This is a genomic window from Chryseobacterium sp. CBo1, from assembly GCF_001693475.1.
Classification (GTDB): Bacteria; Bacteroidota; Bacteroidia; order Flavobacteriales; family Weeksellaceae; genus Chryseobacterium; species Chryseobacterium formosense.
Map to the genome: position 1 here is coordinate 115,344 of NZ_MAUH01000023.1, position 57,671 is coordinate 173,014.

Below are 57,671 nucleotides of genomic sequence, written 5' to 3' on the forward strand. Positions count from 1 at the left end.
GGGAAACAACAACATGGCAAACTATGTGGCGGTTTATGACCTGAATACGTACGCTCACGAAGCCAATATTCCTGTAGGAAATGGTCCTGAAAAAATCTTCAGCAAAAACAACAAATTATATGTTTTACTGAAAGGAGGTTACGGACTCAACCAGTTTATGGATGTCATCAACACTACAACCAATAGTGTAGAATCACAGGTAAATGTAGGAGACTCACCGAACAGTATTTTTGAAAAAGATAATTTACTGTACATTATGAGTTCGGGAGATCCTTATTCTGCTTCATCTTTCGGAACACTTACGGTATATAACACAAACACTCAAAGTACCGCTTCAAGCACAACATTTCCTGTAGGGGTAAAACCATCTTATATGGACACCGACGGAACAAATATTTACTACATGAATGAAGCTTCTATCTACAAAACACCGATTGCTTCGCCATCAATTAATACTCAACCAATAGCCGTTACGCCGATTACCGTAAACAGTTATGGTACCGCATACGGATTTAATGTTGTGAATAATACCATTTACGCAGCAGATCCTTCCGGATATATTGCTCCCGGGAAAATTTATGCCTACAATTTGCAGGGTACTTTACAAAATACTTTCACGGTAACTTCTTTACCTAATCAAATTATTGCTTACAATAGTGCTTCACTTTCAACAGTTGAAAACACAAAAGCTTCTAAATTATCATTATATCCAAATCCTACAAGTAACAGATTCTTTGTTCAAGGCTTAAATTCAGGAAATATTCAGGTTTATGATGTTAACGGAAGAATGATTATCAACACTCAATACACTCAAAACGGAATTGATGTAACTGCACTTTCTAAAGGAGTTTATGTTGTGAAAATCTCCGGTAAAAACAATAGTTTCTCAGAAAAATTAATCATTAAATAAGATTAAAATGCCAAAAATATTAAGTTTTATATTTACTCTTATTGTTGGATTTTGTTTCGCACAATTTACCGCAAATGATGTAAAGTTTTTTGTAGGAACAGGTTCTCAGACTGCTTACTTTGTAGCAGATTTTAAAGACGGAACAGATGACAGATCTTATGCATGGGGTATAAGATTCAATCCCGGACAAAATCCTACCGGACCACAAATGCTTCAAATGATAAAAAATGCAGAACCTGCGTTTGATTATAATTTGACTTTTAATAATGGATTTCTTGACAAAGTAACCTTCAATGATCACACCGCACAATCATCTCCTGACTGGTGGAGTTTATGGGTAGGAAATGATACCAACAGCTGGTCAACAGTGGGATGGATGAACAGTGGAACCCTTTCAGACGGAAAATGGTATGGAGCAAGTTACGGTTTTAGTAATCCTACCGCTCAAGCTCCTGCAATGCCAATTCCAGCATACAGTTCTTTATGGTACAATTCTTCTCAGATCACCAACTGGATTGGTTCAGGTTCCAATAAAAGTTTAGTTGTTGTAGATTTTGGAACTAATGATTCAAACGGAAATGCCAATTCCTTTGTTTTCGGAATTCAATACAACGGAACGATCACGGCTGAACAGGCTTTACAGCTCATTGATGCGCAAACAAGTTCATTTAATTACACTTCAATAGCAAATCAGGTTTCAGCTCTATCTCTAAATTCTTTTTCAGGAACAGCAAACGGAACAGATTCATGGAAACTGTATAAAGGAAGCAATTTATCCAACTGGAAAACCAACACCAATCTTTCCACAGTTATTTTAAATAATAACGATTGGTTCGGATTAAGCTTCGGAACAAGAAGACCTTTTACCCCAACGGAAGCAAACGTTACACTAAGCGTTTCAGATGTCGTGAAGGAAAAATTTAAAATTTATCCGAATCCTGCAAGCAACTTTATCGTTATCGAAACAAAGGATACTATTAAAGACATCAACATCTACTCGGTTTCCGGGCAAAAAGTAATGAATACCCAGAATAAAAAAATCAATATTCAGAATTTACAGAAAGGAGTTTATTGGGTTGAAATTAAAACCGACAAATCAACAACAACTCATAAAATTATCAAAAAATAATTCTAAAGAATCATCATTAAACAGTTTCGGCGCGCCCAAAGGGCGCGCCGAAACTTATTTTTAAACCGAAGAAAAACTATTTTTCTTTAGATCTTTGGAGAACTTCATCTACCATTCCAAACTCTTTCGCTTCCGTAGAAGTCATCCAGTAATCTCTGTCTGAAGCTTTTTCAACCCACTCGTAAGTCTGTCCCGAATGATCTGAAATGATATCGTAAAGCTCTTTTTTAAGCTTCAACATCTCTCTCAAATTGATTTCCATATCAGAAGCAACACCTTGAGCTCCACCGGAAGGTTGGTGAATCATCACTCTTGAGTGTTTCAGCGCAGAACGTTTCCCTTTTTCACCTGCAACCAATAAAACAGCTCCCATTGAAGCGGCAATACCGGTACAGATTGTAGCAACATCCGGCTTAATAATCTGCATGGTATCGTAAATTCCTAAACCAGCATAAACACTTCCTCCTGGAGAATTGATGTAGATCTGAATGTCTTTCGAAGGATCAGCACTTTCTAAGAATAGCAACTGAGCAGTAACGATGTTTGCAACCTGATCATCAATCCCTGTTCCTAAGAAAATAATTCTGTCCATCATTAGACGAGAGAAAACGTCCATCTGTGCAACGTTCAATCTTCTTTCTTCCATGATGTAAGGTGTAAGATTGGTTGGGTTGAACATTCCCATATACTGATCGGTTACCAAACCGTTGTTTCCTAAATGTTTTGTAGAAAAATCTCTGAATTCTTTTTTAATGTCCATATTTCTATTGGTATTTTTAAAATTTATTTAAACTCTAAATTACAACTTTTATTCCTAAAAATTTATAAGACTTTTTGTCCGATTTTAAGCTTTTAAAATTAAAAAGTTAGAGTTATTTGTAAGTGTAAATACCCGTAATTGCAGAATAATCCAGAATTTTGGCAAGCTCTACACGAACTTCAGAAAGCATCTGTATTTTTTTTATCGCCGCAAAATAGAATTCCGGATCGGGAATTTCAGAAAGTTCTTTTGTGAATTTGGCAATCAGAAAATTAACGTATCTAAATTTGTGAATCAGGATATCTCCGGCAACCTGTTCAGGCATTTTATCACCATAATTGGGTGCATCAATATTTCTGGTCGTCCAGTCCTGAAGATCATTGTAGATATTCATCGAATTGGCGGCTGCAGAGCTTATTTCTTCATCCATCAAGGTAAAAAAGAAACTTCCTTTGCGGAGCTCTTCATTGTCAATCCCTTCTTTGATGTGCCTTACAATTTCTTTATTGATTTCAACCTGAAACTCATAGTTATCTTCTTCGAAATGATGCAGAATCTCTTCAATCACCGTGATGTCATACTTTTGATTGTCGGGTGTAGTTCGATGAAGAATCATGTCACCATAATTCAGAATATGTTTTATTAAATCATTTTCGAGTTTTGTTACAGGAAAAAGAATTAAATCTAATTCTGAAACAGGCTCATCGGAAACTTTCAGCTGAATCGGTTTTTCTTCCGCTTTTGCCTGAGCTTTCTGAGTCTGATTTTGGGTAATCTGTTTCTGAATATCAAGTTCATTAAATAAACTCTGCTCCGACAGTCCGAATTTTGTGGAAACTTCTTTTAGATAAACTTCCTTTTTCAAAGCATTCTGAACAAAAGAAACCGATTTTACAATATCCCTGATTGCTTCAGCTTTCTTGATCGGGTCATTTCCGACTTCTTTTAAAAGAATTTCCGCTTTAAAATCAATAAAATCCATCGCCTGATTTTCGATGAATTTCTCCACATATTCCTGCGGATGTTTTCGGGCAAAAGAATCCGGATCGTCACCATCAGGAAAAAGCAGCACTCTGATGTTCATTCCTTCCGTTAAAAGCATATCGATACTTCTGAAACTCGCTTTTATTCCTGCATTATCACCATCAAAAAGAATCGTTACATTTTCCGTAAGCCTTTTTATAAGTTTAATTTGTTCCGTCGTTAAAGAAGTTCCCGAACTTGCGACAACATTCTCAATTCCGGACATATGAAGTGAAATTACATCCATATAACCTTCCACCAAAAGACAGACATTTTTTCTTGAAATTGCCTGTTTGCTTTGATTTAAGCCATAAAGAACATTCGATTTATGATAAATCTCGGTTTCAGGTGAGTTGAGATATTTGGCAGTTTTAATATTATTCTTAAGAATTCTTGCGCCAAAACCTAAAACCCTTCCCGAAAAACTGTGAATCGGGAACATAACTCTTTCACGGAAACGGTCGATTCCATTCGGAGCATTTTCAGGAAAAATAGAAAGTCCAGATTTCTCTAAAACTTCTTTGGTATAACCTTTTTCAATCGCAAATTCTGTAAAAGCATTTTTCTTTTCGGGCGAAAAACCAAGCTGGAACTTTCTGATGATATCATCTTTCAGTTCACGCTCTCTGAAATACGAAAGTCCGATTGCTCTACCCTCTTCGTTTTCCCAAAGAATATTCTGAAAAAAATCGTTCGCTACTTCATGAATTTTATAAAGCAAATCTCTTTCAGATTGGGCATTTTTTGCTTCCTCTGAAAATTCACGCTGGTCTTCTTCAATTTCGATTCCGTATTTTTTGGCAGCGTGGCGAAGTGCCTCAGGATAGGTGAAATTTTCGATTTCCATTAAAAAAGAAATCGCTGTACCTCCTTTTCCGGTTGAAAAATCTTTCCAAATCTGCTTACTTGGAGAAACTACAAAACTCGGCGACTTTTCTTCATGAAACGGACTCAAACCTTTAAAATTTGATCCCGCTCTTTTCAGCTGCACATATTCACCAACAATCTCTTCTACGCGGATTGTTGAAAATATTTTATCGATCGTCTGTTTGGAAATCATACTGCAAAAATAATGAAATGATTTTGAGCTCAAGCTAATTTACATCTAATTGCAAAAATTTCAGTTTAAGTCATTGTTTTTTAGTGTATTTTTAGCAAAAAAAATAAATGAAGAAAATTTATTCTGTTTTAGTTTTTATTTTGAGTCTTCACCTTTTGATGTCTACAGATTGTTCAGGCTTTCATGAGGAAGATATTGAAGTAGTACCGAATAAAATAAAAATCAGTTTAGATAATTCGAAAGTATATCATGTAAATGATACCATTACCATTTACGGTCGTGTTTCTGTAAAAGGATTTAATGTGGTTTCAAAAGATTCGGTGAAAATGGAAGGAAATCCACTTTTCATGATTTCTGCTTCTAAGTTATTAAAAAATCAGAGTGCTTATAATTTAAAATATTCGCTCGATAAATTTAAAATTATATCAAAAGATTTTCAGATCGATAATTATGTAAACTGCCCTAACTCTATGCTGTATAACTCTGCAACAGAAGATACGGGATCAAAACTTTTTCGATATGAAGTTAAACTCATTCCTCAGGAAACAGGAGATTTTTTAATTTATTTTGATGATACTTTTTCACTTCAAAATATAATTAAGAAGCAGAACATACTTCAAAGCTATCCTATTTCAGATACAAATCCAATGGTTTGGGAAGCTTGTGGAAACAGCAGTGTAAAGGCAAATCTTGCGGAAGGAGATGTGTTTATTGAAGTAAAATAATTTAATAATGAAATATCTCAAAAGAATATTTTTTCTGTTTCTTACATTAATTTCTCTGTTTATTTTATATCTAGGATTTGGCGGAAATTATATCTTAAATATAGATGCAAAAAGAATGATAACTAATAATTTAAAAACTAATAAAAGTCTTCCGCAAAACATAACCAGCTTTTACAATACTATTTACAAAAATTCGTTATCAAAAAATTCGTGGAACTTTCTTCTTAATTCCTATTCTCAAAAAGATTGCCCTTGTTATCAAATGACGCATAAAATTATGCCTCAATTAAATATCAAAAATCTATCTGCACTTGATTACATCCTTGTGACACGATATATAGAACATAATTTTAGCCAAAATGAATGTTTAAACTTTAATTTAAGCAGTTTTGATTTTTTAGAAAATAGAGAGGGAATTGACAGTGTTTCAAAATCTTTATTCAATAAACCAGTTGAAAATTTAAAACCTATTGAAGTTGCAGAAGTTTTCGCATTATATGAAAAACCTTTAAAAAATAACCGAAATAGAAATCCTGAAAATGCCAAGAAAAGAACTGAACAGTTATATCAGCTGTATTTAAAAAACTCAAACAATTAATAATTCTGTTTTAAAATTTATTTATAGCTAAAAGGTTTTATTAATTTTGTAGTCTTAAATAAATTTCATGTATTTCGAAATTAAAAACATCAGCGACTGGCAAAATGTCGTAAACTCAATTTTACCCGAACTGAAACACAATATTCTTTTATTAAAAGGAAATTTAGGGGCTGGTAAAACTACTTTCACTCAGTTTTTATTGAAAAATCTTGGCAGTGAAGATGAAGTGAACTCCCCTACTTACTCTATTGTAAACGAATACAAATCACCCAAAGGAAAAATTTATCATTTTGATTTATATCGTCTAAAAAATATTGATGAAGTGTACGATATTGGTATCGAAGAATATCTCGACAATTCATTTCTGTGCATCATAGAATGGCCGGAAGTGTATGAAGACGAGCTTTACGGTTTAGAATACCATTCAATGAGCATCAATAGTACAGGTGAAAGCAGAGAAATCACATTCGAATAAATAGTATATCTTTGCTTAAAGAAATCGATTGTACAAAATAATTTTCTGTAAGCCATAATTGTATCAAAAATGAGTACGACAAATATTTTTACTCCTTTTTCCGAGGAAGAATTAATGCCAAAGGAGGAAAAGTTGGAAGTTATAAAAAAAGGGAAACAATTCAGTATAGGAATTCCTAAAGAGACTTGCCTCAACGAAAGAAGAGCATGTATTACACCAGATGCGGTGCAGGTTTTAGTAGAGCACGGCCACGAAATTATCATCGAATCCGGTGCAGGACAGGGCTCATTTTTCACAGATTTACAGTATTCAGAATCAGGTGCAAGAATTACGCAGGATGCAAAAGAAGCTTTTTCTCAGGATCTGGTTTTAAAAGTAAATCCTCCTACAGAAGAGGAAATAGATTATTTTAAACCCAATACGTATCTGGTTTCTGCCCTTCAGATCAATTTAAGAGACAAAGATTATTTCTTAAAATTAGCAGAGAAAAAAGTCAATGCAATTGCTTTCGAATTTATTGCTGACGAATACAAACAATTGGCATTGGTAAGACTGATTGGCGAAATTGCAGGATCCGTTTCTATTTTATATGCATCAGAATTATTAGCCCTTTCAAATGGCTTAATGCTGGGCGGAATTACAGGTGTAAGACCTACCGAAGTTGTCGTTTTAGGAGCAGGAATCGTTGGTGAATTTGCCACAAAGGCCGCAATCGGTTTGGGAGCGAGTGTAAAGGTTTTTGATAATTCACTTTCAAAACTTAGAAGGCTTCACACATTGGTTGACAGCCGTGTTCCGACATCGATTATCGATCCTAAAGAATTAAGTAAAAGCTTAAGAAGAGCCGATGTCGTTATCGGAGCTTTGCCAAGACTCAATATGCAGCCGATCGTAACCGAAGATATGGTCATGAAAATGAAAAAAGGCAGCGTTATTATTGACATTGTGATCGACAACGGAAAAGCCATCGAAACTTCTGAGCTGACGACAATGGAAGATCCTTATATCATCAAACACGGCGTTATTCACTGCGGATTACCGAATCTTACTTCGAAAATGCCAAGAACAACCACGAAAGCAATCTCCAATTTCTTCCTTTCTTATATTTTGAATTACGATGAAGAAGGTGGTTTTGAAAATATGCTGATCCGTAAAAACGAAATGAAGCAAAGTCTTTATATGTATAAAGGAAGACACACCAAGAAAGTGATCTGCGACCGTTTCGGACTTACCTATCACGACATCAATCTTTTAATTTTCTAATTTTCTTCATGAAAAAAATAAAATTCTTTTTAATCGGTCTTGTTCCGGGATTGATTATTGTATTTTTTGTTCTTAATAAAAAAGGTGTTAGCTGCAGCGGTTATTTACCAAACAGCCGTGTGATTGCAGAAACACTTTCAAAAGATTTTACGTATTCCGATCAGTTTAAAGCTGAAATGACAACTTTAAAGATTAACGAAAAATTCTTAAAAGACAGCATCATTACTTTAGGAAAAATAGATTTTGACCGTAGCCATGCTCAGAAAAAGCCTTGTCCGGATTACGTTATAACCTATCCTGAAAAAAATCCTGTTTATGAAGTTACATTTGAAAAGTGTGAGGAAAAAGCAGTTCTGAATAATCTGAAAAAGCTTAAATAAGTCTCAATTCTAAATTAAAATGGAAGGCAATCTCTATCTGGTTCAGGATTATCTGATTTTCATCGGAGTTTTTGCCATTTTCCTGTTTCTTGCAGCAAGTATTTATCTTTTCGGGCAAAATCAGCGTTTAAAAAACAGAAATCTAAAGCTAAACGCAGCCAACAAATTAATAGAGCAGAAACTAAATGATGTTCAGCTTGAGCATATCGGTACAAAGCTCAATCCGCATTTATTTAAAAACATTCTCAATTCTGTACAGTCACACGCTTATCAGACCTATATGTCGCTTGATAAATTGGCAAATGTTCTGGATTACATTTTGTACGAAAGCAACAACAAATTTGTAAGCCCAAAAGAAGAGCTGCAGTTTGCTTTAAGCCTTATAGAAATTAATAAGATAAAGATCAACCCGCTTTTTGATTTCAGAATTAAATCTAAAATTGACAAGTCGGATTCTATTTTTGAGGAAAAAGTTTTTGCACCGCTTATTTCGGTTGATCTAATTGAAAATGCTTTTAAACACACCGATTTTTTAGCACAGGATTCATTTATTTCTATACAAATGGAGCTCGAAGGCGGAATTTTCTCCATGAAAGTAAGCAATAAAGCTTCCCTGAAAAATGTTTTGCCCAAAGAAAACAGCGGATTCGGAAGCCAGTCTTTAGATCAAAGGCTTAAAATGATTTATACCAATTTTTATTCGCTTCAGAAAAACTCAAAAAACGGTATCTTCACGGCAGAATTAACAATCAATTTAGGAGAATTCTATGATAAAATGCGTTATTCTTGATGATGAATTGTTAGCGATAAGCTATCTTAAACTTCTCTGCGAACAAATTGATAATGTAGAAGTTGTAAGAGCTTTTAATGATCCTAAAATCTTTTTGAGTGAAATTGAAAACATTGATTGTAACCTCTGTATTTTAGACATCGAAATGCCAGGAATGACCGGCTTACAGGTTGCAGAACTGATTTCCGGATCGAAAAAAATCATTTTCACCACTGCTTATAAAGAATATGCAGCCGAAGCTTTTGACCTCAATGTTGTGGATTACGTAAGAAAACCGATCAAAAAAGAAAGGCTGATTCAGGCATTTGAAAAGGCAGCCGATCTTTTAAGCAGTACTCAAAAGAAGGAATTCATTGAATGGAATACCAATATTGGTAAATCTACCATTTTCACAGAGCAGATTGCTTACATCAAAACTTCGGAAATCGACAGTCGAGACAAAGATATTATTCTGAAAGACGGAACAATGATCGTTCTAAAAAATCTCAATTTCAAATCCCTTTTGGAGATGCTCCCTTCAAAGGATTTTGCACAGGTGAATAAAAAAGAGATCATTGCTTTATCATCGGTAAAAGTTTTATCTACCAACGAAATTATCACCACAATTTCTACAGATTCTGATCAGTTTCTAAAGCTTCATATTGGTGAAACATATAGAAATTCTTTGATGGAAATGTTCGGAAAGTAGAAACTGTTTTCTTTTATTTCAGATTAAAATTTCGTCTGCTTATTTCTAAAAAGTCTTAAATTGCAAATCACTTTCAGATTCAATTTTAAACAAAATAATATGAAAAAAACAAGTCTTCTTTTCCTTTTGATCTCGGCATTCACTTTTGCCCAGCAATCTCTTTTAGACCAGAAAATAAGCTCCATTATTAAAGATAAAAAAGCAACCGTAGGAGTTTCTGTTTTAGGATTTGAGGATGGATTTAAATATGATAAAAATGCCAATAAAAAACTGCCGACTTTAAGTGTTTTCAAGTTTCACATTGCTTGCGCGGTCTTGGATCTTGTTGATCAGGGAAAATTATCCTTAAATCAAAAAGTTGTTTTAAAAGAATCTGAATTATTACCAAAAACCTGGTCACCGATAAAAGAAAAATATCCTACAGGTGATATTGAACTGACTTTGGATGAAATTATCGACTACACCGTTGCATTAAGTGATAATAACGGCTGCGACAAATTATTAAAAATGATCGGTGGAACACAAACTGTTCAGAAATTTATGGATTCTAAAGGTGTAAAAGGCTTTCAGATCAAAGTAAATGAAGATGAAATGCACAAAGACTGGAAAAATCAATACAAAAATTACAGCACCACAAAATCTGCTGTAACTCTCCTTAAAAGTTTTTATGACGGAAAAATTCTCTCAAAAAAATCAACTGATTATTTAATGAAAATCATGCTCGGAACAAAAACCGGAATGAATAAACTAGTAGAACAGCTTCCTAAAAACACTCCTATTGTCCATAAAACGGGAGCTTCCGGGAAATACGACAATGATTTAACGGTTGCAGAAAACGATATGGGAATTGTAACCTTACCGAATGGCAAACATTATGCAATAGCTGTATTTGTAAACAATTCTACAGAAACAGAGGTTGTAAACTGTAAGATGATTTCAGACATTTCAAAGATCGTTTGGGATTATTTTAATAAGTAAAATTTTAAGCTTAATTTTAAAACCATTAAAATGAAAAAAATATTTTTAGTTTTCGCAGTCTTTGTAAGTACATTTTTCTTTGCCCAGAAAAGTGAAAACTTCTATGAAATAAGCTACAACAGTATTTGTTGCGGACCGCCCTCCACAGCTCCGGTGATGAATTATGTTGAAACTTTTCAAAGCAAAAACAAAACAAAAGCGATTGAAATCTTCAGACAGTCAGGTTTGGGAAGAGAAGGCGAATTTAAACTGTTTATCGGAATTGATGCACTTTCGAAATCTCAAAAAAGTAAGTTCTTAAAAGGTCTGGAAACAGCAGTAAATTCGCAGAATAATGCAAAAAACCAAAACAGTGACGGAATCGTGAACTTCAGTTCTCAGCCTGTAAAAAAAGAAAATCTTAAGCAGATTAATAATTTAACTATATATAAAAAAGAAAAAGTAAAATGATCAAAAACATTGTCGTTATCGGAGCAGGAACCATGGGAAATGGTATTGCACACACTTTCGCACAAAGCGGTTTTAAAGTAAATTTAGTTGATGTATCTCAGGACGCTTTAGACAGAGGATTAAAAACGATAACCACTAATCTTGACAGAATAATTGCCAAAGGAAATCTTACAGAAGAGCAAAAAGCTGAAACCTTAGGAAATATTACGACCTTCACGGAACTGAAAAATGCGGTAACCAATGCTGATTTAGTTGTAGAAGCTGCGACTGAAAATCAGGATCTGAAACTGAAAATTTTCGCTCAGATGGATGAGTTTGCCCCTGAAAACTGCATTTTATCAACCAACACTTCTTCAATTTCTATTACAAAAATTGCTGCTGCGACAAAAAGAGCCGACAAAGTAATCGGAATGCACTTCATGAATCCTGTGCCGATTATGAAATTGGTAGAAATTATCAAAGGCTACTCTACTTCAAAAGAAACTTTTGATTCGATTTATGAAATGAGCAAAACTTTAGGAAAAGTTCCGGTAGAAGTGAATGATTATCCTGGTTTTGTGGCCAACAGAATTCTGATGCCGATGATCAATGAATCGATCGAAACATTGTATAATGGCGTTGCAGGTGTTGAAGAAATCGATACCGTAATGAAATTAGGAATGGCTCATCCGATGGGACCACTTCAACTGGCAGACTTCATTGGTTTGGATGTTTGTTTAGCGATCTTAAACGTTATGTATGACGGCTTCAAAAATCCTAAATATGCACCAAACCCTTTATTGGTAAACATGGTAATGGCAGGAAAATTAGGTGTAAAATCGGGAGAAGGTTTCTACGATTATTCTGAGAGCAAAAAAGCCGAGAAAGTAGCGAAAATGTTTTCAAAATAAGAAAAATCCTCAGTGATTTGAACTCTGAATTTTAAAGTAAATTTTTATTCATTGTTTTGAGACATTCGCTCAGTTTAAAAAATTGAATTCAACAAAATTATACCTCAAAGAGAACAAATACCAATAATTTTATTATCTTTGATTTAAAGTTAAAACATTAAAAAAATGAAATTACCAAAGTTTTTATTAGCAGACAATTCGGAATTTCCTGAAGATTTATTTGTAGTTCATACAGAATATCCAAGATTCATCTTAAACGTTGAAGAAGAGGAAGTTGAGTGGCTTGATGATTTGGAAGGTGACGATGAAGAAACAATGGCAGACGAAGCTACTAAAGTAGTGGAAGCAGCTTTCAAGTGGTGCGACGAAGAGTTGGCTAAGTACGACGAAGAAGAGGAAGAATAAGAAAATTCACTTATAAAAAGAAAGGAACTCATTGCGAGTTCCTTTTTTATTTTATTCTATTTATTCAGTTTTATTGAATTTCAATAACAACAGATTATCCTGATACAATTCTAAAGTAGTTCCAGAAACTACATATTTATTGGCTTTCTGAATCATATCCATAAAGTTTTTCTCAACGCTCATATTTTCGCAAGCCATTTTGGTAGATCCCATCTGCGACGGAGTGAAAGTTCCCGAAGCGGTTTCCATCACTACAGAACCGAAATATCTGTTGCAACCTGCATTACCATTCAGTTTTGATCCTTCAATATTCAATGTAGGAGTCTGTCCTTTTACGTTATCCGCTAAAGTCCATTTTGTATTGGCAATCGAGGGTTGTGCTTTACCCACTTTCGATGTTGACGAATTTTTCATTGTTCCGCACGATGCTACAAGCGCCATTGCGAATATTCCTAGAACTATATTTTTCATGTTACTTTTTGATTTAGCTCAAATTTACGGAAATTATTGATAAAAACTCCGAACAAATAAAAAGACTACCTTAAAAGATAGTCTTTAGTATATATGAAATGAATATTTTTATCCTCTCAATTCTGCATTGAATTCTTTCTGGAAAGACTTAATTAAAGAATCCATTACCTGAGAAATTTCTTTTTCCTCAAGCGTTTTTTCTTCGTTTAATAATTCAAAACTCATTGCATACGATTTTTTGCCTTCCGGAAGATTTTTCCCTTCGTAAACATCAAAAAGATTAATGTTTTTAATGAAAGGAGATTTATTCTTTTTAGCGGTCTGATACAATTCCTGGTAGGTAATATTTTTATCAATCAACAATGCCAAATCTCTTCTGATCTTGTTGAATTTAGGAATATCTTTGAATTTCAGTTCATTCTTAGAACGCAATTCCTGAGCAAATTCAAGCTCGATTTCTGCATAGAAACACTCCTGGTCTACATCGAAATCTTTTAGCATCTGAGGAGCAACTTTTCCTATTCTTACCAAAGTTTTACCTTCAGCTTCATAAGCAATCGCATCAGAGAATCTTTCGTCATCCAGAGCAACTTCTTTATAATCGATCGCCAATCTTTCCAACAAAACTTTTACATAAGCTTTCAGATTGTAGAAGTCGGTCGCTGATTTTGGCTGCAACCAGTTTTCAGCAACATTTCTTCCGGAAACTAAAATTGCCAACTGCTTTCTCTCTTCGTACTTTTCTCTTTTATGATAGATTTTTCCGAATTCGAAAAACTTAATATCCTGGTTTTTTCTGTTGATATTGTACACTGCATTCTGCAAAAGACCTTCCAGCAAAGATTTTCTCATAAATGCCAAATCTCCGCTTAATGGGTTTAATAATTTCACAGCATCGGCTTCATCTTTTACAGAAGTTAATGAATTGTTCATCACTTCATTGAAACCTAAACTCTGTAAATTTCTTGCCCAAAAATTTTCCAGTTCATCCTGGTCGTTTGCGCTTAATTTTACAGGGGTAAAAGATATTTTTTGGGGAGCATCAATTTTGTTGTATCCGTAGATTCTTAAAATCTCTTCAATAACATCGATTTCTCTAGTTACATCAGCTCTGTAAGCAGGAACAGAGATTTCAAAGCCATTTTGAATTTCATTCAATACCTGAATTTCAAGTGCTTTTAAAATTTCTTTTACTTTTTCTCTGTGAATTTTTGTTCCTAAAATCTGTTCGATTTTTGAAAATCTGATGATCACATAATTATCTTCGATTTTCTTAGGATATTCTTCCAACAACTCTCCTACTAATTTTCCTTCTGCTAATTCTTCAATTAACTTAATGGCATGAGTAATGGCTGTTCTTGTAATATTCGGATCAACCCCTCTTTCAAATCTGAAAGAAGCATCCGTATTCAAACCATGGAATTTTGCACCTTTTCTTACCGCAACCGGATTAAAATAAGCGCTTTCCAGGAAGATCGTTTTTGTCTCGTCAGAAACTCCAGAATTCGCACCACCAAAAACTCCGGCAATACACATTGGGTTATCCTGACCGTCTTTAATGATTATTTCAGAACCGTTCAGTTTTCTTTCAACACCATCTAAAGTTGTGAATTTTGTACCTTCTGCAACGGTTCCTACTTTTACTTTTTTATCGGCAATTTTATCGGCATCAAAAGCGTGAAGCGGCTGTCCGAAACCGTGAAGAATATAGTTGGTAATATCTACAATATTGTTGATCGGGCTCAAGCCGATGGCTTTTAATCTGTTTTTTAACCAAGATGGAGAATCTGCCACTTTTACGTTTTCAATAACGGCACCGATATATCTTGGCGTTAATTCTGTATCTTCAACTTCAAGAGTAAAATCATGGGAACCTTCGTTGTTTAAAGCCACTGAAGACACTTTTTCAAAGTCGGATTTCTGCTTGTTTGTTGAAAGAAAGGCATAAAGATCTCTTGCAACACCATAGTGTGACATGGCGTCGGTTCTGTTTGGCGTTAACCCGATTTCCAGAACTTCATCATTCGTTAATTCAAAATAATCTGCAAAGTTTTTCCCGACTTCATATTTTGTTTCGTCTAAAACCATAATTCCGCCGTGATCGTTGCTCAAACCTAACTCATCTTCTGCACAGATCATTCCCTGAGAAACTTCACCTCTGATTTTAGCTTCTTTAATTTCGAAAAAACTTCCGTCTTTAGCATAAATTTTAGTTCCGACTATAGCAACAGGTACGGTTTGTCCTTCTGCAACATTCGGAGCACCACAAACGATGTTTAAAACTTTCCCGTTCCCAACATCTACAGTTGTTTTGTTTAATTTATCCGCATTCGGATGTTTCTCACACGTCAGAACTTTTCCTACAACGATGCCTTCAAGACTTCCTTTTACACTTTCAAACTTTTCTATTCCCTCAACTTCAAGACCGATATCTGTAAGAAATTCGCCGACTCTCTCGGTTTTCAAATCTGTTTTGATGTAGTCTTTCAGCCAGTTGCTTGATATTTTCATTAGTAGAAATTTTATAAAAATTAATCTTCAGAATTGTATTCGCTGTTTTTAACAACAAGCAATACCTCTGAATTTTGCGTCTACAAATGTCGTGTTTTTTTAAGAAATACCGAAATTCAAAAAGGTTAAAAAAATCATATAAAGGCTTATTTGGATTGAAGAAAAACTATTATCAGATAAATTTATTTTCTTGAAAATTTTTGGAGTCTTGTTGGAAAACACAAAGACGTAAAATATTTAATTCTATTATTTTGAAAATGATGCAAAGATTTTACCTCCCCACAGCATCACTTTTCTTAAACGCATCAACAGGTTGATAAGAATCATTCTTTTCTTTTTCTTTTTTATCTGAAATTAAAATTCCGAAAAGATGGTCGATTTCATGTTGGAAAATAACCGCTGTAAAACCCTCTACCATTTCTGAAAATTTCTGACCTTTTAAATCAACATATTCCAGCTGAATCACTTTGCTTCTGTAAAACTGGTCTCTAAATTCTGGAATCGACAAATCTCCTTCCGGACCGAGATTCTGTAATTCTGATCTCCATGTAATGACCGGATTGATGAAATATTCCAACGGTTCACCTTCTTTATCAAAACGCTGTACCCAAATTACTTTTCTATTGATTCCGACTTGCGGTGCAGCGATTCCTACTCCACCGTCGGTAGACAAAAGGGATTCTTTCATTCTTTTCACCAAAGTCGCCGTGTTTTTATCCAGTGGATCGATTTCTGCGGAAAGATTGAGTAAGGTTTTATGCTGATGTTCATCCGTTGTCTGATAAATAGGTAACGCTGAATTGATATTTCCCTGATTAATCAGTTCTATCTCAGATTTTGAAAATTTTTGTGCGTTGATGAAACCGATGAATAGAACGAAAAGTATGGAGAGTTTTTTCATTTTTAAATTATATCAAACAAAGATAAAGATGTTTTTAAGTTTTGGCTAAAGCCAATGGAATTTTTCAAATTAAAAAACGGGCTAAAGCCCGTTTCTATTGAATATTTCAATTTGCCATTCTGACACAGCATGAATGACAGACCTCACCATTTTTTTTCTCGCAGATTTAGGAGATTTCGCAGATTTTTTTCTGCTTAATTTGCTCAATCTTCCAGAGTTTTAAAATTGGTTCTTTCTACTTTTTACTTGTCTCTTTAAACTTAATAGGTTTTCGTCATATCCGCCGGAACAATCAGATTAAAATCTGTTGGGATATAATCTTTTTCAGGAACTTTCAATTCAGAATTTTCAGATTCGAAAACGGAGATTACTGCCATTTTCAGATTCGGGTTTTTCTGTTTGATGTACCAGTAGATTCCACCAAATTCTTTACTGTGGAAATTTCCGTTGTAATGAATGAAGGTTTTTCCGGGTTGCAGGTTTTTCAGAATAGATTCTGCCATTGTAGCATCTTTTGTTGCCTGAGCTGAAATAAAATTCATCACTTTCGTTCCTTCTGCGTGATCACCCATCATTTTTTTCATTTCCTGATAGCCGGGAGTATCTAGCGTTACATTGATCGGCAACTGAGCGATGTAGGATTTTTCTTTTTCGCTTAATTTATTCAAAGATTCAATACCTTCTTTTGCTGTCTGAGAAGCATATTTTCTCGGAATATTGGTTGCGATAAAATTCAGGTTTTTATCTTTTGCAAAATCAACCAAAGGCCTGTAATCTGTCGTATAATTGTTCCATAAACGTACTGAATCTTTCAGGTTTTTGGCTTCTATTTTACCTGCAAGATATTTATTAAGCTGAATCTGATTGTCTCTTTCAAACATTTCGGCTCCCAAAGTAATCTGCTTATTTTTTTTCTCATACAAAGCCTCCGTAACTTTCAACTGAAGCCAGTGAACAATCGAATTGTTGTGCAGCTCACCAAAGAAAACCACATCATAATCGGCAAGCTGTTTGATCATTTTCTCGGTTTTAACCGCTTTTCCTTTTTGGTTATAAAACTGATAAGGTTTAAAATTCTGGGCTTTAAATGCAGAGAATGATAAAACTAATATGGCAATAAGTATATTTTTCATCTTATATTTTTTGGTTATTAAACACGAAGGGCACAAATTATTTCACAAATATCAAAAATTATTATTGGATATCTTTTCGATAAATCGATAATTATTTTCACATCACATGAATGTTAATTTACAATAAGAAAAAGTAAAGTCACATAGCTAAAAAGTGAAGTTACATTACAAGAATGTAAAACTACAATGCGAAAATGTAAAGTTGCAACACATAAATGTGAATTTACATCGTTAAAATGTTATTTTGCAAAGGTTTAAACACTAATGACACTAATAATTTTCAAAAATATCACAATTAAACTGATTAAAGACTTGTTGGTTTTTCGCAAAGGCGCAAAGATGTTTTTACTTCCATTCTTTTTTAAGGCGCAAGAAAATCAAAGATTTTCAGCAAATAATTAACTAATCGAATTAAGTAAATATGCAGTTTTTAAATTTTATCTTCGATAAAATCCTTGCGCCTTAAAAACGTAAGATTTAAAAAACTTTTGCGTCTTTGCGTTTTCCAACACTAATATTACATTATCAAATAATTATAAATTTACAAACTAGTGTCGTTAGTGAAGAATATTTGTGCAATTTATGTTTCAAATAAAACAAAAAAGACCGCTTTGAATTTTCATACAAAACGGTCTCGGCAAATCATTTAATTCTTATTTTTCTAAATCTGCTACAAGATCTTTCCATTCTTGCAGTTCAGGGATTCCCGGTTTTCTTTTTCCGAAGAACTGTACGATGAATTCTCCGTCTTTGTTGAATACTTCAATTGCTGTCACTTCACCGTCTTCAGTCGGTTTTTTCACGATCCACGCTTCTGCAATTTTAGTTACGTCTAAATGCAAGTTGAAATCAGGATCCATTACGTTGAACCATTGCTGATGCCATAAGGTTTTCTTCACATTTCCTGTATGAATCTGAATAATCCCCCTGTTTCCAACGAAGATCATGATCGGAAGTTGTTTTTCTGAAGCATCTTCCAACACATTCACCACTTTTGAAGGATCAATTTTCTTAGCATAACCTTCCGGAGCGAGTCTCAAAGCCTGAGTTCTTGATACTCCGAATTTTCTGGTCATCATAAAGAAATCGTGCGTATCCTTTAGTTCTGTCCATGCTTTTTTGAAACCTTCAGCATCAATTTCTGAATCTGCTTTTTCAGGAGCTTTTGGAGCTACCGTTTCAAATTCTGAAACTTCATTTTGATTTTCAGCTTTAAACTGATCAACGATAACGTCGAATGCTTCAACATTGCTGTCTTTTGTAAGGTAAATTTTATGAAGTGCTAAACCGTCTTTTCCGAAGAACTGAAGACTTCTTTTATCGCCTTCCACCACCGCAAAAGCAAACTTCCAGTGGTTCATAAAGATTCTCAAATCAATCTCTTCACCTACGAAAAGCTGCGCATGAGGACTGCTGAAATCACTATTCAGGTAAGTTCCTTTTCTTTCGTGAACACATTCATCATTTCTTGTAAGAGCCATTACTTTACCTAATTTTTCAACCTCCGTCAAGATATTTTGAAATTCAGGTTTTAAAACTGTTACACTTTCTCCTACGTTCGTTGCCAACAATTCAGCTTCGCTTACTCCCAACTGATCGGCAGCATTTCTTATTCTTAAATGTGGATTTTCTGCTTTCAGAGCTTCCCACTTTTCTTTTAAATCGTTAACTAATGTGCTCATTATTTATTTTTTTATGGTTAAAACTGTGTAAATTCTATTAATGGTTTCGTTACCCGTTTTGCTTTTTATTTCTTCTTCTTTTTCGGAGATTTTCATTCTTTTAAAATGACTTTGAGAAATCAATTCTTCCAGTTCGGAGTTGTTGTAAAGCCTAAAATCATAAGCCGTAAATGGTAATTTCTCCATAAAATCTTTTTGGGCAAACGTTAAAACAAAAGTTCCGCTGTCTTTTAAAACTCTGTAAATCTCGTTCAGAAAATCGACAGGATTCTCCCAGAAATAAACTGTATTTACTGTGAAAATCTTATCGAAAACCTCATCTTTAAAAGGAAGCTTTTTTCCTTCATACAAAATAAATTCAGCCTGATCTTTAAACTCTTTATTCAGATTTCCGGCTTCTTTATTCATGGTTTCAGAAATATCAATTCCTGTGTACTTCAGTTCTTTGGCTTTATTCAAAATATTTTTAAGATGTCCTGCGTTTCCGTGACCAATTTCAAGGACATGCTCATTATCTTCAATTAAAAGTGTTTTGATGCTTTCCAGAGTCATCCCAATATTGGTGGCATTCATCATTTCACCGATCTCAATGCCTTTTTCACCCTGTGGATTGGCAAGGTTCTGTGCTAATATTTTTAAATCTTTTTCTTCCATTTTATCCAAAAATAATCATTGGGGTACCATTCACAGGATGCGGACAGATCGTGCATGGAAAGTTATAAGCTTGAGAAATATTCTCTGAGGTAAACACCTCTCCCGGAGTTCCGTAAGCCGAAACTTTCCCGCCTTTCATCAACAGAATTTTATCTGCAAACTGGGCAGCAAGATTCAGGTCATGCAAAACTACGATCGCTGAATTGGCATTGTTTGTAAATTTTCTAATGATTTCCAACGCTTTATACTGATGTTTTACATCAAGATTGTTTAAAGGTTCGTCCAAAAAAACAAGCTTTTGCTCGATTTCATTTTCAAGCTGAGCCATTACTCTCGAAAGATGCACCCTTTGTTTTTCGCCTCCTGATAAAGTGTTATAATCTCTTTCTTTCAGATGATAAACATCGGTTTCGTACATCAATTTGTTCATCGCTTCAAAATCCTCTTTTCTAGGTTGAGAATCAAAATAAGGATATCGCCCCATCATTACTACATCTTTTACCTGTAAAGGAATTTCATTGGAATTGTGCTGAGAAAATTTAGCTTTATGAACCGATAATTCTCTGACTTCCCATTCATAAATCGATTTATCTTTAAACAGAATGTTCTGCTTCCCCTGTTTTACTTCATTTGCCAGTATACTTAATAAGCTTGATTTTCCGGCTCCGTTCGGACCAACAATAGCCAGAAATTCACCATAATTTAATGACACATCTACACCATCCAAAATATGGAAATCTTTGTGAAGATAATTGATCTGATGCGCTTTTATCATTAGAGTGATTTTTTAAATTTAATTAAAATAGCAATGAAAATCGGACCACCCATCAATGCCGTCAAAATACCGATCGGTAATTCCGAAGGCTGTACAATACTTCTGCTGAATGTATCGGCAACCAAAAGCAAAATACTTCCGCAAACTGCAGACAAAGGCAAAATGAAGGTATAATTTGATTTAAATAAAAGCCTTAAAATGTAAGGCACAATCAAACCTACAAAACCAATCGTCCCTGAAAAAGCGACACAAGTTCCGACCATTAAAGCCGTTATAATCACAATCTGCTTTTTTAGTTTTTCAACATTGATTCCTAAATGCTGTGCATCTTTTTCGCCCAACATCATTGCATTTAAAGCTTTCCCTTTTGGAAGAAGAACCGTGTAGGAAATGATAACAACGACTGCCAAAACAATATTTTTCGTCCAGGTTGCAGCTGCCAAACTTCCCATATTCCAGAAAGTAAGGTCTCTTAACTGCTCATCTTTAGATATATAAATCAAAAACCCGGTGATCGAAAAACCGATTGCCGTAACCGCAACACCACTCAGCAACATCATGACAACATTGGTCTTTCCACCGCTTGTAGAAATTCTGTAAACCAGCATCATTGCCAACAAAGCTCCTATAAAAGCTGCAATACCTGTGAGTGAAAACTGAACCATCTCAGGAAGATATTCTTTGAAATACCCTCCTAAAACAATTGAAATTGCGGCAAGTAAAGTCGCTCCCGAAGTAAGACCTATTAAATCTCCCGTTGCCAAAGGATTTTTGAACAATCCCTGTAAGCTTGTTCCTGAAACCGCCAACATACTCCCAACTAAAATCGCCATCACAATTCGAGACGCTCTCACATCCCAGATCACATATTTATCGCTTAACTGTAAATTCGGATCTCCCTGAATAAACTGAATTAAAACCGTAAAAGGCGAAACCCCATTGAAATCATAAACGCCAACATAAAGTGCCACAATTGCCAGTATAACTAGCAAAAGGACACTCGTGACGAAATAAAAATATAATTTATTTTGTGTTTTCAACTAATAGTTTGTTTAATGACACTGCAGCCTCACCCAATCTAGGTCCGAAACCTGAAACTAGACCTCCGTCCATAGCGATAATTCTCTTGTTTTTACCCGCATTGGTTTGAGAAACACCAGGCATTTCCAAAGCGCCCTTATTTCCACCAGAACTTTCAAGACCTGATGAGAAAAAGAATAATACGTCCGGGTTGGCTTTCACAACCGCTTCCGGAGTTAAAGGTTTGAAATCTTCAAAATCATTTATTGCGTTTTCACCTCCTGCAAGACCGATCAAAGCGGCCATTGGCGTATTTTTACCGGAAACCATCATCATATTACCTCTTGCGTAGATGAATAAGACTTTCGGTTTTTTAGCTAATGGCTGAATTTGCTTAAAATCTGCATCAATTTTATCGTTTAATTTCTGATAATCTGTATTGCCGATAGCTTTTGCTACATCAGTAATCAATTTTTTAGTTCCTTCCACCGTATATTCCTGCTTGAAAGTCTCGGTTTTGATTCCTGAAGCCTTGATTTTGCCCATCAATTCCGGATTGATGTCTTTATCTGAAGCTAAAATCAACGTAGGACTCACTGCCATGATCGGCTCAATAGTAATTGATCTTACGTGACCTAAATTCTCAGCAGAAGACTTTAAAGATTCAGGATAGGTACTTGTAACATCTGTTGCTACAATTTCCTTTTCGTGGCCTAAAGCCGCTACGATTTCTGTAATTCCTCCATTTAAGGTGACGATTTTATGATTTGATTTCGGAGTTTCAGCAACCACTTCATTTCCGTTTTCGGTAGGTTTATAAGCTTCTTTTTTGCAAGAATACACTGCCATTAAAACAGAAGCTGCAAGGATGAATTTTTTCATTTTATACTGATTATTATTGGACTTTATTTAATTTAAAGAGGTTTAAATTCAAATTGCGGTCTTCCACGTTCCCCGTCCGGACTTGATAACCTCATGAATTTTAATTTAAAATAATATCCGTTCGGATCTTTAATAACATAAAAAACGCTATTGTTTATTGCTGATCCTGATGGACTCGCAGTTCTCCAGTTTCCTCCAATCACACGCTGGTCGTTATAAACAAATTTAGAATTATCGATATCTGATGCTTTAAAATTATTAAATGCTTCGGTGCTCGTCATTGGAGCTGTTACTTTTACTTCATATGCTCCTGCCCCACCCATAATATTATGAGTAACAAAATCTGCATATACATAACTTCCTGCTCCTTCAAAAATATTAGTAAAAACCGTAAATGATATATCCCATTTTTTCTTCTCGGGCTGCACAGACACTTCAGTATTATTTTTCAGACTGAAAAACTTGAAATTGTATGCGTTATTTTTTGTGATTACCGCTTCTTTGATGACATTGGAGTTTAATTCTGCATATTTAATTTTATATCCATCACCGTTTCTTACAATCTGCAGCTTCACCCAACCCCTAAAATCACCTCCTGTAAGTGCCGACCCGGAAGGAACAGTTCCTCCGTATATATCTTTACCCATATTAATCAGGTAAATTCCATTTTCAGCATCATTTGCTTTTACTTCTCCAATAGCTGTTGTGGCAGTAGGAAAATTTCCTTTCACATCATCAATGTAAATTTCATTCCCTGCATCAAAATTGGCTACCTGAATAAGATCTGTAAATGGTTTTGCATTTATTTCGTTAACCTGCGCAAGATCGCTTAGATTCGGACCTTTACCTGCACCCATGGCAATAGATGAATTTAGTACAACTTTAAACTCATTTCCGGTATAAAATGCAAGATCCCAATCTGTTCTTCTGTTAAAAGTTTGTTTAGGATTTCCCTGGCTATCTGTTTCGCTCAGATCTATCCAAACCTGATTGGGTTGAGCTCCTCCACCTACGGAAGGTTCTACAGTCTGCCCTTCAATTGGCGGAACTGCAATAGGATCTTCATTATCATTAATACACGACTGAGAAATTATAGATGCACCTGCAAGCAGACAGAATAGTAATTTTTTCATGTAATTTTATTTAAAAATTATAGTTTAATCTAACAAAATAGCTTCTTCCATAGAAAAGGTTCTGGTTTCCGGTTGCCGCAGTATGAGCATCACCGGCAATAACTGTATTTCTGATAGATGAAACATCAAATATATTTTTCACACCGGCACTTACTTCAAAATGATCATTAAAAAATGGCTGGCTTACCGTAAAATTCATCATGTTAAAAGCTTCCATTTCACCAAGAACATACTGCCCAGGATCCGTAGAAATATTCATAGAAGATCTATGGGTATATTGCTTTCTTTTGCCGGTATACTTATAGTACAAAGCAAATAAGGTTTTCGTTTTGTCTAGCGTATAATTGGCTCCCAAATTAGCCTCAGCATAATAATTATAATCTGTTGGTGATGTTACCTGACCTGTACTCAAGCTCTGTGAAATTCCCATTACAGAAACCCCTGTATTGATTGAAAAGTTTTTCTTACCAACATTAATTCCTGCACCAAAAACCATCGATTTATAATTATCTACATTTAGATAAGTAAATCTAAGTGGCTGATTATTTATAATTACATTTTCAATTCTGTCTTTTACATCAAGATACATTCCTGAAAGACTTAAATTAAACTTCCAATCAGCAGAATTTACAGTATTATAATCCCAAAATAATCCTGCAGAATAACCGGTTTCAGGATTTAAATTTTCATTTCCTCTAATGTCATGATTGTTGTCGACCACATATGTATAAAGCTCATCGTAGGTAGGAAATCTGTTGGCAGAGCCAAAAACCGCACGAAGATCAGATTTCTCTGATGTATTATATTTAGCTGTTACCGAATAATTATACTGAGAATCAAACTTATCACTTAAGGCTAATCTTACACCCGGACGAAGAGAAAGTTTGTCATTTACTTTCCATTCAGCAGAAAGAAAATTAGCGTAATTAAAAATTGTTCTATTGATATTGATACCATTATTATTAGATTCAAATGTAGAAGCAGCCGCAAAACCGCTGGTATGATCTAATTCGTAACCTAATTGGAAATTAATTTTCTCACTGTTCAAGAAGTTACTGAACATCCCTCTGGAATAAAATATTTTTGAATCGTAAAACGTAGATTTGTCTTCTTTCGAAAGTACCTGTCTGTTTGGAACGTCATAAATATAATTCTGTGATTTTCTTTCCTGAGTCTGGTAAGAAAAATCTCCGTTATAATGAATTCTTGAACCTATTGTTGATTGAATATTAAACTGATGTATCCATCTGGTTGTAAAATAATCTACATCGTTAGCAGTATAAGTTCTGTTTCCATTGCCTAGAGGCAGATCGGTTAAATTGTTATCATAAAAATTGATCTTCTCTGTCAAAAAGTTGATTTTATAAAACAAAGAGGTTTTACCTTTAGCATAACGAATTGCCGCATTTGTGATCAGTTGGTCTTTTGGAAGCCATTCATTTCCGCGAAGTTTTTCATCTCCTTTGTTAAGATATTTATACCCTCTCAAATCCCCTTTATATCCCTGAAAATCATTATGGTTAATATCCGCGGTAACCGACCAGTTATCTGAAATTCTGTACCCCAAATTAAGAGTTTGAAGATGTCTTCCTTCACCTTTTTTAAACCAGTCATAATCTTTATTTACAGTTTCTTCCTGTAAACTGATTTGAGCATTAAACTTTTTGGAATAATTTTTCTTTGTAATAATATTGATGACTCCGGCAACCGCATTATTTCCGTATTCTACTCCCATAGAACCTTTTACGATCTCAATTCTTTCGATATTATTAACGTTGATTTTTGAAAGATCTACCAGATTGCCCATTCCCTGATCGCTTACAACAGGAATATTATCAATAAGAACTTTGGTGTATTGTCCGTTCAGTCCTAAAATATTAGCATTAGAATCACCTGTCCCGGAATTAGGCTCAACAAGAATATTGAGATTTTGATTAAGAACTTCCGCTGCATTTGTTACTGCCATGTTTTTGATCTGCATTGCATCAATTACCTCAACTTTATAGATTGATTTATTAATAGATTGCTGGGTGTACTGACCTGTAATAACTACTTCTTCTATTTTTTTCTGATTAAGAGAATCCCTTTCTTGTGCATTAATCCACAAAACGGCGGATAATGAAATGACAGAGAGCACTTTCTTCTTCATAAGTTCTAAATTTTCGACAAATATATGTTTTATTTAGAACAGTTAAAAATAAATAAAATAATAAATATCTTAGTGATATAATGAATCTTTTGAAGATACATTAAATTAATAAAAACACAATAAACATAAATTATTAATAATCAAATACATAAATTTAAATTCAGCAAATTAAACAATGAATATTTCTAAGAAATAATCGAGACAAGATAAAAATCATATTTTTATTTAGAATGTTTAAAAATTAATATTTACTTTTGTAGAATAATTCTAAATAATAATAGTTATGAAACTAAAACTACTTTTCGGAGCTTTACTATTTTCTGCTGTAACCACTAATGCTCAAGTAGCAACAATTGATGAGAACTTTGAAAGTGCTGTAATATCTACTCCTGCAAACTACAATAACCTTGTAAATGGATGGACTAAAAAAGTTATTGTAAGTGCTCCGCATACCGTGTATGTGGATCAGGGTAGTGGTAATAAATATGCCCAATTTTATGCAGCAGGCTCAACAAGCACAGATGTTTTCTTGATTTCACCACAGATTACTACTCCAGATGGTACTAAGCAAGTAATTTTTACTGCAACTCCTACAGGTGGTTCTACTCTTGAAATAGGATTAGTAGATAATCCGGAAAATCTTGTCGCAAATAGTGGCGTTCCTGCTTCGTATGAACTTTTGCAGACTTTTACCTTCACTGCTACAAATACACCAACAATTACACCTATTACTATACCCGCTTCTACAAAACAATATATTGTTTTCAGATTCAGAAACCCACAATTAATGGGAGCTCCCGGTTCAGGGGTTTCACATGCTGCTTTAGCAATTGATAATGTAAAGTACAATACTTCATCTGTTTTGGCAACATCCGATATTAAAAAATCATCTGACCAAATCAGATTCGCCATTAACAAAGAGAATACAGCTTTACAGTTTGTAGGAAAAGAAAGCCCTAAATCTATAGAAATTTATTCTGCAACAGGATCAAGAATTGCAGAAGGAGCTGTAGGAGGTAATAAATTCGACATCAGTACCATTCAAAGCGGAGTTTATTTTATTCTGATCAAAACTAAAGATGGTAAAGTTCAAAAATCGAAATTTATCAAAAATTAATACTTTCTATTTTTTCTAATAAAAAGGCAGTTTCAAAGAATGATGAAACTGCCTTTTGACTTCTAGCTTCTAGCTTCTAGCTTCTAGCTTCTAGCAAAATTAATAAATCTTAAAACCTTTGTAAACCTGTGCCGATTCTTCAGAGATTTTGGATGCATTTTTCTGAATTCCATTAAATGATCTGTTCCGTTGTGAGCATTGTGATGCTCTACACTTTCCCAAAGTTCAACAAGGAAAAAAGTTCCTTTATTTTCTTTGTCTTCGATAAGGTCGTATTGCAGGCAACCCGCTTCTTTTCTGGTTTCTCTTACCAAAGTCTGGAACAATTCTACAGCTTCCATCAGGTGATTCTCTTTAAACCTGAACAATGCAATGATATGTAAATTCATGTATTATTTTTAGGCTGTAAATGTAAATTATTTTTGATTTTATTCTAAAAACAATTCTGCAAAATTTTTCACAAAAAAAAATAATGTCTTTATTTTAAACGCAAAGGGCGCAAAGTTTTTTTAATATCAGCTTGTATATTTTCCGTTCGCAAAGGCGTTTGACTTCGTCGAATCTTCTATTTCACTCAGCTAAGGTTTGTAACACATTCAGATGACAAGCTAAATCTTGAACTTTAAATTTTAAATCTTGAATTAAAAAACTGATTTAAAAATCGTAATCGAGCTCATTACAATTACTAAAATTCCAATAACGACAAACATACTTTTCACAGGAAGCTTTGCAGTAAGCATTGCGGAAAAAGGCGCAGTAATAATTCCGCCAATTAAAAGTCCTAAAATAATATTCCAGTGTTGAATTCCCAAAGTAAAAAAGAAAGTTACTGCTGCTGTAATGGTTAAAATAAATTTAGCAACCGTAGAACTTCCCACTGCAAATCTTGGCGTAAAAGAATTTTTAATTAAAGTTCCCGTTACCAAAGGTCCCCATCCTCCACCTGCAAATGAATCGATAAATCCGCCGATGATTCCCAATCTTGTAAGATTTGTTTTTTTCTTTAAAGATTTATTCTGTTTTGGTTTAAAAGCATTCGAGAAAATTTTAAATCCAAGATACAAGGTGTAGAAAGAAATAATTGTTTTGGTAATTTTAGAATAATATTCGCCTAAATAAGTGAGAGAAATAGCTCCGATAATCGCTCCAATTATAGCAGGAATGGCCAATTTTTTAACCAAACTTTTGCTGACATTTTTCAATTTAATATGACTGATACTTCCGGCTGCCGTCGTAAAACTTTCCGCAGAATGAATACTCGCACTTACTGCATGCGGAGGAATTCCCAAAAATAAAAGCGTCGTCGTGCAGATGACACCATATCCCATTCCCATTGAGCCGGCAACAACTTCAGCAAAAACTCCAACCAAAAGCATCCAGTAAAAAATATAATTGTCTTTGGCAAGAATTATCTGAAGTTCATCTAAATATCCCAAGCTGTAAAGCGATATAAATGCAATGACCAAAATAATGATGGTTATCAGAAGTACATTGAGCCTGAACTGAATTTTCGGGGTTATTACCATAAAATATAATGTTAAAAAAAATGAAACATTAAGGGATTTAATTTTTTAAGAATTTAATTTGTTTACAAATCTTAATCATTCTTTATAACTTATCAATCTTAATGGTTAAATGTTTAGGTTTTAAAATTTATAAAATCATCACCGCACCAACGGTTGAATTGCTTGTTTCATCAATCAGAATAGCATTTCCGGTTGATTTGCTTTCCTCGAAACTGTCAAAAACCAAAGGTGACGCTGTCTTTAATCTTAATTTTACCACTTCATTCAGTTTGATACTTTCTGTAATTGGCGTTTGTTCAAGCGTATTCACATCAATTTTATATTCAATTTCTTTGATGATTGCTTTCAGGGTTTTGCTTTTATGCTGAATAAAATATTTGTTGCCTTCATTCAGTTCTTTTTTGTCGAGCCAGCAAACAACGGCTTCAAACTCATTTTCAACTTTAGGCTGCTGATTGGTTTTCACTAAAAAATCACCACGACTGATGTCTATATCATCTTCAACATGAATCACTGCAGGTTGGTTGGTAAACACAAATTCGGTTTCTTTTCCCCCTGTTTCTATTTTTGAAATTTTGGTCTGAATATTTTGTGGCAGAACTGTAATCTCGTCTCCTTTTTTATAAATTCCCGAAATCACTTCTCCGGCATAACCTCTGTAATCATGAAGCTCATCGGTTTGCGGACGAATCACATACTGCACCTGAAATCTAGGGTTTTCATTTTCCTGATTGCCGTTGATCTCTACATTTTCCAGAAAGTTTAAAAGAGTTTCTCCGTTGTACCAATCGGCTTTTTCAGATTTAGAAACAATATTATCTCCATGAAATGCCGAAATCGGAAAATAATTAACGTTTTCCAGCTTCAGTTTTTTAGCAACCAGTTCATATTGTGCTTTAATATCATTGAAAACTTCTTCGGAATAATCAACCAAATCCATTTTATTAATGGCCACGACAACATTTTTCATCTTTAATAATGAAGCAATAATCGAATGTCTTCTTGTCTGTTCAATTACTCCTTGTCTTGCATCAATAAGAATGACAATTAATTGTGAATTTGAAGCTCCCGTAATCATATTTCTGGTGTACTGAATATGTCCAGGTGCATCCGCAATAATAAACTTTCTTTTCGGCGTCGAAAAATATCGGTACGCCACATCAATCGTGATTCCCTGCTCTCTTTCGGCTCTCAAACCGTCCGTTAGAATCGCAAGATCAATTCCGTTTTCGTTTTTATTTTTTGATTGTTTTTCCAATGCTTCAAGCTGATCAATCAGTATATTTTTGCTGTCATAGAGAAGTCTTCCAATCAGCGTACTTTTGCCGTCGTCTACACTTCCTGCAGTTATAAATCTTAGTATGTCCACGTTTATTTTATTAGTAATGAGTAATTGGTGATGAGTAATTAGGTTAAGGTTAAGGTTGAGATTAAAGCTAAGGTTGAAAACTTAATTTTGTAAACTTCCAGCTTCCCTCATCCATCTTCCAGCTTAAAAATAACCTCCTTTTTTTCTATCTTCCATCGCAGCTTCTGTCACTTTATCATCGATTCGGGTTTCGCCACGTTCGGAAATTTTTGAAGCAGTAATTTCGTTGACTACCTCATCCAAAGTTTCGGCTGAACTTTCAACAGCTGCAGTACAGGTCATGTCTCCTACTGTTCTGTAACGAACTTTTTTATTCACAATCGTATCGCTTTCATCAATCTGGATAAAATCTGAAACGGCAATCAATTGCCCGTCATATTCAATCACATCACGGTTGTGGGCAAAGTAAATTGACGGAAGTTGTATGTTTTCTTTTTTAATATAATTCCAGACATCCAATTCTGTCCAGTTTGAAATCGGAAATACTCTTACGTTTTCTCCTTTATTGATTCTTCCGTTGTAAATATTCCACAATTCAGGACGCTGAAGTTTTGGATCCCATTGTCCGAACTCATCACGAACGGAGAAAAAACGTTCTTTAGCTCTGGCTTTTTCTTCGTCTCTTCTTGCTCCACCAATACATGCATCAAACTGAAATTCTTCAATGGTGTCTAATAAAGTATGTGTTTGAAGCCAGTTTCTTGAAGCAAATTTGCCTTTGGGTTCGGTTAATTTTTTAGCTTTAATCGTATCTTCTACTTTTCGCACAATTAATTCGGCGCCAAGACTTTCGGTAAAATAATCTCTGAACTGCAGTGCTTCCGGAAAATTATGTCCCGTATCGATATGTACAAATGGAAAAGGAATTTTCATCGGAGCAAAAGCTTTTTTAGCCAAATGAACTAATGTAATTGAATCTTTTCCGCCACTGAAAAGCAATGCAGGTTTTTCAAACTGAGCCGCAATTTCGCGCATAATGTAAATGCTTTCGGCTTCCAGTTGTTCGAGATAATTTAGTTTATAGTCACTCATTATTATTTGAAAGATTAAATGTGAATTAATGTGAATGCAGACCGCATTCTTTTTGTGAAGTTTCCCACCACCAACGTCCTGCTCTGGGATTTTCGCCTTCTTCAATAGCTCGAGTACAAGGTTGGCAACCTACACTTATGAAGCCCTTTTTGTGTAAAGCTAGTTCCTGAACTTTATTTTGTTCCAGATAATTGAGAACGTCCTGATAAGTCCAGTTGATTAATGGGTTGTATTTGTATAGATTTCTTTGCTCATCCCACTCCAGAATCGGCATATTTTCACGGTTTTCCGATTGTTCGGCACGAAGCCCGGTAATCCAGACTTTAGCACTTTCCAAAGCACGGTTTAAAGGCTTCACTTTTCGGATGAAACAACATTCCTTCCTATTTTCTACGGAATGATAGAAAGCGTTAATTCCTTTTTCTACAACATATTTTTCAACATCGGAAGATTCAGGAAAATAAACTTCAGTTTTCTTTTTGTAACGTGAATTGTTTTTTGAAAGTAAATCGTAATGCTCATAAAAAAGTCGACCTGTGTCTAAGGTGAAAACTTTTATCGGTAAATCATTTTTAAAGATAGCATCGGTAATAACCTGATCTTCCTGACCAAGTGAAGTTGAAAAAACAACTCCTTCTGAAATTTTAGACGAAATAAACTGTAATCCGTCTTCTAAACTAAGCTGCTGTAAGGTATTTATATCTTCTTTTGAAAACATAATTTTTTGTTTGATACCAACAAATATCGAACAAAAATATTATCCTACCAAATAAGTAGACTTGTGAATTTGAAATTTATGATTTATTTAATCAATCAAATCCAGCAATGTTTTCTCTTCCAGAATCTTGAGTGAAGCATCTCTTACCTCTATCAAAACATCGTGTAAGCTGCAATGTTCTTCATTGCAATCTGCACATTTTTCGTAAAAATTAAGACTTACGCAAGGAAGCATGGCAATCGGACCATTCACGAGACGTATAATCTTTGCAAGATTTACATTTTGAGGATTTTCTTTAAAAAAATAACCGCCTCCTTTTCCTTTTTTACTGTCGAGGATGTCAGCTTTTTTCAGCTCGAGAAGAATATTTTCAAGAAATTTCAACGGAATTTTCTTATGTTCTGCGATTTCCGAAATAAGAATCGGGCCTTCATTTCTCTTTTCTACGAGATACGAAAGCGCCTTAAAAGCATATTGAGATTTTTTTGACAGCATTTCAGCAAAAATAGGAAAAAGTTTTTTTAAAGAACCAAGGCAAAAGTAAAAAGATTCAAGGATAATTCTTCTGCAATCTATCGTAGGTAATTTTACCTGGCTCTTTTTACTTTTTACTTGGCTCTTTTTACTTTTTACTTGGTTCTTTTTACTTAAATTTGTTCCATGTTCAGTAAACAGGAAGCACAGCAATTAAAGAAAGAATTTTGGACGGCCTTCGGAAAATCGTTTCCGAGAAAATGGATTTTGTATGATACTAAAATTAAGGATCTTTCGTTTAAGTTTTACGCTGACAAGAAAAAGGCAGAAGTTTCTTTGGATATTGAAATGAAAGATGAAGTTTTCAGAGATGCTTATTACAATAAGATCTGGTCGCTCGAAGATATGCTGAAAGATTATATCGGTGATTTTCATAAAGAAGAGTTTTACACTTTGGAAAACGGAAAAGTCATCAGCAGAATCTGGGTTGAAAAAGAAGGAGTTTCTGTTTTCAATAAAAACACATGGCAGCAAACCTTTGAATTCTTTGTTGAAAAGATGGATGGCTTTGAAAGGTTTTATTATGAATTTGAGGATTTTATAAAGGATGTTTAAATCATGATTTTAGAAATTTTAGCAGAAATATTATTTGAACTGATTTTTTTCAAGTTTCCTTTTTACATTTACAGGAAAGCAAAATTGTTTTTTATCAGGAAAAATAAAATTAAAAAAATACTCTAAATAAACCATGAAAATCAGATATTGCTGGAGATGCAGAAAAGATGTTCCTATGCTAGATTCTGAGGAAGGAAAAGTTGCTTCAAAGTTATTGGCTGAAGGATTTAAGGAAAGTAAGAGACAAAGAAAGCATTCACCTGAAAATTTCAGAAAATTGCTTGATTATTATAAAGATTTAACAGGTTATGAAGAAACAAACCCTAATGCAATTATGCACCATTTTATAGATATGTATGGTCCGGATTGTGAAAACTGTGGGAAACCTTACAGAACTGAAACTGCTACTTTTTGTCCTAAATGTGGAAATAAAAGAGAAATATAGATAATAAAACTTTAGTCTAACAAAAACACACTTATGAAAAAAATTATTTTACTGCTAATTCTATTGGTATTTCCTTTATTTTCAGCTCAAAACGTTTTCAAATCACAAAAACAAATCTACTTAGCTGAATATTATGCCCATCAAAAAGAGGATAAAAAAGCTTTGAAGCATTATTTGGAAGCAATTAAAATCAATCCTAAAGTACTGATAAGTGATTCATATTTAGAAGCTGCATCAATAGCATTTAAATTAAATGACAATAAAACAGCTAAAGAATTACTTACACAAAGTATTACCAAACAATTAGCTCCTTTCGATTTTTTAAGAGAATTTAAAAGCCTTCAGCCTTATAAGGATTCAAAAGAAATGAAAGAAGTTCTGTCTCAATATGACGATTTGGAAAACCAGTATTACAGAGAGCTTAAAAATCCTGCAGCATACATGGAAATTCAAAACATGATTGCTTTAGATCAACTCATCAGAGAAGAAAATAAAGTTTTTGATAAACTAGCAGATAAAACAGATTCTACAAACATCACAAAACTGATGGAACTTACTAAAAAATATGGATGGGAATCTAGAGCATGGCTTTTATTGTGGCATCATCGCACATCTTTCAAAGGAAATGATTTTGTCTGGAAGTTTTTCTTACCCTATCTAAAAAATGCAATTGAAAAAGATCATGTTAATAAAGATTTTTTTGTTGACTTTGAAGAGTTTGATAAATCGATGAATGATTTTAGAAACCAAACAAAGTCTGGTTCACTTTATACTTTACAAAGTCTTGGAAATATAAATCGCAACACCGATTTCATCGATATCAAAAACCTGGATAAAAGAAGAAAATCCGTAGGTTTGCCCCCGTTATATTTTGATCATTTGGTTTATGGTTCAGAGCTTCCCAAAGATTATCAGTACAATCCCGAAAATCTTATGACAGATTTGGAAAATTTATAGTTAAAAAAATTTTAAAATAAATAAAACTAAACTCCTGTTTAATTTATTTCCGTATTTTAGTAATCCAAAACATTTAAATCTATCTATTCATCAAGCTTTTGGGCAGAATATCTTTTGATGTTTATTTTAAACTAAATCACAAATCTTTACAATACAATGGAAAACAACTCGTTTATTTTCTCAGACGGAGCAGACCCCAAAATGATTGCAGCATATAAAAAAGCACAGGAAACCTTTAAATATTTCTGGAGAGAATTGTCTTGGGAATACCGAAGAGTTATTCCCGCATTGAATCTGGCTTGTGTAAAAGCTCAGTTTTCTGAAAATCATCCCGATTCCGGTGAAAAAATCGTAGAGCATATGTAGCTGAATGACATCAGTTTTGATGGCGACACCGTGAGCGGTATTCTAATTAATGAACCCAATAATCTTACCACAATACAACCGGGAGATTATTTTGAAATTCCTCTGAATGAAATCAGCGACTGGCTTTTTGCAATTACGCCAGCTCAAAAGAAAACCAAAGGACTTTCTAAATTATTTTCATCTTCATCAGAACCTATTCCAAAAGCTTATGGCGGATTTACCATCCAAAAAATGCGTGCCGATATGTCTGAAACCGAAAGAAGAGAGCATGATGAAGCTTGGCAACTGGATTTTGGAGATTTTAATGACATCGAAATTGTCAACGAACAAAAAGAGTATCCCGAAAACCTCATTGAACATCCGATGAGCAAAAATATGCAGGAAAGTTTTGTGAAATTTCTAAGTGATTATCCAACAGAACTGACAAATGCTGATGAAAACGGATTCACGCTTCTTCACACAGAAACCATTGCAGGAAATCTAAGCTCGGTAGAAATTCTTCTTCAGTCAGGAGCTGATAAAAATTTAAAAACCAATAAGGGAAAAACAGCTTTGGATTATGCAAAGCAACTTAATTGGGAACATCTGATCCCGGTTTTGGAAAATTAATTTAAAAGAGAAGCTTTCGGGTTTCTCTTTTTATTTTTTACCAAATGGCAAATGCACTAAAGATTTCTTTAGCTAAATTGCATTCATGAAAGAATTATTTGATTTTATCTTAAAATTTGGAAACCTCAACCAGCAGCAAATCGATTTTATTTCGACCAAAGCAACGGAAATACACCTTTTAAAAGAAGAATATTTTTCGGAAGCCGGAAAAATTGCAAAGCAGGTGGGATTTGTTATTGACGGGATCCTCAGAGTTTGCTATTACAATAATCAAAGCGAAGAGATTACAAAATATTTCATCGAAGAAAACAATCTTGTCGTAGATTTGGAAAGTTTCGATAATGAGATTTGTTCAAGCTCCTACGTTCAGGCGATTACAGATTGTAAAATGATTGTCTTTGAAAGAAAAGACTGGCTTGAACTTTTACAGACAATTGTTGGTTTTGATGCAATCGTTCATAAAATTATTTCCCGCGCTTTGATTCAGAAAGTAGAAAGAAGAAGTCCGCTTGTATCGGAAGATGCAACAACCCGGTATTTAAAATTTCTTGAAATTTATCCGACGGCTGTTAATAGAATTCCGCTTTCTTACGTTGCTTCGTATTTGGGAGTAACACAATCTTCTTTAAGCAGAATCAGGAAAAGTATTCGGTTGTGAGGAATGAAGCGGGGTGATGGAAGCTGGATGCTGGAAGTTTATAGATTCGCTGTCTGGTAAGTTCTTCAAATTTAACCTCAATTGCATCAACTTGCTGCTTTTCTTCTCACTTTAAACTTCTTTCTTCCAGCCAATTGTTCTTTTTTTGCCAAATGGCAAATGCCACGTTGTTTTATTGACGGAATTTTACACCAATAAATAAAACAAACAAAAATGCAAACAGTATTCATTACAGGAGCCAACAGAAGTATTGGCCTAGAAACCGCAAAGCAACTTTCAGAAAAAGGATTATTCGTTTATCTGGGAAGCAGAAATCTTGAAAAGGGCGAAGAGGTTGTAAAAGAATTGAACGAAAAAGGGTTTCAAAATATCAAAGCCATAGAAATTGATGTCACTAATTCTGAATCTATTTTAAAAGCTAAAAATATCGTCGAAAACGAGCAGGGAAAATTGGATATTCTTATTAACAATGCAGGAATTTTAGGAATCAATCCACAAACTGCATCTGAGACATCCACAAAAGATATTCAGGAAGTTTTTGATACCAATTTCTTCGGGGTCATTAGTGTGACGCAGATTTTTTTAGATTTGCTTAAAAAATCAGAGCAACCCAGAATTACCAATATTACTTCAGGATTAGGTTCATTGACGTTGCACAGCGATCCCAACTGGAAATATTATCATATAAAAGGTGCGGCATACGGCCCTTCAAAATCAGCTTTGAATGCTTATACTATTGCTTTAGCTTACGAATTGAGAGAATCTTCTTTCAAAGTAAATGTTATCGATCCGGGCTATACAGCGACAGATTTTAATCACCACAGTGGTCCCGGTTCTGTTGAAAGTGCAGCATTTTTTATCATTAAATATACTTTAACAGATGAAAATGCACCAACAGGGCAATATTTCAGCAACGATATTGAAGACGAAAACGGAATCAGTCCGTGGTAATTCTTTAAAAACTATATAAAAAAGAGAAGCTTTCGGGTTTCTCTTTTTTTGTTAAGGCATTAAATTCTCCTTATTTAGTGATATTTTGAAGCGTTTTTATATCTTTGGTCGCTAAAGCACGAAACTATGCGCCAACTTCAATTCTTAATCTTATTTCTCTTTTCGTCATTTCTATTCGCACAACCAAAAATTACAGGAAATGTAACAGTCGATATGGAAAATGGGCTCATTGATTGTGACTTTTCAATTTCAGCCTTACCCAATCTTAAAGATTATTCGATTCTTCTTAACAAAGGGATGAACATAAAATACTTCAAAAACAAATCAGGAAATCTTGTGTATTATGAGGGACATTATGATGGGAAAATGAAAGGAGAAGCCTTAGAATATTTTCTTGCTGATGAAAACTCTAAATTGAATCTTCCCAATGAATTGAACGTTTCTTATATAGGAGCATTCCCAGTGTATCAAAATGATTTCAATATGTTTGATTATAAAGGAATTATTGCGTTTAACGGTAAAACTCTACGAGCCGCCGAACAAACAAAATGGTATCCTGTAATTTATGATGTAACCAACGATAAATTAATTGACAGTTACCTTTATGACATTACTATCACCGTAAAAGGAAATTCACAACTCTCAATTTTCATTAATGGAAGTCCTCCGAAAAAGGCTCAAAAATCAAGATTCAAATCGGAGAAAGCACAACAGCCTTTACTCTTCATCGGAAATTATAACTTTTTAGAAAAAGACGGAAACTTCATTCTTAATTCTGATGTTGACAAAGAAACTGCCGATAAAATCTTTTCCAATATCGAAATGATAAAGAAAGTATTGTCAAAAAATTTAGAATCTGATTTTCAGGATAAAATTTATATCATCAATCATATCCCGGTTAATAAAAGAGATAAAGGCAGCAATTGGGGGTTTAACACCTATCCTACTTTTGCGTTTGCAGGATTAGATTTTAAAGATTTGATTAATAAAAACGGAAAAATTTCTGATAACAATTACAAATTTTTCGGACATGAATTCGGACATAATTATTTTGGTTCAAATGTAATGTCAGGTAAACTTTCATGGTTTTGGGTAGAATCGTTTGCCGAATATTTATCATTTAATGTTGTAGAAGAACTTTGTGGAAAAGATTACCTGAAACAAGTTTTAACCGATAAATTAAAAATTGTAAATGATAAAAATTTCATTCCGCTTTCAAAAATAACAAACACCGAACAGATTGATCAAACTTACAGATATCATTTAGCTCCACTATTATTAAAATTGTTTGAAGACCAATTTGGAAAAGAGAAAACCAATAAAACCTTAAAAAACCTCCTTGAAATATCTAAAAAAGGAACTTTAACACTTGAATCATTGGAAAAATCAGCAATAAAAGCAGGGATTTCAAAATATGATTTTACAGCGTTTAAAAACAAGTATCTCGATAATGATAATTTTAAGCAAAACATTATTAATCATATTAAAGAGTTTCACAAAATTTAGACAAGTTGCATAAAATTCATCAACATTTTCAGTTCAGATTTAATCAGAGTTTCAGGATTTTTAATTTTAATCCGAAAGTCAGCCTGCCTGTATTTCTGATTTTTGGAGTATTGATGATCATTGAATTACCCGAAATATATCTTTATCCTCTACTCTATTTCTCGTTGGTGTTAGTTTTTCATATTAACAGAAAAGACATTCCGTTTCTGAAGAAAATATTTATACATAACTGGAGACTTATCATTTTCCTCGAATCTGCCATTATTTATACCATTTTTCTAATGGCAAACATCAATTACAAGATTGAAAAATTTGGTTTAATGATGTTTGGATCAGTAGTTTTATTGTGTTTTTTACAGCCAAACCCCAAACCTTTCCCTACTCTGCAATGGAATTTTATTTCTAATGATTTATTTGAATGGAAAAGCTATCTCAGAAAAAATACCTGGATGTTTATTTTGACTTACCTTATTATAATTGCATCTGCTTATTATCCTGCAAGTCTTATTTTATGCGGAATTTTCCTGCTTGATTATTTATCTCATGTTTACGAACATAACGAGAACAAAGAAATGCTTGAAGTGTATTTCAAAAAGATGTCTTTTAAAGATAAAATCTATAAAAATCTGATATTCTTCAACTCACTCCTTTTACCGACGTACATCGCTTTTATAATCATAAATTTTAACGAAAGTCTGTATCTGCTTTATTATATTTTTTTTATGAATCTTTATTTCTTGCTGATTATTACGAGAAAATATAAATTGTATCATCATCACGAAAAGTCAAGTTACTTCAGCATCATCGTATTTATTGAATTTTTCACGTACAGCATGTTGATTATCCCTGCATTTATTATGATTCGTTTGCATATGAAAGAAGCTCAGCAAAACATTAATCAATATGTTGGAAATTAGAAATCTTTCGGTCAGTTTTAAAGATAAAAATGTTCTTCAGGATTTAAATTTAAAAATTGAAGAAGGAAAAATTTTAGGCATTTTAGGTAAAAACGGAGCCGGAAAAACTACTTTTTTTGAATCATTGTATCAAAGTCAGAAATACAATGGAGAAATTTTGTGGCAAAACAAAAAAATTCTTCGTGAAAATATCTCTTACCTTGAAACTGAGAACTATTTCTATCCATACATTACCGGAAGAGAATATCTGTCTTATTTTTCAAAAGAAAAGCTTGTAAAAACAATTGAACTTGCGGAGAAATTCCAGCTTCCGCTAGATAAATACGTGCAATATTATTCGAGCGGAATGAAGAAAAAACTGGCTTTGATCGGAATGTTGATGCTTGATAAACCGATCAATATTTTAGACGAACCTTTTAATGGAGTTGATTTTGAAGGTGTTCATTTATTGTATGATATTATTTTAGAATTAAAACAAAACAATAAAACCGTTATTATCAGTTCTCATATTATTGAAACGCTTTTTCACACCTGCGACAGAATCGTCACTTTAGAAAACGGAAAGATCAGCAATATTTTTGAGAAAGATAGCTTTGAAGAGCTGAAACATTTTAAATTTTAAACTACAAAGGTAGCGCTCCTACGGAGCGCGCCATCCAAAATACACAATCATTCTACAAAGATTTTACTCCCCCGGAGCAAGTAGAATATGTCGTTTGCAAATGAAAAAGACATCTGCATTTCTACAGATGTCATATATTTTATAGCTGTTGCTAATTATTTTTGGTCAGCTTTTACATCGATAGCAATTTCGATGTCTTTGCTGATCATCCACTCTGCAGGATCAGTTTCGTCGGTTCCGAATTTAATTCCCCAATCAGCACGATTTACTGTGAATTGAGCTTTTACAGTTGCAGATTTTTCAACGATATCTACTTTTGCAGGGAAAGTTACGTTCATTGTTTTACCAAGAAGAGTAAGGTTTCCGCTTACTGTTTTGTTTGCTCCAGCTACAGCATCTGCTCCAGGAGTTGCAAGATCTTCCACTTTAGTGATTTTGAAATCAGCCGTTGGATGTTTCTCTACGTCGAAGAAATCAGCATTTTTTAGGTGACCTTCAAGATCTGTGTATTTCTTGTCTTTTTCAGTTACAGAAGCTGGGTCTACTTTTAGAGATTTCATGTCTATTACAAATTCTCCGGATGCCAATTGATTATCATTAACAGACAATTCTCCTGTACTTACGTTAAGCGTTCCCCAACGTGGAGCAAAACCTCCTTTGTGGAAAGCTTTCCAGTTTACTTTAGAAGCTGTAGTATCAACAGTGAATACATTACCTTGCTTTTCAGCTACAGTTTGTTCCTGACCTGCAGTTGCAGCTTCTTTTTTATCACCACACGATGCAAGAAGTAAACCTAAACTTGCCAAAGCGATTACGCCAATTTTCTTCATTTTTTTAAAGTATTTAAATATTAATATTATTTGTTGTTACTGTTAAAACCACAAAACAATTATTTTATTGTTTCGACTTTGCAAACCTCCGAAAAAAACATGATCCGAATCATTAACATAGGGTAAGAAAATTAAATTTATAAAAAAGATTTGAAAAACTGTGGTTAAATCATTATTAAATTAAAGAAATATGAATAATTGACGACAATTCAGAAGGTATAACTTTTCTTTCACAGGTGATTTTACTTAAAGATTTTTCTATATTTGAAGAATTACTAAAACTAAAAACCATGCGAAAATTTTTGCTGTTAACCATTATTCCGATTTTAAGTTTTTCTCAAGACAGAGATGCCGCTGAAAGAAAAGTTACTGACGGCGTTACTCTTCACGATGAAGGTAAATTTAGTGAAGCTCTTGACAAATATGACGAAGCCCTAAAACTTGATAAAAATAATCTGCTTGCACTTTCAGAAAAAGCAATGACCCTTGAAGCTTCAAAAAAATACGACGAAGCTATCGATATTTGCAAATTAGCAATCGCAACACACCCAAAAGAAGATATAAAAACCATTTATCTCACTTATGGCAACAGTTTAGATCATGCGCAAAAACCAAAAGACGCAATAAAAATTTATGATGAAGGAATAAAGAAATACCCGGAATATTATCAGCTTTATTTCAATAAAGGAATTACTCTCGTGAATGAAAAACAAATCGAAAAATCTTTAGAATTGTTTCAAAAATCAGTGACGTTGAATCCTAATCACGCTGGTTCTCTCAATGCTTTAGCAGCACTAAACCGCGACAAAAGAATCATATCTATATTAGCCTCTTTAAGATATCTTGCTGTTGATAATAAAACTTCACGGGCACAAGGAAATTTAAATTCTGTAATTGATCTAATGAAATTAGGTGTTTCCCAAACTGATGAAAAAAACATCACTTTAACTATTGACCCAAAAACAGTTGAAGATGCGGGTAAGAATAAGAAAGGAATGAATAATTTTTCGACAGTTGATATGGTTTTATCAATGACTGCTGCATTGGATTTTGACGAGAAAAACAGAAACAAAACACAGTGCGAGAAAGCTATTGATAAGTTTGAAAGTATTTTTGCCGTTTTGAAAGAAGGGCAAAATGACAATAAAGGCTTCTATTGGGAGTTTTTAGCACCTTATTTTATTGAAATGAAAGAGCAAAAATTAACAGAGCCTTTTACCTATATTGCTTTTCTACCTTCCCAGACTGAAGATGTAAAAAAATATCATCAGGATAACGCAAAAGAAATTCAGCGTTTTTATGATTGGAGCAAAAATTATGTTTGGAAATAATATTTTAAACAAAAAAAGAGAAACCTCACTGTTTCTCTTTTTATATATTCTATCCAAATTTCTTTTTTCTCAACCAGAAGAACAATCCTCCTAAAAGTCCGATGATTGCTAAAGGCAACAGTAAATTCAGGTATTGCCAGTTTGTTCTCTCATCATTAATTCTTTTTCTGTCGAGAAGACGTTCTTCGATGTTTCTGTTTCGCAGTTCCATCAGATTGCTGTCATCGAGAAGATAATCTAAAGCATTTCTCAGGAACTGTTCGTTACCAAACTGTTCGTCAGTCAGCATATCAACTCCTAAAGGTAAAGCCTGTCCTTTGATGACTTTATTTCTACCCACATCTCCGTCTGCAATCACAATCATTTTATTTTCAGGACTAGTTGCTTTAAAGCCTGGATACGATTTTCTTTCAATTCTTGAAGCATATGCCGAATTAAATTTCCCTTCCAAAGCCACTGCAAAAATCTTTGGAGTGCTTGGTTTTTCCATTTGTCCGAGACTGTCAACGCTTGCAATTTCTTTTAGTTCAACATAATTCGGAACCTGCTTTAATAAAGTTCTTTCACTCGATTCAAATAAAACATGGGTTTTAAATTTCTTTCCGCCTAAAGTATCGATAGAAGTTGGAAATTCTAATTTTACAGGATTGATATTTTTTGTAATCGGATGGTCGTGTTCTGCAATTCCTAAAGGAAAATACGGCCATGGAAGACTTGAATATTGAGCATTTCCACCCACTTCACCAGTTACTAATTTTAAAAGCGCATATTTTTTCACATCTTTTACCAAAGCCGGATTGATTCTTAAACCATAATTGAAAAAGAAATCAGTCATGTTGATATCGACTGGGAAAGGCATCACTTTTTTAGCTCTTGTCAGCGTATCCATTTCAGCATTTACAGCATCGATCATCCAAAGTGTTTTACCACCGTTCATGATGTACTGATCCAAAATTACTTTCTCACCGTCTGTAAAAGCTTTTCTAGGTTTTGCAATCACCAAGGCACTCATTTGTTTCAGTAACGGAATGTCTGCCTGAGTAATTTCGACATTGTTTTTAGGAACAATCGGACCTGCATCATAGCTCTCGGTCGCCAATCTCATAAAGCTTTCAAATTCTGTAGGGCTTAATTCGTCCTGATTAACCAGAATTCCGACTTTTTTTCTTTTATCTGTCGCAACTGATTTTATATTTGAAACTAAATTATATTCTAAATTTTCTATCGACTTTCTTAGCTGATCATCTGCATTGATATTCGCCTGCTGCACCACCAACGGAATAGAAATTCCTCTTTGGTTGTATTTTACCACTGCATAAGGAAACAAATAGATCTGCGTCATTTTACCATCTTTGAAATCCGGAAGTACTGAAGGCTGCATTCCCATTGCCATCAAAGTATCCTGAGACATTTTGGTTTTCATGGGATCGATGAATTTAAAATCAATTTTCGGATTGACCTTTCTGAATTCTTCGAGCATAAATTTAGTCTCACTCTGAAGCTGTTTAAAGCTTGCCGGAAAATCTCCTTCAAGGTAAACATCAACGGTTAAAGGCTTTTTTACTGATTTTAAAACTTTGATGGTACTTTCTGAAAGAGTATATCTTTTTTCTTTGGTTAAATCTAATCTGATGCCCGAAAATGCAAGAACCAATGCAATGACAAAAGTTCCTATCAATAAAATTGCAGATGGAGATTTTAGGTTGATCTTCTTCATGTTTTTACTTCTTTTTATTGATAAAATGATTAGACAACGTTAGCGTAAGACCGATGATGAAAACAAAATAAGCAACATCTTTAAAATCGATAAGACCTCTTGTAAAGCCTAAGAAATGCTGGTAAAAACCTACATTCTGCAAAATAAAATCTGCTCCGCCCAACAATTTATAACTTGCCAACTGCTCAATCCCAAAATACATGATGAAACACATGAAAACTCCCAAAAGATAAGCCATAATCTGGTTCTGAGAAAGTGAAGAAGCTAAAATTCCCACTCCGGAAAATGCTGCAATCAGAATAATTAAGCCAAAATAACTCCCAAAAGTCATTCCCATATCGATATTACCTTCCGGAACTCCCAAAACATACACTGTATAAAAATAAATGATCGAAGGGATCAGACACAATATTCCGACAACCCAAACCGAAAGAAATTTCCCTGAAACCAATTCTGAAACTTTCAGAGGCTGAGAAAATAACCAGTTTAAAGTTCCTGTTTGTTGTTCTTCCGCAAAAGTTTTCATCGACAAAGCCGGAATAATAAACATCAGCAACCAAGGTACTAAAACGAAATAGCTCTGTAAGGAAGCCAATCCGATGTCGAAAATATTAGAATCATTCTCGAAAAAAAACAGAAACAGAGTCGTTATCAGACTGAATGCCGCAATGATGATCCATGCGCTCCAGTTCCCGAAATAACTCCAAAGTTCTTTTTTTAATATTGCAATCATATGTTGATTTGAAATTTAAGATTAATAATCAGATTTGAGATTCGAGGTTTGATATTTGAGATTCATCCTGTCACTACATTTTACATTCTCTTTTCTCATCGACTCTTTCCATCTGGCTTTTTTTACTTATTACTTGTCTCTTTTACTTTTATTCACCAGCTTCACTGTCATCATGATTAAAAACACAAGAACGAAAAATCCGGTAATTAATTGCCACCAATATTCTATGACCTGAGATTTTAAGATAACCGTAAACACGACCAAAAATAAAATAAATGTGGCAATTTCGTTTGCCTGTCTCAATTTTAAATTGGCTGTTTCTAAAGTATTTCCTTTAAGCTGGACTAATTGTTTCACTTTTTTCCAGCACCAGTAATGATAAATTGCCAATCCGACAAGGAAGGTAAGTTTTAAATGAAACCACGGCGTTTTCATTAAACCTGTATTCAGAAATATCATGATAATGCCACAAACAGCCATAATAATTCCTGCAGGAACGGTAATGATGTTCCATAATCTTCTCGCCATGAAAGTGTATTGCTCTCTGAGAATCAGCTTTTTTTCTTCTGAGAAAGCATCAGTATCTTTATAGTAAACAAAAATTCTGACGAGATAAAAAACTCCCGCAAAATAACTGACCATAAAAATAATGTGCAACGCCTTGATGATGGTATAAAGCATCGTAAAAATTTGTGTGCAAAGATAATGATTTTGTTGATGAACTTAAGGTAAATTGAGAAATCAATGTATCATCTTCATCTATTTTATCATTTTCTTTATGAAATTCTAATGATGATATTGCTTAAATTAAATTTCGGCTAAAGCCAATGGAGATCATTTAATATAAAAACGGGCTAAAGCCCGTTGCTATTGATGAAAAGAAAGACTGTCAACTTTCTTACCGTCGGTATATTTTTTAATATATTTAAGTTTGCCGTTTTCATCGTAAAATTTCCAGTCACCGAAATAATACCAGTGACGTTCGTTTTCTGAAATATCGAGTTTGCTTTGTCCACGTTCCATAATATTACCATTTTTATGATAAACGAACATTTTGGTTTGCTTCTTCCCTATTTTTTCTTTTTGATAGAGCTTCTTTCCTAAAAATGTTTTCCAGACTCCTACTCTTTCTCCTTTTTTATATTTTCCAAAAGTGACCAAAGTATCTTTTTCTACCGGATATTCTTCTCTCCATTTTCCGTGGCGTTTTTGAGACTTTTCCGAAATCTTGATATATTGATTCATCTTGGTTTTACAAGAAATAAAAACTGTCGCCGAAATTATTATTAATAAGAAATTTTTAAGCATAAAAAAACAGAATTTCTGTAAAGATAGAAATTCTGTTTTATTCTACAAATGTAGAAGTGTTTATTTTATGAAATTACTCCCAAATCTTTTCCAACTTTTTCAAAAGCAGCAATGGCTTTATCCAAATGTTCTCTTGTATGCGCTGCAGAAAGCTGCACTCTGATTCTCGCTTTCTCTTTTGGTACAACCGGATAGAAGAAACCAATTACATAAATTCCTTCATCCATCAATTTCTCAGCCATTTTTTGAGCTAATTTTGCATCGTATAACATTACTGGAACAATGGCAGCATCTCCGTCAGGAATGTCGAAACCTTTCGCCTTCATTTCTGTTCTGAAATATTCCGCATTTTCCATTACGGTATCACGAAGTGAAGTATCGTCAGAAATCATTTCTAAAACTTTCAAAGCTGCACCTACAATTCCCGGAGCCAAAGAATTTGAAAACAAATAGGGTCTTGAACGCTGTCTCAACATATCGATAATCTCTTTTTTACCGGAAGTAAATCCGCCTAAAGCACCACCCAAAGCTTTTCCTAATGTAGAGGTAATAATATCTACTCTGCCCATCACTTCATTGGCTTCGTGAGTTCCACGACCAGTTTTTCCAATGAAACCAGTTGCATGAGAATCATCAACCATTACCAAAGCATCATATCTATCTGCCAAATCACAAACTCCTTTTAAGTCTGCAACGATTCCGTCCATTGAGAAAACGCCGTCTGTAACGATGATTTTAAATCTATGATTTTTTTCTGAAGCTGCAATCAACTGGGCTTCAAGATCTGCCATATTGTTGTTTTTGTAACGGTATCTTGCTGCTTTGCAAAGACGAACTCCGTCGATAATCGATGCGTGATTCAGTTCATCAGAAATAATTGCATCTTCTTCTGTAAATAAAGGTTCAAAAACTCCTCCGTTCGCATCAAAACATGCTGCATAAAGAATAGTATCTTCAAGACCTAAAAATTCAGCAATTTTTTGTTCCAATTGTTTATGAATATCCTGAGTTCCGCAGATAAAACGTACAGAAGACATTCCGTAACCATGAGATTCGATCATATCCTGCGAAGCTTTCATTACTTCAGGATGGTTGGAAAGTCCCAAATAGTTGTTAGCACAGAAGTTTAACAGCTTTTTTCCGTTGGCTTCAATTTCTGCGCTTTGCTGAGACGTGATAATTCTTTCTCTTTTGTAAAGCCCATCGTTTTCGATATTTTTCAGTTCGCTCTGTAGATTTTCAAGATATTTTCCGGAGATCATTATAATTAAATTTAAGTTGCGCTAATTTAATAAAAACGCTTTAAACCGGGCAAAGATTCTCGTAATAAATCTGCCGTAATTCCGAAGGTTTATTATAATGTACCATTTTATTTCTTGATAAACTTTTTGGTAAATTCTGACGTTTTGGTTTTCACTTTAATTAGATAAACTCCAGCAGCAAATTCCGAAACATTAATAGCTCTTCCGTTCGAAATTCCACTTTCCTGAATATTTTTAATCAAACTTCCTTTAGCATCAAAAATTGTAATTGAATTGATTTTTTCATCAGTTTGTATATTCAATCTTTCAGTTGCCGGATTAGGGTATATTTTGATACTATTTTTTTTCCCTACCTCATCAGTAGAAAGTGCAGCAAGATTATTAATCTGAATATTATCAACTCTGAAGCCCGTCCCAAAATCATCGTAAACAAAGTCGATTGCCTGTACATTTTTATTGGTTCCTAAAGCTCCGGAATAAATTTGATTACCATTTGAAAAATACTGAAGCGTATTGTCAGACTGTTTAATGATTATTTTTAGATTATTCCATGTATTGGCTGTTAATAAAGGACCATTTGCCAGTCCTGTTGCGGTTCTGTACTTCAGCATTCCGGTTTGATAATCTATTTGAAAAGAAGCCGTGTAATCTGAGACTAATGCATTATTGTATATAGCAATTTCATAAGATGACGAATTAAGTCCGCCAAAATTATAATCAAACGAAATTTCTACATCGCCACTGGTCACGAAACTGGTAATATTTTTCTCAACTCCACATGGTTCCAGTATCAATCCATTACTAATCATGCTAAAAGACCTTGTTCCATCTGTCGGAAGTGTACTTACAACCTGTGCATTTCCAACAGGAAGTCCACCCCAAGCAACCCAACCTTGTTGGCCGGCTAAATTTCCAACAGCATATCCTTCTGAACTTTCAAAAGATATTTTTTGCACCTGCGCTTTAAAATAAAACGCTCCAAACGACATAAATGCCATTAAAGTAAATAAAGTTTTCATCATAGAAAATATTTAACAATTAATGAATCAACAAGTTATAATTTCACAAGGCTGCAAAATTAATACCTTATTTCTAATAATTTAATAATTTCTTATTATATTTATTTAATATTCAAACTTTAAAACATTTAACATCTTCATCATTAACGTCTGACAAATATTTTCACGAAATTAATTTCACAAAACAGAGAAAATAAAATACACATTTTTCCTGTTAAAATAAAAAAACAAAAGCTTTCAAAAAATGAAAGCTTTAATATGAACAATAAGAAGAATAATTTTCTCTATTCTTTTACAAATTTAAAATTCGAATTGGCAACTTTAATAAGATAAACACCTTTTTCTAAAAGTGAAATATCAATTTTCTTATCTGTTTTTCCTTTTTTCACCAATCTTCCATCAGCTGTAAAAATCTGGTACTCCGTTTCTTTTTTCAATCCTGAAACAAATAACTCATTTTTTGCGGGATTTGGATAAATGCTAAATTTTTCAGTAATAAAATCAACTGTGCTCAAAGTATTATCCTGCGTAACCGTCGAATTTCTCTCCAAAATCTGGTATTCATAATTGAACTGAACGCTTGAAATCGGAAAACTCACTGTTTCTGTAAAGTATTGATTGTTTGAAGTATTATTTAAAGCAAAAAAAGCAGTCTGACCTCCTGTTCCGGTTACCTTGATAGGCAATGGCATCTCGAAAAAGCCAACAGAAGAATGACTTTGTGTTTGTGAAGCCTTGAACGTTACCTGATTTCCCACTTGTTTCCAACGAATATCATAGCTTGGATGACCTTGTCCGTAAATCCAGTCATTAAAGAATTCGGTGAAATCTTTTCCTGTTGAAGCTAAAAAAGAAGCATTTAAATCTGAAGTTTTTGCATAACCATATGCTAAATTCGGTCTTGCATGATAATCTTTCAGTGCCTGATAAAATACGGTATCACCTAAGATCCATTTCATCATTCTTACAACGTATCCTCCTTTAGAATAGGTTAATCTGCCATTAAAAATAGAACCAATATTACCTAAACTGCTGTCAGGAACATAAACACTACCTCCTCCTGCTACACTTGTGATATAATTTTTTTCACCTAAAAGATAGTTTAGAAAATCGGCATTGCTCATGATGAGTTTTTCATAAGCTACATGCTCACCAAATGTTGCAAAACCCTCATTCAGCCAAATATCATTCCATGCACCGCAAGTAACTTTATCGCCAAACCATTGATGCGCCAATTCATGAGCGATTAATTGCTTACTCCATGATCCCATCGAAGACATTGTTTGGTGCTCCATTCCACCTCCGGCCTGAAATTCCATGTGACCGTATTTTTCATTTCTGAAGGGATAAGGTCCGAAATAATTTTCGAAAGTATCCATAACGGTTTTCGTCCAGTTAATATTTGCTATACTTCCTGCATCAGCATTAGTAGAAGGGAAAATATAATTGACGAATGGAAAAGGCGGCGTTCCCATCGTATCATTCAGCTTAACAAAATTGGTAACTGAAATTGCTACGAGATAAGCAGCTACAGGATATTGTGTTCTCCAGAACGTTCTTTTTTGCCCGTTTCCTAAATTGGTTTCAGACATTAATTTTCCGTTTGCCGCAACACTGTATTGATTTGGAGTGGTTATTTTAATATCAAATTTTTCAATCTTGTCATTTAAACTTTGCTTTGTCGGAAACCAGTCTTGCGCCCCGTAAGGCTCATTTAAAGTAGATAAGACAGCAGTACCTCCTTGTGTACCATTAAAAAAAGCATTATTTGCAGTTGAAGGAGCACCATTATACTGAATGGTAAGTGAATCGATAACATTTGCAGCTAAGGCAGTTGTAAAATTAATTTTCAATTCTTTCGTAGAAAGCTGCTGAAAAATAAGGTTCTGACCATGATAACTCACCTGAGAAACATTCATGTTATTATTTAAATCAAAATAAATATTGCTCATTGCCTGGTTCGGCTTGAAATGAGAAGTCACAGAACCCGAGATATTATAAACCGCAGGATCAATGGAAACATCCATTCGCTGATACTGTAAATCGTAATTTAAAGTATTCGGATTAATATTTCCTGCAGCCATTTTTGCTGCGTAAGATTTCATTTCTTTTTTAATTAAACCCTTCTTTTCAATGTTTTCATGTGAGTTTTGAGCTGATAATGCATGAACAGCAAAAATACTTAAACACAGAAGGTAAAATTTTCTCATAGTCAGATAATTAGGCAATAAAGATAAAAAAAACCTTTCAATCAGAGATTAAAAGGTTTTATATGAAATTAATTTTATTTATAAATCCAAAGCCGGTTTCAGTATTTGTTCCATTTTACTTTTCACCTGACCAACTGAGCCTGCATAATTATTAACCATTAATGAAAAACAAAGTGTTCTTCCTGAATTGGTTTTTAAATATCCTGCCAAAGTTTTTACTTTATTTAAAGTTCCTGTTTTTGCAAAAACCTGCCCGTTTCCTTCTGTTACAAACATACTTTTCAACGTTCCCGATTGTCCGCCAATTGGCAAAGAATTAAAATAGGTTTTGTAATATTTCTCATTCATCAGAGAAGTTAAAAATTTCACCTGAGAAATTGGCGTTACATGATTGCTTCTTGACAAGCCGCTTCCATCCATATAATTTAAACCTTCAAGGTCAAATTCAATATCTTTCAGGTGATTATTAACAACGATTCTACCTGATTCTGAAGTCTGGTCACCCATTTTGAAATAACCGACAGTTTTTAATAAAGCTTCCGCTAACGAATTATCACTTCTTTGATTTGTGTAATAAATAATATCACCCAAAGTCGGAGATTTATAGGCAGAAATCATTTTTCTCACTTCCGGAGAAGCATCAGTCATTTTAGGTGTTACTTTTCCTGTAACTGCTACTCCACTTTTTATTAAGCTTGCTTTAAATGAATTTGCTAAAAAAGCCGGAGCATCCGGTAATTTTGTGGTTAAAGTTCCGTCTCCGTCATATTTTTCAGCATACACCATTTGATTGGCATAAGGAGAAACATAAAAGAATTTTTTGTCTGAAGCAGAATTCATAGATTTTTTTACGATCAGCTTCTCATTTGCCGGGTTAATTTCACGGGTTGTACCAACTGGTAAGTAGTAATTATTGCTTTCTAACCACACAACATTTTCCGGAAGTCTCGAAATGTTACCTTTGAAAAGCGCTGTCTGAATAATAATATCACCATTTACCTTTTTGATGCCTTCACGTGCAATACCGCCTGCAAAATCCGAAACAATATCTTTGTAAGACCAAGCTCCTGCTTTATTGGTTCCCAAACTCGGGTCACCACTTCCTACAATATAAAGATTACCGTTTAGAACTCCATTCTCATCAATTTCTCCAGAATATTCCAACTGCGTCATCCAACGGTAGTTTTCACCCAACATACTCATAGCCGTTTCGGTGGTTAACAATTTCGTTGTAGAAGCAGGAACAAGCGGAGTGTTTTCGTTGTACGAAGAAATTACTTTCTTTGTTTTCGGGTCATACACTACAAATCCCCAGGTTGCATTTTTCAGCACGGGATCAGCCATCATTGTGTTTACACTGATATCTACAAGTTCTTTGGGCGACAAAATAGCTTTCTCCACATACGCAGCAGGCGAAGGAAGGTTTAAGCTACTTTTCTGATTGTCATAATTCTGAGAGTAAAGAACTGTAGAAACGGTCGATTGAGCAAGTAGAAAACCAGCAGTCAAGACCGTAATACCTGAAATATATTTTCTGAAATTTACCATCTAATTTTTCTTTTTGTCATATTTTGGATGGGTTAAAAAACGATTGGTTAAATCATTAGTTAAAATCCAAACATATAATCAACGTCCAAATGTAGAAATTATTGTTGTATGGCAGTTCAGTAGACTATTATAAAACACCATAAAATTTGTTAAAGTTTGTTAAAAATCCACAAAAACATCTTTTTTAATACTTTGATAGGCAGTGATTTCGTCAAATTCTTTCAAACTTAGTAAAACTAAACTTTTAAACTTCTCATAATTTTTTCCGCGTGGAAGTTTAAGCAAAATCTGAAACTGGTAGAGGTTATTCAATCTTGCAATCTGCGCTCTTTCAGGACCTAAAATACAATCTTCAGGAAGATATTTTCTTAAAATCGAACCTAAAAACTGAGAAGCACGATTCACTTTTTCGTCTTTTCTATGTTTCAGCTCAATCATAATTAATTTTGTGAAAGGCGGATAAAGAAATTTCTGGCGTTCCGTAAGAAAATATTTATAAATTTTAGAAATATTATTCATTTTAATCAACTGAAAAACAGAATGATCCGGATTGAAAGTCTGAATTAAAATCCTTCCCTGCCCCGAAACTCTTCCCGCTCTTCCGGAAACCTGAGTAATCAGTTGATATGCTCTTTCTTCTGCTCTGAAATCCTGCACATAAAGCATAGAATCCGCTTTTGGAATGGCAACCAGTTCGATATGATCAAAATCCAGACCTTTTGAAATCATCTGCGTTCCGACAACAATATCGGTTTCTCCTTCTTCAATTTTCTCGTATAATTTTTCGTAGGCAAACTTTTTCCGCATCGAATCGACATCCATTCTATCAACTTCACTGTCTGGAAAAATCTTGGAAATTTCTTCGTGAATCTGTTCTACCCCTACTCCTCTTTCATTTAAATTTTCAGAATAACATTTCGGACAGGCTTTTGGTTTTGAGGCTCTTTGTCCGCAATAATGACATTTCATTTCGTTTGCGGCCTTGTGATACGTCATTACAACGTCACAATTTGAGCAGTAATTTACATAACCGCAAGATTCACATTCCAAAACACTGGCGTAGCCACGACGGTTATGAAGAATCATCGTCTGATTTTTTTCTTCTAAAGTTTTTTTGATCTCATCAATTAATTTCAAAGAAAAATTTCCGGAAACTTTTTTCGAATCCTGTGCTTCTTTAAAATTTATCAACTCAAATTCAGGAAGCTTTACATTTCCGAATCTTTCATTCAGAAAAATATATTTCATCTTCTCTTTTCGTGCTAAATAATAGCTTTCCACAGAAGGCGTTGCAGAACCTAAAATCACATTCGCTCCATAAAAATTCGCCAAAACTAAAGCAGAATCTTTTGCATTAAAAAACGGAGAAACTTCTCTTGGTTTATAACCGGAATCGTGTTCTTCATCCACAACAATCAATCCTAAATTCTGATAGGGTAAAAACAAAGAATTTCTTGTCGCAATAAGGATTCTGATGTCGTTATTTTTAATTCTTCTCCAGATTTCAACCTTTTCAAAATCGGTGAGTTTCTGATGATAAAAACCAAGTTGTCTTCCGTATTTTTTCTCTAATCTTTGGGTAATTTGTTTCGTTAAAGAAATTTCAGGAAGCAAAAACAGAACATTATTTCCTTCAGCAATACATTCTTCGATTTTTTCTAAATAAATATGAGTCTTTCCCGAAGAAGTTACGCCGTGAAGCAAAACATTTCGACCTTCTTCAAAGGCTTCATCTACCTCAATTTTTGCAGATTTTTGAACTTCAGTAAGCTCTTCAACTTCTTCAATTTCACCTTCATAACTTTCGATTCGATCTTTCTGCATGTAATATTCTTCAACAAGATTTTTATCTGCTAAAGATTTAAAATGTGAACTCGCAAAATAACCGTCTTCAAATAATTCTGATTTTTTAATAGGCAAATCCGGGTTTTCGGTCTGTTTTTCTAAAATATGAAGGAAAAGATCTTTCTGTTTCTGGGCTCTTTTTAAGCTTAAAAGAATCTCGGTAAGATTGTTATTTTTTAAAACCTCATCGTTGATTTTCACATAAGCAACTTCTTTTGCTTTGTATTTTTCAGCGATTTTCTCGTCAATTTCAATGTATTGTAAATCAATAAGCGAATTGATGGTTTTAATAATATCTTTTTTCGGGATAAACGCTTCAATATCCGTTAAATTAATCAGCTGTCGAACTTCCAATGCCTGAATCAGGTACATTTCGTTGACATCCAAATTTTCAAATTCAACGGTCACATTAGGTTTTAATTTAAGATACGTTTCACTTTCCAGTTTTAATGATGAAGGAAAAGCAAACCTGTAAATTTCGCCAAGATTGCACAGATAATAATCTGAAAGCCATTTCCAGAATTTAATCTGTTGTGGTGGCAAAATCGGCTGTTCATCCAAAATACTGATGACTTCCTTGGGAACAAACTGAGTCGGTTCTTCATCATGAAACTCAAAAACAATTCCGGTGTAGATTTTCTTCCCGCCGAACTGCACCAAAACTCTCATTCCGGGTTGAATTACAGAAAATAATTCTTCAGGAACTTTATAGGTGAAAGTTCCTTTCAGGTTGAGCGGTAAAATAATTTGAGCGTATTGCAAGGGAATAATTAAAGTGTAAAATTAGATTTTTCTTTTTAAAAACAAAAGTTTTCCTTGGTTGAAACCCAACAGGCTTTAAAAACCTGTTAGGTTTAGTTTTTGCAGCAACAATTAACAATATTGAAACTACATTCAGAATTCAAAAAAACTTTATCTTTGCGACTATGATTTTACGAGGAGAAAACTTAATCAAAGAATACGGTCCCAAAAAAGTTGTAAAAGGCGTTTCTGTACAGGTTCAGCAGGGAGAAATTGTAGGTTTGCTTGGCCCGAACGGTGCCGGAAAAACCACTTCATTTTATATGATCGTAGGTTTGGTGAAGCCTACTTCAGGAAGAATTTTCCTCGACAAACAAGAGATTACGAATGATGCAATGTATCGCCGTGCCCAAAAAGGTATCGGTTATCTTGCTCAGGAAGCTTCGGTTTTCAGGAAACTTTCAGTTGAAGATAACATTCTTGGGGTTTTACAATTGACTAAACTTTCAAAAAGAGAGCAGCAGATCAAATGTGACGAGCTGATTGAAGAATTTTCTCTTCAGCATGTTCGTAAAAACCGAGGAGATCTTCTTTCCGGAGGAGAAAGACGTAGAACCGAGATTGCAAGATGTTTGGCAACAGATCCGAGCTTCATTCTTCTGGATGAACCATTTGCAGGAGTTGACCCGATTGCCGTGGAAGATATTCAAAAAATCGTAAGAAGTTTGACCGATAAAAATATCGGAATTCTGATTACCGATCACAACGTACAGCAGACTTTGGCAATTACCAACAAAACATACATTATGTTTGAAGGAAAGATTCTGAAAGAAGGTCTTCCCGAAGATTTGGCAAATGATCCGCAGGTAAGAGAAGCATATTTGGGTGAAAACTTCGTTTATCAGAGTATTTTCGACAAGCCAAGCAAGAAAAGCTATGCTTACAATATCTGGGCTGGAAATTTTGATTCTAAATCACAGCTTCAGAGTTTTGTTGATGAAAAGCTTAGTCAGTTTGATGATTTGAGATTGATGTACGGATTTGAAGATATTAGTTTTGCTTCATTAGGAAATTCAGAAATTCAGCATATTTTCAATGATGTTGTTGATAAAAATGCCAATAATTCTTTTGTTTTCCAGAAAAAAGAAATCAATTCAAATTATTCATTGGAACAGGCAAAGGCAGAGTCTAAAAAGGCCAGCAATCCTGAATTGCATTACCTGACGACCTATGTTTTTGAAGGATAGATTTTTATTAAGGTTATTGAGTTTCTAAGACGTTTTAAGAATTAATAAATTAATTTAAGCACAACGCTTAATAATTTACCTTGGTAAATCTTAAAAAAATATAAAGAATAATTATACTTAACAACTTAACTATCTTAATGGTTTAAAAGATTTAGAAATTAATTAAAGCGAAAAGTTCTTAGAAATTATTTGCTGAAAAATATAATAAAACGTACCTTTTCTCTCAGAATGGTACGTTTTTCATTTAAACCAAATCATGGCAAAACCTTTTAACAGAACAGTGACTTTATTCGGGATCTACAGACAGCTGGTTCCGTTTATAAAACCTTACCGACCGATGATTTACGGAACTTTGTTTCTTACTTTTCTCGGCGCTTTGGCAGCTCAGGTAAACCCTTTAGTTTTAAAATATACGGTGGATGAAGTCACAAAACTGACGCATTTACCTAATCCAATGAGTGAAGGAATTCACATTTTAATTATTATTTCGATTATTTTATTAGGAAAAGAATTATTGAATATTTTCATCAATTTCGGGCAGAAATTTTATGGTGAGAAAATCAGGATTAATGTAAGTTCGGTTTTAGCACAGTCTGCCATTGATAAAATTCTTAAATATAGAGTCGCTTATTTTAATGACGAAAACCACGAATCAGGGAAGCTTCAAATTAGAATCGACAGAGGAATTGAAAGTTTAACGAGATTGGTTCAGAACTTTTTCATTGATATTTTACCGCTTTTCTCAAATGCGATAATTGCTTTGATTATCATGTACATTCAGAATGTATATGTTGGACTGGTTTCTACGATTATTGTTCCGATTTATTTTTACATCAGTTCGTTACAGGCAAAAAAGCTAGGCGGTGTGAGACGAACATTGAGAAATCAGCGTGAACAGAAAACTTCAGGACTTTTAAATTTAATCAATTCTATTATGGTGATAAAAAGTTTTGTGCGTGAAAAGTTTGAAGGTAAAAAGCAGTACGATTTGCAGATGCAGTTGATGGATAGCCAAATGTTTACCCGAAAAACCAATTTTATTTATGACGGTTTAAAAACATTTATCGAGCAGTTTGGGGTTGTTTTAATCATTCTTTTGACGGTTTATCTGGTTTTAGACCAGCAAATGACGATTGGAGCCATCATGCTTCACATCATGCTTTTCAGCAATGTTTCTTCACCCATAAGACAGCTTCATAGAATCTATGACGATATGAATGATGCGATGATTTATGCGGAAGGTTATTTTGATATTTTAAATGCTGAAAACGAGATTGAACCGAACGGAACCTTTGTAGAAAATGAAATCAAGGGTAATTTTGAACTGAGAAACGTAGATTTCACATATCCAAACGGAACAAAAGCTTTGAAGAATGTATCGATGACCATAGAAAACGGGAAAACTACGGCTTTAGTAGGATTAAGCGGTGCCGGAAAATCGACCATTATCAATCTTCTTTGTAAATTTTATCTTCCGGATTCCGGAGAAATTATTTTAGATAAAGTTGATTTAACCAATTACAACAATACTTTTTTAAGAGACGATCTAGGTTTGGTATTACAAAAAAATCACATTTTCCAGGGAAGTATTGAAGATAATATTCGCTATGGAAATATGAATGCGAGTTTTGAAGAAATTGAAGAAGCGGCCAAAAAAGCCTATCTGCACGAACAGATTTTAGACCTTCCGGAAAAATATCAACACGATGCGACTCAACTTTCCGGTGGACAACAACAGAGAATTGCGATTGCAAGATTATTTCTGAAAAACCCACCCATTATTTTCCTTGACGAACCTACTGCAAGTCTTGATGCGATTGCTACCGAACAGATTAAAAATTCTTTGGATGCAATAAAAGAAGGCAGAACCGTTGTAATTATTTCGCACTCGCTTTCACAGATTTTAGATTCGGATAAAATTTATGTCATGAAAAAAGGTGAAGTTGTAGAAAGCGGAACTCACGATGAATTGGTACAGATGAATGGAACTTACCGAGAAATTTTTGATGCTTCTGCGAGAAGTCTGAATCTGGATAAATTGGTGAATACTTTTAAGAATTAATATGTCATTTTTTAAGGATTAACGATTTTTTATGAATGATTCTTACCACAAAGTACACCAAGAATTTCACAATGAACTCAAAGTTTTGTGCTCTTTGTGAA

The 57,671-nt window shown here is 34.0% G+C and carries 53 protein-coding genes and 2 pseudogenes (1 of these 55 only partly in view); 26 read left to right on the forward strand and 29 right to left on the reverse strand.

Going from position 1 to position 57,671, the window contains the following annotated elements; genetic code table 11:
• Positions 1-910: the 3' portion of a YncE family protein gene (locus BA768_RS13125; protein ID WP_065721118.1), read on the forward strand. 362 nt of this gene lie to the left of the window's left edge; only the last 910 of its 1,272 coding nucleotides appear in the window; the start codon falls outside the window, past its left edge; the stop codon is at positions 908-910.
• Positions 911-917: 7 nt separating this feature from the next.
• On the forward strand, positions 918-2,039 hold the full coding sequence (locus BA768_RS13130) for a T9SS type A sorting domain-containing protein (protein WP_065721119.1): 1,122 nt from the start codon (positions 918-920) through the stop codon (positions 2,037-2,039).
• A 76-nt stretch (positions 2,040-2,115) separates the two neighbouring features.
• Here the strand turns inward: BA768_RS13130 and clpP are convergent, their stop codons facing one another.
• Both clpP and dnaG read right to left on the reverse strand, forming a co-directional pair.
• Positions 2,116-2,799, reverse strand: a complete 684-nt coding sequence (clpP, locus tag BA768_RS13135) for an ATP-dependent Clp endopeptidase proteolytic subunit ClpP (RefSeq protein WP_034678594.1) — start codon at positions 2,797-2,799, stop codon at positions 2,116-2,118.
• 112 nt (positions 2,800-2,911) lie between these two features.
• A complete protein-coding gene (gene dnaG / locus BA768_RS13140) occupies positions 2,912-4,882 on the reverse strand; it encodes a DNA primase (protein ID WP_047477726.1) in 1,971 nt (656 codons plus the stop codon).
• 107 nt (positions 4,883-4,989) lie between these two features.
• Here dnaG and BA768_RS13145 point away from each other — a divergent pair, with 107 nt between their 5' ends.
• From BA768_RS13145 to BA768_RS13195, 11 genes are all read left to right on the forward strand, one after another.
• Complete coding sequence (locus tag BA768_RS13145; RefSeq protein WP_034678597.1) at positions 4,990-5,607, forward strand: hypothetical protein; 618 nt, start codon at positions 4,990-4,992, stop codon at positions 5,605-5,607.
• A gap of 7 nt (positions 5,608-5,614) precedes the next feature.
• Positions 5,615-6,205 (forward strand): transglycosylase domain-containing protein, encoded by a 591-nt coding sequence (locus tag BA768_RS13150; RefSeq protein WP_065721120.1) that lies wholly within the window; start codon positions 5,615-5,617, stop codon positions 6,203-6,205.
• A gap of 67 nt (positions 6,206-6,272) precedes the next feature.
• Positions 6,273-6,680 carry a tRNA (adenosine(37)-N6)-threonylcarbamoyltransferase complex ATPase subunit type 1 TsaE gene (gene tsaE, locus BA768_RS13155; protein ID WP_065721121.1) on the forward strand — a complete coding sequence of 136 codons (408 nt, stop codon included), beginning with the start codon at positions 6,273-6,275 and terminating at the stop codon, positions 6,678-6,680.
• Between the two features lie 69 nt (positions 6,681-6,749).
• A complete protein-coding gene (locus BA768_RS13160; RefSeq protein WP_034678602.1) occupies positions 6,750-7,943 on the forward strand; it encodes an alanine dehydrogenase in 1,194 nt (397 codons plus the stop codon).
• Positions 7,944-7,951: 8 nt separating this feature from the next.
• Positions 7,952-8,323 carry a hypothetical protein gene (locus BA768_RS13165; RefSeq protein WP_034678604.1) on the forward strand — a complete coding sequence of 124 codons (372 nt, stop codon included), beginning with the start codon at positions 7,952-7,954 and terminating at the stop codon, positions 8,321-8,323.
• 19 nt (positions 8,324-8,342) lie between these two features.
• Positions 8,343-9,113 carry a histidine kinase gene (locus BA768_RS13170; RefSeq protein WP_034678606.1) on the forward strand — a complete coding sequence of 257 codons (771 nt, stop codon included), beginning with the start codon at positions 8,343-8,345 and terminating at the stop codon, positions 9,111-9,113.
• Positions 9,091-9,801, forward strand: coding sequence for a LytR/AlgR family response regulator transcription factor (locus BA768_RS13175; RefSeq protein WP_065721122.1), 711 nt, complete (start codon positions 9,091-9,093; stop codon positions 9,799-9,801). The genes BA768_RS13170 and BA768_RS13175 overlap by 23 nt, the downstream gene beginning before the upstream one ends.
• A gap of 99 nt (positions 9,802-9,900) precedes the next feature.
• Positions 9,901-10,779 carry a CGA/CIA family class A beta-lactamase gene (bla-A, locus tag BA768_RS13180; RefSeq protein WP_065721123.1) on the forward strand — a complete coding sequence of 293 codons (879 nt, stop codon included), beginning with the start codon at positions 9,901-9,903 and terminating at the stop codon, positions 10,777-10,779.
• Between the two features lie 30 nt (positions 10,780-10,809).
• Positions 10,810-11,229, forward strand: coding sequence for a hypothetical protein (locus BA768_RS13185; protein ID WP_065721124.1), 420 nt, complete (start codon positions 10,810-10,812; stop codon positions 11,227-11,229).
• On the forward strand, positions 11,229-12,119 hold the full coding sequence (locus tag BA768_RS13190; RefSeq protein WP_185114198.1) for a 3-hydroxybutyryl-CoA dehydrogenase: 891 nt from the start codon (positions 11,229-11,231) through the stop codon (positions 12,117-12,119). The genes BA768_RS13185 and BA768_RS13190 overlap by 1 nt, the downstream gene beginning before the upstream one ends.
• 165 nt (positions 12,120-12,284) lie before the next feature.
• On the forward strand, positions 12,285-12,524 hold the full coding sequence (locus BA768_RS13195; RefSeq protein ID WP_007845674.1) for a hypothetical protein: 240 nt from the start codon (positions 12,285-12,287) through the stop codon (positions 12,522-12,524).
• A gap of 60 nt (positions 12,525-12,584) precedes the next feature.
• Here the strand turns inward: BA768_RS13195 and BA768_RS13200 are convergent, their stop codons facing one another.
• From BA768_RS13200 to BA768_RS13250, 11 genes are all read right to left on the reverse strand, one after another.
• On the reverse strand, positions 12,585-12,995 hold the full coding sequence (locus BA768_RS13200) for an META domain-containing protein (RefSeq protein WP_034678617.1): 411 nt from the start codon (positions 12,993-12,995) through the stop codon (positions 12,585-12,587).
• 108 nt (positions 12,996-13,103) lie between these two features.
• Positions 13,104-15,506 (reverse strand): phenylalanine--tRNA ligase subunit beta, encoded by a 2,403-nt coding sequence (pheT, locus tag BA768_RS13205; protein WP_065721126.1) that lies wholly within the window; start codon positions 15,504-15,506, stop codon positions 13,104-13,106.
• A gap of 271 nt (positions 15,507-15,777) precedes the next feature.
• Positions 15,778-16,407, reverse strand: a complete 630-nt coding sequence (def, locus tag BA768_RS13210) for a peptide deformylase (protein WP_065721127.1) — start codon at positions 16,405-16,407, stop codon at positions 15,778-15,780.
• A 260-nt stretch (positions 16,408-16,667) separates the two neighbouring features.
• Positions 16,668-17,540 carry a ChaN family lipoprotein gene (locus tag BA768_RS13215; protein ID WP_065721128.1) on the reverse strand — a complete coding sequence of 291 codons (873 nt, stop codon included), beginning with the start codon at positions 17,538-17,540 and terminating at the stop codon, positions 16,668-16,670.
• A 653-nt stretch (positions 17,541-18,193) separates the two neighbouring features.
• Positions 18,194-19,222 carry a hemin-degrading factor gene (locus BA768_RS13220; protein ID WP_065721129.1) on the reverse strand — a complete coding sequence of 343 codons (1,029 nt, stop codon included), beginning with the start codon at positions 19,220-19,222 and terminating at the stop codon, positions 18,194-18,196.
• A gap of 3 nt (positions 19,223-19,225) precedes the next feature.
• A complete protein-coding gene (locus tag BA768_RS13225; RefSeq protein WP_065721130.1) occupies positions 19,226-19,876 on the reverse strand; it encodes a class I SAM-dependent methyltransferase in 651 nt (216 codons plus the stop codon).
• 1 nt (position 19,877) lies between these two features.
• Positions 19,878-20,651 (reverse strand): heme ABC transporter ATP-binding protein, encoded by a 774-nt coding sequence (locus BA768_RS13230; RefSeq protein WP_065721131.1) that lies wholly within the window; start codon positions 20,649-20,651, stop codon positions 19,878-19,880.
• Complete coding sequence (locus BA768_RS13235) at positions 20,651-21,691, reverse strand: FecCD family ABC transporter permease (RefSeq protein ID WP_065721132.1); 1,041 nt, start codon at positions 21,689-21,691, stop codon at positions 20,651-20,653. Before BA768_RS13235 ends, BA768_RS13230 begins: the two co-directional genes overlap by 1 nt.
• Positions 21,675-22,553 (reverse strand): hemin ABC transporter substrate-binding protein, encoded by an 879-nt coding sequence (locus tag BA768_RS13240; protein WP_065721133.1) that lies wholly within the window; start codon positions 22,551-22,553, stop codon positions 21,675-21,677. The genes BA768_RS13235 and BA768_RS13240 overlap by 17 nt, the downstream gene beginning before the upstream one ends.
• Before the next feature lie 32 nt (positions 22,554-22,585).
• Positions 22,586-23,686 carry an HmuY family protein gene (locus BA768_RS13245; RefSeq protein ID WP_065721134.1) on the reverse strand — a complete coding sequence of 367 codons (1,101 nt, stop codon included), beginning with the start codon at positions 23,684-23,686 and terminating at the stop codon, positions 22,586-22,588.
• Between the two features lie 10 nt (positions 23,687-23,696).
• Positions 23,697-25,835 carry a TonB-dependent receptor plug domain-containing protein gene (locus BA768_RS13250; RefSeq protein WP_065721135.1) on the reverse strand — a complete coding sequence of 713 codons (2,139 nt, stop codon included), beginning with the start codon at positions 25,833-25,835 and terminating at the stop codon, positions 23,697-23,699.
• 283 nt (positions 25,836-26,118) lie between these two features.
• Here BA768_RS13250 and BA768_RS13255 point away from each other — a divergent pair, with 283 nt between their 5' ends.
• Positions 26,119-26,952, forward strand: coding sequence for a T9SS type A sorting domain-containing protein (locus BA768_RS13255; RefSeq protein ID WP_065721136.1), 834 nt, complete (start codon positions 26,119-26,121; stop codon positions 26,950-26,952).
• 83 nt (positions 26,953-27,035) lie between these two features.
• On the opposite strand, the gene BA768_RS13260 is transcribed toward BA768_RS13255, so the two are convergent.
• From BA768_RS13260 to BA768_RS13285, 6 genes are all read right to left on the reverse strand, one after another.
• Positions 27,036-27,341 (reverse strand): putative quinol monooxygenase, encoded by a 306-nt coding sequence (locus BA768_RS13260; RefSeq protein ID WP_228388425.1) that lies wholly within the window; start codon positions 27,339-27,341, stop codon positions 27,036-27,038.
• A 252-nt stretch (positions 27,342-27,593) separates the two neighbouring features.
• Complete coding sequence (locus BA768_RS13265) at positions 27,594-28,478, reverse strand: sulfite exporter TauE/SafE family protein (protein ID WP_065721137.1); 885 nt, start codon at positions 28,476-28,478, stop codon at positions 27,594-27,596.
• A 127-nt stretch (positions 28,479-28,605) separates the two neighbouring features.
• The gene (locus BA768_RS13270; RefSeq protein ID WP_065721138.1) at positions 28,606-29,847 is read right to left on the reverse strand and encodes a sulfate adenylyltransferase subunit 1; all 1,242 of its coding nucleotides are present in this window, start codon (positions 29,845-29,847) and stop codon (positions 28,606-28,608) included.
• 123 nt (positions 29,848-29,970) lie between these two features.
• Positions 29,971-30,879 carry a sulfate adenylyltransferase subunit CysD gene (gene cysD / locus BA768_RS13275; protein ID WP_034678639.1) on the reverse strand — a complete coding sequence of 303 codons (909 nt, stop codon included), beginning with the start codon at positions 30,877-30,879 and terminating at the stop codon, positions 29,971-29,973.
• Between the two features lie 25 nt (positions 30,880-30,904).
• Entirely contained in the window at positions 30,905-31,597 is a 693-nt protein-coding gene (locus tag BA768_RS13280; RefSeq protein WP_065721139.1) for a phosphoadenylyl-sulfate reductase, read from the reverse strand.
• An 87-nt stretch (positions 31,598-31,684) separates the two neighbouring features.
• On the reverse strand, positions 31,685-32,092 hold the full coding sequence (locus BA768_RS13285) for an RrF2 family transcriptional regulator (protein WP_047477791.1): 408 nt from the start codon (positions 32,090-32,092) through the stop codon (positions 31,685-31,687).
• 165 nt (positions 32,093-32,257) lie between these two features.
• Here BA768_RS13285 and BA768_RS13290 point away from each other — a divergent pair, with 165 nt between their 5' ends.
• From BA768_RS13290 to BA768_RS13330, 9 genes and pseudogenes are all read left to right on the forward strand, one after another.
• Positions 32,258-32,686, forward strand: coding sequence for a DUF4268 domain-containing protein (locus tag BA768_RS13290; RefSeq protein ID WP_065721140.1), 429 nt, complete (start codon positions 32,258-32,260; stop codon positions 32,684-32,686).
• Between the two features lie 133 nt (positions 32,687-32,819).
• Positions 32,820-33,131: a hypothetical protein gene (locus tag BA768_RS13295; protein WP_065721141.1), complete on the forward strand. Its 312-nt coding sequence runs from the start codon at positions 32,820-32,822 to the stop codon at positions 33,129-33,131.
• A gap of 33 nt (positions 33,132-33,164) precedes the next feature.
• Positions 33,165-34,088, forward strand: coding sequence for a tetratricopeptide repeat protein (locus BA768_RS13300; protein ID WP_065721142.1), 924 nt, complete (start codon positions 33,165-33,167; stop codon positions 34,086-34,088).
• A gap of 156 nt (positions 34,089-34,244) precedes the next feature.
• A pseudogene (locus tag BA768_RS13305) lies at positions 34,245-35,063 on the forward strand (DUF2314 domain-containing protein).
• Positions 35,064-35,148: 85 nt separating this feature from the next.
• Positions 35,149-35,721, forward strand: coding sequence for a Crp/Fnr family transcriptional regulator (locus tag BA768_RS13310; protein ID WP_065721143.1), 573 nt, complete (start codon positions 35,149-35,151; stop codon positions 35,719-35,721).
• A 213-nt stretch (positions 35,722-35,934) separates the two neighbouring features.
• Entirely contained in the window at positions 35,935-36,672 is a 738-nt protein-coding gene (locus tag BA768_RS13315; RefSeq protein ID WP_065721144.1) for an SDR family NAD(P)-dependent oxidoreductase, read from the forward strand.
• 126 nt (positions 36,673-36,798) lie between these two features.
• Positions 36,799-38,178: a hypothetical protein gene (locus tag BA768_RS13320; RefSeq protein ID WP_123947116.1), complete on the forward strand. Its 1,380-nt coding sequence runs from the start codon at positions 36,799-36,801 to the stop codon at positions 38,176-38,178.
• Positions 38,179-38,183: 5 nt separating this feature from the next.
• Positions 38,184-39,095 carry a hypothetical protein gene (locus BA768_RS13325; protein WP_065721146.1) on the forward strand — a complete coding sequence of 304 codons (912 nt, stop codon included), beginning with the start codon at positions 38,184-38,186 and terminating at the stop codon, positions 39,093-39,095.
• Positions 39,082-39,717, forward strand: coding sequence for an ATP-binding cassette domain-containing protein (locus BA768_RS13330; RefSeq protein ID WP_065721147.1), 636 nt, complete (start codon positions 39,082-39,084; stop codon positions 39,715-39,717). The genes BA768_RS13325 and BA768_RS13330 overlap by 14 nt, the downstream gene beginning before the upstream one ends.
• 155 nt (positions 39,718-39,872) lie before the next feature.
• Here BA768_RS13330 and BA768_RS13335 read toward each other — a convergent pair whose 3' ends face one another.
• Positions 39,873-40,547: a YceI family protein gene (locus tag BA768_RS13335; RefSeq protein WP_034678656.1), complete on the reverse strand. Its 675-nt coding sequence runs from the start codon at positions 40,545-40,547 to the stop codon at positions 39,873-39,875.
• A gap of 290 nt (positions 40,548-40,837) precedes the next feature.
• Between BA768_RS13335 and BA768_RS13340 the strand changes: the two genes are divergently transcribed.
• A complete protein-coding gene (locus BA768_RS13340) occupies positions 40,838-41,878 on the forward strand; it encodes a tetratricopeptide repeat protein (RefSeq protein ID WP_065721148.1) in 1,041 nt (346 codons plus the stop codon).
• 49 nt (positions 41,879-41,927) lie between these two features.
• Here the strand turns inward: BA768_RS13340 and gldG are convergent, their stop codons facing one another.
• From gldG to priA, 9 genes are all read right to left on the reverse strand, one after another.
• Positions 41,928-43,595: a gliding motility-associated ABC transporter substrate-binding protein GldG gene (gldG, locus tag BA768_RS13345; protein WP_065721149.1), complete on the reverse strand. Its 1,668-nt coding sequence runs from the start codon at positions 43,593-43,595 to the stop codon at positions 41,928-41,930.
• A 4-nt stretch (positions 43,596-43,599) separates the two neighbouring features.
• Positions 43,600-44,328: an ABC transporter permease gene (locus BA768_RS13350; protein WP_065721150.1), complete on the reverse strand. Its 729-nt coding sequence runs from the start codon at positions 44,326-44,328 to the stop codon at positions 43,600-43,602.
• 129 nt (positions 44,329-44,457) lie between these two features.
• Complete coding sequence (locus BA768_RS13355) at positions 44,458-45,009, reverse strand: CopD family protein (protein ID WP_065721151.1); 552 nt, start codon at positions 45,007-45,009, stop codon at positions 44,458-44,460.
• Positions 45,010-45,195: 186 nt separating this feature from the next.
• Positions 45,196-45,573: a hypothetical protein gene (locus tag BA768_RS13360; RefSeq protein WP_065721185.1), complete on the reverse strand. Its 378-nt coding sequence runs from the start codon at positions 45,571-45,573 to the stop codon at positions 45,196-45,198.
• Between the two features lie 128 nt (positions 45,574-45,701).
• A complete protein-coding gene (kbl, locus tag BA768_RS13365) occupies positions 45,702-46,898 on the reverse strand; it encodes a glycine C-acetyltransferase (RefSeq protein ID WP_065721152.1) in 1,197 nt (398 codons plus the stop codon).
• Between the two features lie 107 nt (positions 46,899-47,005).
• Positions 47,006-47,920 carry a T9SS type A sorting domain-containing protein gene (locus BA768_RS13370; protein ID WP_083206681.1) on the reverse strand — a complete coding sequence of 305 codons (915 nt, stop codon included), beginning with the start codon at positions 47,918-47,920 and terminating at the stop codon, positions 47,006-47,008.
• Between the two features lie 281 nt (positions 47,921-48,201).
• Positions 48,202-50,127 (reverse strand): M1 family aminopeptidase, encoded by a 1,926-nt coding sequence (locus BA768_RS13375; RefSeq protein WP_065721154.1) that lies wholly within the window; start codon positions 50,125-50,127, stop codon positions 48,202-48,204.
• A gap of 78 nt (positions 50,128-50,205) precedes the next feature.
• The gene (gene dacB / locus BA768_RS13380; protein WP_065721155.1) at positions 50,206-51,675 is read right to left on the reverse strand and encodes a D-alanyl-D-alanine carboxypeptidase/D-alanyl-D-alanine-endopeptidase; all 1,470 of its coding nucleotides are present in this window, start codon (positions 51,673-51,675) and stop codon (positions 50,206-50,208) included.
• Between the two features lie 159 nt (positions 51,676-51,834).
• The gene (priA, locus tag BA768_RS13385) at positions 51,835-54,282 is read right to left on the reverse strand and encodes a primosomal protein N' (RefSeq protein ID WP_065721156.1); all 2,448 of its coding nucleotides are present in this window, start codon (positions 54,280-54,282) and stop codon (positions 51,835-51,837) included.
• Between the two features lie 164 nt (positions 54,283-54,446).
• Here priA and lptB point away from each other — a divergent pair.
• A pseudogene (lptB, locus tag BA768_RS13390) lies at positions 54,447-55,172 on the forward strand (LPS export ABC transporter ATP-binding protein); the annotation flags it as partial.
• 673 nt (positions 55,173-55,845) lie between these two features.
• Positions 55,846-57,570: an ABC transporter ATP-binding protein gene (locus BA768_RS13395; protein ID WP_083206684.1), complete on the forward strand. Its 1,725-nt coding sequence runs from the start codon at positions 55,846-55,848 to the stop codon at positions 57,568-57,570.
• The last annotated feature ends 101 nt before the right edge of the window (positions 57,571-57,671 follow it).

Coding starts and splice junctions, on each gene's coding strand:
- BA768_RS13130 (WP_065721119.1), top strand. CDS start 918: ATGCCAAAAATATTAAGTTTTATATTTACTCTTATTGTTGGATTTTGT.
- clpP (WP_034678594.1), bottom strand. CDS start 2,799: ATGGACATTAAAAAAGAATTCAGAGATTTTTCTACAAAACATTTAGGA.
- dnaG (WP_047477726.1), bottom strand. CDS start 4,882: ATGATTTCCAAACAGACGATCGATAAAATATTTTCAACAATCCGCGTA.
- BA768_RS13145 (WP_034678597.1), top strand. CDS start 4,990: ATGAAGAAAATTTATTCTGTTTTAGTTTTTATTTTGAGTCTTCACCTT.
- BA768_RS13150 (WP_065721120.1), top strand. CDS start 5,615: ATGAAATATCTCAAAAGAATATTTTTTCTGTTTCTTACATTAATTTCT.
- tsaE (WP_065721121.1), top strand. CDS start 6,273: ATGTATTTCGAAATTAAAAACATCAGCGACTGGCAAAATGTCGTAAAC.
- BA768_RS13160 (WP_034678602.1), top strand. CDS start 6,750: ATGAGTACGACAAATATTTTTACTCCTTTTTCCGAGGAAGAATTAATG.
- BA768_RS13165 (WP_034678604.1), top strand. CDS start 7,952: ATGAAAAAAATAAAATTCTTTTTAATCGGTCTTGTTCCGGGATTGATT.
- BA768_RS13170 (WP_034678606.1), top strand. CDS start 8,343: ATGGAAGGCAATCTCTATCTGGTTCAGGATTATCTGATTTTCATCGGA.
- BA768_RS13175 (WP_065721122.1), top strand. CDS start 9,091: ATGATAAAATGCGTTATTCTTGATGATGAATTGTTAGCGATAAGCTAT.
- bla-A (WP_065721123.1), top strand. CDS start 9,901: ATGAAAAAAACAAGTCTTCTTTTCCTTTTGATCTCGGCATTCACTTTT.
- BA768_RS13185 (WP_065721124.1), top strand. CDS start 10,810: ATGAAAAAAATATTTTTAGTTTTCGCAGTCTTTGTAAGTACATTTTTC.
- BA768_RS13195 (WP_007845674.1), top strand. CDS start 12,285: ATGAAATTACCAAAGTTTTTATTAGCAGACAATTCGGAATTTCCTGAA.
- BA768_RS13200 (WP_034678617.1), bottom strand. CDS start 12,995: ATGAAAAATATAGTTCTAGGAATATTCGCAATGGCGCTTGTAGCATCG.
- pheT (WP_065721126.1), bottom strand. CDS start 15,506: ATGAAAATATCAAGCAACTGGCTGAAAGACTACATCAAAACAGATTTG.
- def (WP_065721127.1), bottom strand. CDS start 16,407: ATGAAAAAACTCTCCATACTTTTCGTTCTATTCATCGGTTTCATCAAC.
- BA768_RS13215 (WP_065721128.1), bottom strand. CDS start 17,540: ATGAAAAATATACTTATTGCCATATTAGTTTTATCATTCTCTGCATTT.
- BA768_RS13220 (WP_065721129.1), bottom strand. CDS start 19,222: ATGAGCACATTAGTTAACGATTTAAAAGAAAAGTGGGAAGCTCTGAAA.
- BA768_RS13225 (WP_065721130.1), bottom strand. CDS start 19,876: ATGGAAGAAAAAGATTTAAAAATATTAGCACAGAACCTTGCCAATCCA.
- BA768_RS13230 (WP_065721131.1), bottom strand. CDS start 20,651: ATGATAAAAGCGCATCAGATCAATTATCTTCACAAAGATTTCCATATT.
- BA768_RS13240 (WP_065721133.1), bottom strand. CDS start 22,553: ATGAAAAAATTCATCCTTGCAGCTTCTGTTTTAATGGCAGTGTATTCT.
- BA768_RS13245 (WP_065721134.1), bottom strand. CDS start 23,686: ATGAAAAAATTACTATTCTGTCTGCTTGCAGGTGCATCTATAATTTCT.
- BA768_RS13250 (WP_065721135.1), bottom strand. CDS start 25,835: ATGAAGAAGAAAGTGCTCTCTGTCATTTCATTATCCGCCGTTTTGTGG.
- BA768_RS13255 (WP_065721136.1), top strand. CDS start 26,119: ATGAAACTAAAACTACTTTTCGGAGCTTTACTATTTTCTGCTGTAACC.
- BA768_RS13260 (WP_228388425.1), bottom strand. CDS start 27,341: ATGAATTTACATATCATTGCATTGTTCAGGTTTAAAGAGAATCACCTG.
- BA768_RS13265 (WP_065721137.1), bottom strand. CDS start 28,478: ATGGTAATAACCCCGAAAATTCAGTTCAGGCTCAATGTACTTCTGATA.
- cysD (WP_034678639.1), bottom strand. CDS start 30,879: ATGAGTGACTATAAACTAAATTATCTCGAACAACTGGAAGCCGAAAGC.
- BA768_RS13280 (WP_065721139.1), bottom strand. CDS start 31,597: ATGTTTTCAAAAGAAGATATAAATACCTTACAGCAGCTTAGTTTAGAA.
- BA768_RS13285 (WP_047477791.1), bottom strand. CDS start 32,092: ATGCTGTCAAAAAAATCTCAATATGCTTTTAAGGCGCTTTCGTATCTC.
- BA768_RS13290 (WP_065721140.1), top strand. CDS start 32,258: ATGTTCAGTAAACAGGAAGCACAGCAATTAAAGAAAGAATTTTGGACG.
- BA768_RS13295 (WP_065721141.1), top strand. CDS start 32,820: ATGAAAATCAGATATTGCTGGAGATGCAGAAAAGATGTTCCTATGCTA.
- BA768_RS13300 (WP_065721142.1), top strand. CDS start 33,165: ATGAAAAAAATTATTTTACTGCTAATTCTATTGGTATTTCCTTTATTT.
- BA768_RS13310 (WP_065721143.1), top strand. CDS start 35,149: ATGAAAGAATTATTTGATTTTATCTTAAAATTTGGAAACCTCAACCAG.
- BA768_RS13315 (WP_065721144.1), top strand. CDS start 35,935: ATGCAAACAGTATTCATTACAGGAGCCAACAGAAGTATTGGCCTAGAA.
- BA768_RS13320 (WP_123947116.1), top strand. CDS start 36,799: ATGCGCCAACTTCAATTCTTAATCTTATTTCTCTTTTCGTCATTTCTA.
- BA768_RS13330 (WP_065721147.1), top strand. CDS start 39,082: ATGTTGGAAATTAGAAATCTTTCGGTCAGTTTTAAAGATAAAAATGTT.
- BA768_RS13335 (WP_034678656.1), bottom strand. CDS start 40,547: ATGAAGAAAATTGGCGTAATCGCTTTGGCAAGTTTAGGTTTACTTCTT.
- BA768_RS13340 (WP_065721148.1), top strand. CDS start 40,838: ATGCGAAAATTTTTGCTGTTAACCATTATTCCGATTTTAAGTTTTTCT.
- gldG (WP_065721149.1), bottom strand. CDS start 43,595: ATGAAGAAGATCAACCTAAAATCTCCATCTGCAATTTTATTGATAGGA.
- BA768_RS13350 (WP_065721150.1), bottom strand. CDS start 44,328: ATGATTGCAATATTAAAAAAAGAACTTTGGAGTTATTTCGGGAACTGG.
- BA768_RS13355 (WP_065721151.1), bottom strand. CDS start 45,009: ATGCTTTATACCATCATCAAGGCGTTGCACATTATTTTTATGGTCAGT.
- BA768_RS13360 (WP_065721185.1), bottom strand. CDS start 45,573: ATGAATCAATATATCAAGATTTCGGAAAAGTCTCAAAAACGCCACGGA.
- kbl (WP_065721152.1), bottom strand. CDS start 46,898: ATGATCTCCGGAAAATATCTTGAAAATCTACAGAGCGAACTGAAAAAT.
- BA768_RS13370 (WP_083206681.1), bottom strand. CDS start 47,920: ATGATGAAAACTTTATTTACTTTAATGGCATTTATGTCGTTTGGAGCG.
- BA768_RS13375 (WP_065721154.1), bottom strand. CDS start 50,127: ATGAGAAAATTTTACCTTCTGTGTTTAAGTATTTTTGCTGTTCATGCA.
- dacB (WP_065721155.1), bottom strand. CDS start 51,675: ATGGTAAATTTCAGAAAATATATTTCAGGTATTACGGTCTTGACTGCT.
- BA768_RS13395 (WP_083206684.1), top strand. CDS start 55,846: ATGATTTACGGAACTTTGTTTCTTACTTTTCTCGGCGCTTTGGCAGCT.